The sequence below is a fragment of the Bacillus sp. CCB-MMP212 genome (assembly GCF_022748145.1).
GTDB lineage: Bacteria > Bacillota > Bacilli > Bacillales > Bacillaceae_G > Bacillus_A > Bacillus_A cereus.
Genome location: NZ_JALDQE010000012.1, coordinates 1 through 57,671 on the forward strand (window position 1 = coordinate 1; position 57,671 = coordinate 57,671).

A 57,671-nucleotide genomic window follows, 5' to 3' on the forward strand; every position below is an offset into this window, starting at 1 on the left:
CAGTAGCGCCCGTGTTACCTTGAGGTCCGGTAGCGCCAGTAGCGCCCGTGTTACCTCGAGGTCCAGTGGCACCGGTAGCGCCAGTAGCGCCCGTGTTACCTTGAGGTCCGGTAGCGCCAGTAGCGCCCGTGTTACCTCGAGGTCCAGTGGCACCGGTAACGCCAGTAGCACCCGTGTTACCTTGAGGTCCAGTGGCACCGGTAGTGCCCGTGTTACCTTGAGGTCCGGTAGCGCCAGTAGCGCCCGTGTTACCTCGAGGTCCGGTAGCACCAGTAGCGCCTGCTGGTCCAGTAGGTCCGGTAGGTCCTTGAATGAACGAAGCAGAATTAACTAGAGCAGTTTGTAATGCTGCTATTAATTTAAGAAGCTCTTGAAGTGTGCAAGGGTCAATTCGGAATAATTTTGTAATGTATAGTAAATAGTTAATGAGATTTTGAAGCTCAATAAATACAGCGCTTGCTACAAAGGTTGGATTTCTTAATATAGTTATTAAGTTTTTAATAATAGCTAACCCTTGTGCTTTCAGGGAGGAAGTAGCGTCTAGTGAACAAATAAATTTACTTAGTAGGTTCAATGTATCGATTAGATCTTCAATATTTTGGGGAGATGGATTTGCAAAAAGTGTTGGGATTATTTTTGTTAAATCAATAATAATCGCACGAAATGTTCTAAGTTGAGCTTTAGTAATTGGGATTGATGGAGTATTTGGGATTCGTCCAGCGCTACTTGGAAAGCATGGTTTGGAGAATTTGTTTTGATTGTCGTTATAACGAGACATTAAATCTCTCCTTTCTCACGAAAATGTGAACGAAACTCATCATAGTAGATGCAGAAATTAGTTAAATGGTCATAGTAAAATCGTTTGTTTAAAGAAAAAATAGAAAAAACGCCTTACAATAAGGCGTTTTTTCTATTTTCTGCGTATTGATAATATCGCTTTAATGAAATTTTTGATTTGAATCCAGCGAGCTTTATAATTTCTGATTCAGGAGTTTCTTTTTTTATTAAGTTTAAAATATAGGTGTTACGAAAATGTTGTCCTGAAATTCCTTTACGTAAATTGGCTCTAGCCACTTCGAGGCGAATCATTTTTTGTATAGCAATTTCCGTTAATGCCTTTGGTGCATCATTTTCATATACCCACCTGTATGTTCCGCGGTTAAAATCAAATGCGACAAACAATGAATCATCACTATGATACTTAGGACGAACTGGTTCTGGGATACTTTTGTAATAATTATATAGTTGTTTTTTGTCTTCTTTTGCTAATGTAATTGTTCTTTCTACACCTGCGGTTGCTGGGATTGACAATGTGTTAGTTTCAAAGTGAACGTGATGCATTGTTAATGCTGTAAGTTCCTGTAAGGATAAACCGTAGTCGATCAATAGATTTAAAATAGCAATATTGCGATCCATTAATAAAGGGCGCACAGGAAGTTGTTTTTCTGAAAGTCCTTCTAATGAAGTGACTATATACTTTAATCTTTTTTCTTCATCAGGTGAAATGAAATCTTCGTTACGAAGTGTACGGTCTGGTTGAATAGATATTTCCATATTCTTCAATGGATTGGGAATGTTTAGAAAGTGATGCATTCTATTTAATACAGTAAATACACGATGCATCGTTTTTTCTGAGTAATGTCGATTCGTTTTTAAATCGGAAAAGTAATCTTCGTAGTCTTTTGTACAAAGTGTAGCCCATATATTACTGGAAGGGAGCTTTTTGTTTTTTTCTAACCAATGTCCGAAGTCTTCAACGTCATAAACATAACGTTTAATAGTTGAGGGTTTTCGGCCTTTATTCAATAAAAAAATAGAAAAGGCTTGTATTGTATCATGGAATTCCGTTGTCTCCATAGTCCCACCACCTTAATTATTTCTTATATTATAGCAAACTTTTCTGAAAATAGGCATTTACAAGGGGGACAGGAATAATAATATTTGGTGAGTGGATAAAGTGAAACTATAATCAGTGGGGATTTTGTTCATCCTCTGCGATTATTAGTTGAACCAATCGGGCATTTACGGGCGGTTATCTCCCGCTTAAATACCAAACGTTTGCTGAATGTCGAGGTGGGAGTCTTACTGCTCGCAAATAGCGGGATAAAATGAGGTGATTGTATGGAACAATCGATGCGAAAGAAAAACAACAATCAAATTAATATTGTGTTAAACCATCGAAAGAAAATTTCTTTGCCAGCCGCAGAAAATAAAACGGTAATTTCAAATGAAACTACAATTAAACATGAAATGCTGCAGAGAATTGAAGAAGAGATGGGGAAGCTTGTTGGGATGGATGATATAAAAAAGATAATAAAAGAAATATATGCTTGGATTTATGTGAATAAAAAAAGACAAGAGAAGGGATTGAAGTCTGAGAAGCAAGTGCTTCATATGCTGTTTAAAGGGAATCCGGGTACAGGGAAGACGACTGTTGCTAGAATGATAGGAAAATTGCTGTTTGAGATGAATATTCTATCGAAAGGCCACTTGGTTGAAGCTGAACGTGCTGATCTTGTAGGAGAGTACATCGGCCATACAGCTCAAAAAACAAGAGACTTAATAAAAAAAGCAATGGGAGGTATTTTGTTTATTGATGAGGCGTATTCTTTAGCTCGAGGAGGAGAGAAGGACTTTGGAAAAGAAGCAATTGATACGCTTGTAAAACATATGGAAGATAAACAACATGGTTTTGTATTGATTTTAGCTGGATATTCAAGAGAGATGAATCACTTTCTTTCATTAAATCCAGGGCTGCAATCTCGTTTTCCATTTATTATTGAATTTGCGGATTACTCGGTAAATCAGCTATTGGAAATTGGAAAGAGAATGTATGAAGATCGTGAATATCAGTTATCAAAAGAAGCTGAATGGAAATTTAGGGATCATTTACATGCGGTGAAGTATTCGTCGCAAATTACATCGTTTAGTAATGGGCGGTATGTACGGAATATTGTTGAAAAATCAATTCGTACACAGGCGATGCGGTTGTTGCAAGAAGATACGTATGATAAAAATGATTTAATTGGAATATCGAGTATGGATTTGATGCTCGAAGAGGAGACGCACAGTACATAAACTGTGCGTCTATTTTTGTGTATAAGTTCGTTTACTCTTTTTTTGCTTTTTCTTGGTGCGCTTTATGGAAGCGTTCCATTTTAGCGCTCTTTTCGTGTGCTGAATTAGGGTCGTGTCCAAATTGGTTTACTGAACTTTTTTGAGCTCCTTTATTAACGTGGTTTGTCATTTGTATTCACCTCACTTTAAAAATTAGTATAAACATTATATAAAGAAAAAATCGTTAGAAAAGAAAAACCTCTTTACGATATGTAAAGAGGTTAGATTGCTATTTATGCATTGAACGTTCTTTCGTTTCGATACGTCTGTGCGGTAAATGCCATTTGTAATGAATAGAAACCATGCGGAAGCAAACAATTAAAATGAATAAAATGTAAAGGGCCCAATCGCTAACAATAATTTGAGCGCCAATTAAGAAACCTGCTAAAATTGTCCAAAAGGCATATACTTCAGCTCGAAGAACGAGAGGTTTTCTGCGGGCTAAAAGGTCGCGAATGATACCGCCGCCGATACCAGTTAAAACAGCTGCCACGATTGTGGCGCTAATTGGTAAATTTAATTTTTGAGCATATAATGCTCCTTGTACAGCAAATGCTGATAAGCCGATAGCGTCAGTGATATTTTCCCACTTTTTCCAATGTCTAATTAACTTATTTGGAAAAAGAAAAATAATAGTCATTGATAAAAGTGCGATTTGGAATAACATGTCTTGTTGCCAAAACGCGACAATCGGATAACCGATTAATAAATTACGAAGGGCACCTCCCCCAAATGCGGTTGCCATTCCTAAAATATACACCCCGAAAATATCATAATCCTCTTCCATTGCAACAATGGCTCCGCTTAGTGCGAAAGCGATTGTGCCTATGATGCTAAAAATCTCCCATGCCATGAATTTTCTCCCCCGCTAACTAGATGAAATATGCTTCCTCTGCTATTATATTAGAAGGTTTAAATTTCGAAAAGGATGAGTGAACATATTTGATGGAAGAAAAAGAAAAAGTCATATTAGTAGGCTGTCAATTGCCGCAAGATGATGATGAAAAATTTATGCATTCCATGAAAGAGCTTGCATCACTAGCTAAGACTGCGAGAGCGGAAGTGTTAGTTTCAACAACGCAAAAACGACCGAAGTTTCATCCGGCAACTTACATAGGTAAAGGGAAATTAGAAGAGCTTACAATGCTAACTGAAGAATTAGAGCCGGATGTTATTATATTTAATAATGAATTAACGCCGAGTCAAATTCGGAATTTATCCTCAGTATTAGATGCGAGAGTAATTGATCGAACGCAACTAATACTAGATATTTTTGCGCAACGTGCGAAGTCGAGGGAAGGTAAGCTTCAAGTAGAATTAGCTCAGTTGCAATATACAATGCCACGTCTTATGGGGCAAGGGTTGTCCTTATCACGTCTTGGTGGTGGTATTGGAACGAGAGGACCGGGTGAGACGAAACTTGAGACGGATCGTCGTCATATTCGATCGCGTATTGATGAAATAAAGAAACAACTTGCAGTTGTTGTGGAACACCGAAAAAGATATCGTGAGAGAAGAAAAGACAATAAAGTATTTCAAATTTCATTAATAGGCTATACAAATGCAGGGAAATCGACACTGTTTAATAGATTAACGGAAGCTAATACGTTTGAAGAAAACCTTCTGTTTGCAACACTAGACCCAACGACGAGGAAGATGCCCTTACCTTCTGGTTATACAGTATTACTAACTGATACTGTTGGTTTTATACAAGATTTACCCACTTCATTAATTGCTGCTTTTCGTTCAACACTGGAAGAAGCGGGGGAAGCAGATGTTATTTTACATGTAGTTGATTCTGCGGATCCTAACTACATAGGGCATGAAAAAACAGTAAAACGATTATTATCAGAACTTGAAATCAATCATATTCCTATTATTACGTTATATAATAAAAAAGATGAATTACATCAAAACTTTATTCCGTTTCCGAAAAGTGATTTCTTAATGACTAGCGCTTTTGAAGAAAGTGATGTATTGCGTATAAAAGAAGCGATAGAAATGAAAATGAAGAAAGAAATGGATCGTTATCGAGTAGAAATCCCTCCGAGTGAAGGTAAGTTATTAACGCTTTTAAAGACGGAAACGCTATTAGCAAAGATGGAGTTTCTGGAAGATAAATTTGTATATGATTGTGCAGGGTATATTTTTACTCATTCATCGCTTAATGTGCAATTAAAGAGATTTTTAGTGGAAGAAGGAGAAAATAAAAATGTTTGATCGTTTGAAAAATGGAGAAAAAATTGCTCCAATCGTAAAAGAAGTAGAGAGTCAGATTACAGAAGTACATAAACGTGCGGATGAAGTAATTGAAAGTAATCAGTTTCGTGTATTAGAAAGTTTTCGTAAACATAAAATTAGTGACTCGCATTTTATCCCGACGACAGGTTATGGTTATGATGATATTGGCCGTGATACGTTAGAAAAAGTGTATGCTGATGTATTTGGGGCGGAAGCTGGACTTGTTCGTCCGCAAATTATTTCAGGTACTCACGCTATTTCTACAGCGTTATTCGGTATTTTACGTCCAGGAGATGAGTTATTGTACATTACTGGGAAACCGTATGATACGTTAGAGGAAATCGTTGGTGTGCGTGGGAAAGGTGTAGGTTCATTTAAAGAATATAATATTGGTTACAATGCAGTTCCGCTAACTGAAGGTGGGCTTGTTGATTTTGAAGCTGTTGCAGCAGCGATTCATAGTAATACGAAAATGATCGGTATTCAGCGCTCGAAAGGTTATGCTACTCGTCCATCGTTTACTATTTCTCAAATTAAAGAGATGATCGCGTTTGTTAAAGAAATTAAACCTGATGTTGTTGTGTTTGTAGATAACTGTTATGGTGAGTTTATTGAAGAGCAAGAGCCGTGTCATGTTGGTGCAGATTTAATGGCGGGTTCGCTTATTAAAAACCCAGGCGGGGGAATTGTAAAAACTGGTGGTTACATTGTCGGTAAAGAACAGTATGTTGAAGCGTGTGCATATCGTTTAACATCTCCGGGAATTGGTGCGGAAGCTGGAGCGTCTTTATACAGTCTGCAAGAAATGTATCAAGGGTTCTTCTTAGCGCCACATGTTGCAGGACAAGCGCTGAAAGGTGCAATTTTTACAGCTGCGTTTTTAGAAAAGTTAGGAATGAACACGTCACCAGCGTGGAATGCACCAAGAACAGACTTAATTCAATCTGTTCAATTTGATGATAAAGACCGTATGGTTGCCTTCTGTCAAGCGATTCAATATGCATCTCCAATTAATTCGCATTTTACTCCGTATGCAAACTATATGCCAGGTTATGAAGATGATGTAATTATGGCGGCGGGAACATTTATTCAAGGTGCAAGTATTGAATTATCTGCTGATGGTCCGATTAGACCACCGTATGTTGCATATGTGCAAGGTGGATTAACGTATTCGCATGTTAAAATTGCGATTTGTTCTGCGATTGATGAATTGATTGAAAAGAATTTATTAACAATTTCTTAAAGGGGAGCTGTCGATATCGGCAGCTTTTTTCGTATAAAAGTAACGATTTATGCGATTAGAAAAAAGAATGAAAAAATTTATAAAAAAATCATGTAAGAAAAGCTAACATCTATTGACACTAAACATAACATGTTATAAAATGAGAAGCAGTTAAGGCGAAGGAGGAACTGAAAAATGAAAGAAGATAGACGTTCTGCCCCGCTGTTTCCAATTGGTATTGTTATGGATTTAACACAATTGTCTGCACGTCAAATTCGCTACTATGAAGAGCATAATCTTGTTTCTCCAACCCGTACAAAGGGGAATCGTAGATTATTTTCATTTAACGATGTAGATAAGTTGTTAGAGATTAAAGATTTGTTAGATCAAGGCTTGAATATGGCTGGTATTAAGCAAGTGTTACTAATGAAAGAAAATCAAACAGAAGCAGTGAAAGTAAAAGAAGAAACGAAAGAAATTTCAAAAACTGAGCTTCGCAAAATACTTCGAGATGAACTACAACATACAGGTAGATTCAATCGAACTTCATTGCGACAAGGTGACATTTCAAGATTTTTTCACTAAAGATAACTGATTCTGAAGGCGATTAGAGGGACTAAGGAGGAATTTATAATGTCTAGATACACAAAAGAAGATATTTTCCGTTTGGCGAAAGAAGAGAATGTAAAGTATATCCGTTTACAATTTACGGACCTTTTAGGGGTAATTAAAAACGTAGAGATTCCAGTGAGACAATTAACGAAAGCTCTTGATAACAAAATGATGTTTGATGGATCTTCGATTGAAGGTTTCGTACGTATTGAAGAATCTGATATGTATTTATATCCTGATTTAGACACTTGGGTAATTTTCCCTTGGACAGCTGAAAAAGGTAAAGTAGCTCGACTAATCTGTGATATTTACAATGCAGATGGCACTCCATTTGATGGAGACCCACGTAACAACTTAAAACGTGTGTTAAAAGAAATGGAAGCTTTAGGGTTTTCAGACTTCAATCTTGGACCAGAGCCAGAATTCTTCCTATTTAAGGTTGATGAAAAAGGAAATCCAACATTAGAACTAAACGATAACGGTGGATACTTCGACCTTGCGCCGATGGATCTAGGGGAAAACTGTCGTCGTGATATCGTTCTTGAACTTGAAGAAATGGGATTTGAAATTGAAGCATCTCACCATGAGGTTGCTCCAGGGCAGCATGAAATTGACTTTAAATATGCAAATGCAATTCGCTCATGTGATGACATTCAAACATTCAAACTTGTTGTAAAAACAATTGCCCGTAAACATGGTTTACACGCAACATTTATGCCGAAACCACTATACGGTGTGAACGGTTCAGGTATGCACTGTAACTTATCATTATTTAAAAATGGTGAGAACGTATTCTTTGATGCAAACGGTGACTTACAACTAAGTGATGATGCTCGTCACTTCATCGCAGGTATTTTAAAACATGCACCAGCATTTACAGCGATAGCAAATCCAACTGTAAACTCATATAAACGTCTAGTACCTGGATATGAAGCGCCTTGTTACGTAGCATGGTCTGCACAAAACCGTAGCCCGTTAGTACGTATCCCTGCATCTCGTGGTATTAGTACACGCGTAGAAGTACGTAGTGTTGACCCAGCTGCAAACCCATATTTAGTAATGGCTACATTATTAGCTGCAGGTCTTGATGGAATTAAAAACAAATTAACTCCACCAGCTGCAGTAGACCGTAACATCTATGTAATGACAAAAGAAGAGCGCGAAGAAGCAGGTATCGTTGACTTACCAGCAACATTAGCGCAAGCATTAGTTACATTACAATCTAATGAAGTAGTATGCGGTGCACTAGGAGAACATTTACTTGAGCACTTCATCGAAGCGAAAGAGATTGAGTGGGATATCTTTAGAACACAAGTTCACCAATGGGAACGCGATCAATATATGTCTCTATACTAAGAGGCTTGAACCCTTGATACAACTCGTATCAAGGGTTTTTTAATTCCCTATTATTACAATTTTATATGGTTGCAAAATGAAAAACAGCCACATAAAAGCCAATAATTAATAACAAGTAGTGATATCATAGAAAAATATTATCAGATAAATGTAAGTTTTATATAATTTGTGAAATGAAAAAGCCTTGATACTACGGTATCAAGGCTTTTTTAGTGAAGTTATTGGATATGTTAACTACTAGATAATGGATTGTTTTTGGTTATTTTGAATCATGTTACTAAGAAAATCTTTTCAAAAGAATTGATCTTATCTTTTTTAATCACTTGTGCTAAAACTTAATAATTCTTTACTGCCTTGTACAACGCGAGCGATGATTTTTATGTCCTCATCTGCAAGGCTATAAGTTTGTGGCTTGTGAATCAGATTATTACTCAATGATATTAACGTAATGATGCTCAGTTATAACACAGTCTTATTCAGAATTTCGTTAGTTCATTTTCTAAATTTAGGGAATAAATATAGCTTAGTACCTTGCAATAAATAATACTAAGTGGTATATTATGGATAAAACAGGTACCGTGTATTGAACAGTACTAAGATAGGAAAGGAGGATAACACTTGAACGTTCAGTTTAAAAAAGGTGTGCTTGAACTTTGTGTATTAGCACTTGTAAAACGTAAAGATAGTTACGGTTATGAACTTGTTCAGCAAATTTCTAATAAATTTTTAATATCGGAAGGGTCAGTATATCCTTTGTTACGTCGTTTGACGAAAGAAGGGTATTTTCAAACGTATTTAAAGGAATCTACAGAAGGGCCACCTCGTAAATATTATCAATTAACAGAGCAAGGGGAGACGCAATTTCATTTGTTAGTAACAGAATGGCGTGATTTTGCGAAAGGGGTACAAGAAATTATTGAAGGGGTGGAATGGGATGAGTAAAGAAGGGTTTCTTAAAGAATTATCAAGTTATCTTAGAAAGTTACCAGAGGAAGAGAGGCAAGATATTTTATTGGATTATGAAGAGCACTTTCAGTTTGGACTAGAAGAGGGGAAAACTGAATCAGAAATAATTCAGGGCCTTGGTTCTCCGAAAGTAATCGCAAAAGAGTTACTTGCGATGTATCGCTTCGATGAAATGAAAAAAAATCCATCGACTTCAAATGTGACAAGAGCTGTTATGGCAGCGATTGGACTTAGTTTGTTTAATTTTATTATTGTGTTAGGCCCGTTAGTCGCAATTGTTGCTTTTATATTTTCTTTTTGGATTGGTGGTATTGCTAGTGTAGTAACACCATTTTTCGTTATTGGAAAAGTATTTATGGGTACTTTTATATGGTTGGATCTTTTCGTTAGTATAACGTTTGTTGGAGTAGGTTTATTGTTGTGTATTATCGCTTTTTATAGTACAAAGTGGTTTAAGAGATTGTGTGTACGATATGTAATATGGAACTTCAAAATGATAAAAGGAGAGTAAATGATGAAAAAACTATTTTTAATCGCTATCGCTTGTATCATTATTGGAGTAATAGGAATTTCCCAAACATATGAAAAAGCAGTACAAACTGCTGAAAAAGGCGATAAAGAAGATGTAATTAAAAACGAAACATTAAAAAATATAGAAGTTAAGTTAGATGCCGGAGATATTGTTATCCAAAAATCTCCTGATTCTTCTTTTTATGTAAAGCAATCAGGAGATGTACGTAAACAAGAGATTCGTATTGCAGAAGATGGTGACACATTAAAAATTATTGGGGAAAGAGAAAAAGGTGCTTCATTTGATTTTTCTTTTTATGATTTTAGGTTTCAAACGTCTAAATTGACTCTCCTTGTGCCCGAACGCTCTTATCAAGATGTAAAAGTAAATTCATCTGCTGGACAAATCGAAATGAGTGATGTGAAAAGTGATAGCGTAAGTGTTAGAACACTTGCTGGAGAAGTAGAGTTGAAACAAGTAACGGCTAAGAATGTGGAGGGATCGACAAAAGCTGGTGAGGTGAACTTTAAGAAGGTATTAGGGAAAGTGACCGCAAAAACAACAAGTGGGGAAATAAATATTCAAGATCATGATTCCAAGTATAATCTAGAAGCAAGTTCAACTGCGGGAGATATAGATATTACTTTATCGGAAAAACCACAAGATGCGGTAATTACTGGGCAAAGTGCTGCCGGAGATGTAACAATTTTTAATGAAGAAAATAATAACGTAACAATTGGCAATGGTAGTAAAAAGATTAGCGGTAAAACGGCTGCGGGAGATGTGACGATTGAAACTCGTTAATAAGAAATAGAATGTATGGAAATCTATCAAAATACAAAAAAGAAGATAATTACCGTATATAAATAAGGTAATTATCTTCTTTTTATTATTTTTAATGTAAATCACGATATACGCCAATTACTTTCCCGATAACTGACACTTGTTTTAAAATGATAGGTTCTAATGAAGAGTTTTCTGGTTGTAGACGGAAATGGTCTTTTTCTTTATAGAAACGTTTAACAGTTGCTTCGTTATCTTCTGTTAAAGCGACTACAATTTCACCATTATATGCAGACTGTTGTTGGCGAACAACAACTAAATCTCCATCGAAAATACCAGCTTCAATCATACTATCTCCAGAAATACGTAACATGAACACTTGGTCTGCTCCAGCAACAATACTAGCTGGAAGTGGGAAATGTTCCTCTACGCTTTCGACCGCTGTAATTGGTAAACCGGCAGTAACTTTTCCGACAATTGGAACTTGAATAACAGATTGTGTTTCCGTATCCATTCGGTCTTCACCTAAAATTTCAATGGCACGTGGTTTTGTTGGATCGCGTCGAATGTATCCTTTTTCTTCTAATCGTGATAAATGTCCGTGCACTGTAGAACTAGAAGCGAGGCCGACTGCTTGACCAATTTCACGTACGGAAGGTGGATATCCTTTTTCTTGTACTTTTAGCTTAATAAAGTCGAGAATGTCTTGCTGGCGTTTCGTTAACTTTTCCATGTTTTCTAACACCTCGTTTTCTTTCATTTTTCTTATTAATAAGTATAACATGTGAAAAAACATTCTACAAACATAAGTTCGAACAAATGGCGGATTTATGTTACACTATAGGGAAATAATAGGGAGAAAGAGGGGTTCAAAATGAATGCAATTATTTATGCACGTGTGAGTACAACGAAAGAAGCGCAAGAAACATCATTATTACGTCAAAAAGATGAATTATTGCATTTAGCTGAGCGCTATCAAATGAATGTTACTAAGGTGATTGAAGAGCAGGCTAGTGGATATACAATTGAACGTGACGGTATATTAGAGGTGCTGGATACAATTCGAGACGAACAAATTGATGTGTTACTTATACAAGATGAAACGCGCCTTGGTAGAGGAAATGCGAAGATCGCATTAATGCATTGTTTACATAAAGAAGGCATAAAAGTATATACGCATACACATAATGGTGAATTACAATTGTCGGATTCTGATTCGATGGTATTAGATATTATTGGTATTGTTGAAGAATATCAAAGAAAGATTCATAATTTGAAAATTAAACGAGGTATGCAACGTGCAGTAGAAAAAGGTTATCGTCCAGAAAATAATTTAAAAAATCGTCATTTAAGTGTAGGAAGAGAGAAAAAAGAAGTGCCAATTGAGGAAATTGTACGTTTGCGAAAAAGTGAACTCACGTTTGAAGAAATTGCAGCAACATTACGTGGATTTGGTCATAATGTTTCAAAGGCGACTGTACATCGTAGATATGTAGAGTATACGAAGCAATTGCTTGATAAAGAAGAGTAACTATTGTATGATAATAATCAGTTTTGATTAGAAGGGGGATTCGAGATGATTAATCACGAACTCGTTGAACGCATTAACTTCTTAGCGAAAAAAGCAAAAGCTGAAGGTTTAACTGAAGAAGAGCAACGTGAGCGTCAATCGCTACGTGAACAATATTTAAAAGGATTTCGTCAAAATATGTTAAACGAACTTAAAGGAATTAAAGTTGTTAACGAAGAAGGTACAGATGTCACACCGACGAAATTAAAAGCTTTAAAAAAGCAAGATAATGCAAAATTAAATTAAAAGATGGGCGAAGCCCATCTTTTTTTATTTGTAAAAATCGTTATTTAATAACTTTCCAGTTGTTATTAACTGTTGCTTCTATCGTTTTATGTTCCAATATATAATTAGCGATAAGTTCAGACATATCTGTGGGTATATCTTTTACTACCGGTTTGTTTTGAAACATAAAGAAATTTCCCCCGCCACTTGCACGATAATTATTCATTACAACTTCATATTCTTCATTCATATTAAGAGGAGCACTGTTATGCTGTAAAGATTCTACTCTTTCACCAATTGGTTTTGAAATGTTTAATACATATGAAATCCCTTCCCACATATCATAATTATAATGTTGTGGTTTTGGTTCTATGTAGGTAGGACTTACGATGATGGATCCATCTGTTTTTAATGTGAAATAAGAAGCAGAGAGTTCAAGAGCGGCTTTTATATCAGCTCCAGTTATTCTAATTACTTTTAATGTGTTTGGATAAATATAATTAGAAACGATGTCACGCATTGTTACATGTTCCGGGAAACCTGGAGATGTATTATGGAACAAACTTGTACAAGAAATTGATACCTTAGCTATATCCATCTGTATTTTATTTATGAATTCGATAAAAGGATGATCGTGCAAACGAGTTTGCATAGCATCTGAAATTTGCATGTCCCCCTGAATGATTCCAATAGGTTGATCAAGCCACTTTTGTGTTTTCTCTTCGTAATCGGCTACCAATGAAAGTACATCTTGGTCCGCTTCAATTCCTTGTACAGATAATAATTCAGAAGAGCTCTCTTTTTTTACCCATTTACGTTTCGTTTTTTCGAATGTTACTTTTACTTTGCCGACTGAGTGTCCATTGCATCCGGTCTGTAAAATTGTTACACCGTTAGCCATTGTGTGAGAAATTTCTCGGTGTTGATGACCTGTTAGTAAAAGATCTATGCCTTCAATTTCATGGCACATTGCATATCCTTGGTTTTCACCTGTTAACACTTCAGTAGGTTCCCCGGTTTGTAAATCTTTTTCAAATCCACCGTGATAGGCTACGACTAATAAATCGGGTTTCTCATGTTCGCGAATATAAGAAACCCATTTTTTTGTAGTCTTTAATGCATCTTCAAATAGTAAATCTTTAATGTGATGGGCCTGTTCCCAATTTGGGATGTAATGTGTTGTTACCCCTAAAATAGCGATTTTTATATTGGATTCAATCTGTTTGATTAAATAAGGTTTTCCGAAATAAGGTTTGTTTATGTTTTTATCTAATATGTTTGCTGATAGGTACGGGAAGTTCGCAGTAGTCACAGCATTATTTAATATATTCATCCCGTAATTAAATTCATGATTGCCGATAATTGCAGCGTCATATTGTAAGTAATTCGCTAATAAGGACATTGGATTTTTTTTGTTTTTTTCGTATGTAACGTAATGATAAGTAAATGGTGTTCCTTGAATAAAGTCGCCATTATCAATTAAAAGAACGTTTGTATTTTGGGAACGTTCTTTTTTTATAAGAGTAGAAATTTTAGCTAAACCAAGTTCTGCTGGGGAGTTATCTTGGTAGTGAATAGGATAAACAGTGCCATGTATATCGCTTGTTAATAAGATGTTTAAAGTTACAGTTTGATTTTGTTCCAATATGACTCACCTTTTCTATTGTTATCTTCCAATTAATCATATCAAATATGTGAAGTGAATTTTGATGTGAATGTATAGAATGTGTAAAGATTCTGTAAATAACCAATTGTGTATCAAAATATGTGATATATTTCTTCATGTTTACGGAAGGTTATTTTATAACAAGAAAAATGGAGGCATTAATATGTTGAAAAAAGTTTTTGCAATGAGTACAACAGTTGTACTAGCGGCCGGATTATTAAGTGGCTGCGGGACGAAAGAGTCCAGTGCAAGTAAAAATGAAGATACGAAAAAAGGTTATGTACCAAAGACCTTAAATGTTCAATTTGTTCCTTCTCAAAATGCGGATACGTTAGAGGCAAAGGCAAAACCATTGGAAAAGCTATTAAGCGATAAATTAAATATTCCGGTAAAAGTTAGTATTTCAACGAACTACAATACAATTGTAGAAGCGATGGCATCTAAACAAGTAGATGTAGGATTTTTACCGCCAACAGCGTACGTATTAGCACATGAAAAGAAGGCTGCAAATGTAATTTTACAAGCACAACGTTTTGGAGTAGAGGATGAAACAGGAGCTCCTACAAAAGATTTAGTAGATTATTATAAATCTGAGTTTGTTGTTAAAAAAGACTCTAATATAAATAGTGTAAAAGATTTAAAAGGTAAAAAGATTGGTTATCAAGACGTAACATCATCAGCAGGGTATGTATGGCCTGCAGCTGTTCTATTAAAAGAGGGAATTGATCCGTTAAAAGATGTGAAACCTGTTACATTAAAAGGTCACGATCAGTCGCTTATTGCTCTTTTAAATGGTGACGTAGATGCAGCTGTTGTATTCCAAGATGCTCGTAATATTGTAAAAAAAGATTATCCGAATATATTCGAGCAAACGAAAATAGTGAAATTTACGGAGAAAATTCCAAACGATACGATTTCGGTACGTTCTGATTTAGATGAAGAGTGGAGCAAGAAATTACAGGATGCTTTCATTGAAATTGGAAAAAATGAGGAAGGCCGTAAAATCATTAAAGAAGTATATTCTCATGAAGGATATATTAAATCTGATGATAGTAAATTTGATATTGTTCGTGAATATGGAAAGACAGTGAAGACGCAATAATACATAGTGAAATGGCGGCTAGCTGGAAGGTGTGAGATTTCAGTTAGTTTGCCGTTTTTTAGTTATTGATAATACATTGAAAGTAGGTAAGCTGTGTGATAGAGTTTCGAAATGTTTCTAAAATGTATCCGAATGGCACAAGGGGATTGAATAATATAAATTTAAAGATTCAAAAAGGTGAGTTTATTGTAATGGTCGGATTATCCGGAGCTGGAAAATCTACACTTCTCAGATCCGTAAATCGTCTTCATGAGATTACAGAAGGAGAAATCATTATTGAAGGTGAGTCTATTACTTCTGCGAAAGGAAAAGGATTAAGGCGTATGCGCCGGGATATCGGTATGATCTTCCAAAGTTTTAACCTTGTAAAGCGATCAACAGTATTAAAAAATGTATTAGCTGGTCGTGTTGGATATCATTCCACATTACGTACAACGTTAGGTTTGTTTCCGAAAGAAGATGTGGAGCTCGCATTTCAAGCATTAAAAAGAGTGAATATTTTAGAAAAATCATATGCGCGTGCTGATGAATTATCAGGAGGACAACAGCAACGTGTATCGATAGCTAGAGCATTGGCGCAAGAAGCAAAAATCATATTGGCAGATGAGCCTGTTGCATCGTTAGATCCACTTACGACAAAGCAAGTGCTAGATGATTTGAAAAAAATTAATGAAGATTTTGGAATCACGACAATTGTAAATTTACATTCTATTGATTTGGCTAGACAATATGCGACACGCATTATTGGATTACATGCAGGAGAAATTGTTTTTGACGGTTTAGTAGAAGAAGCAACGGATGAAAAATTTGCTGAAATTTATGGGGACGTTGCTCAGAAAAGCGAATTATTAGAGGTGGTAGTAAAATGAATGACGTGACGATATATTCAAATGAAATACCGAAGCCGCCGAGTAAATTGAAACATATGTTAACGTTTATTTTAGTTATTTTAATGCTGTGGAGTAGTAGTGTACAAGTAGATGCATCATTTTCAAAACTGGTAGACGGTTTTCCAAATATGGTAGATCTATTGAAAGAAATGGTGCCACCTGATTGGAGTTATTTTCAAGTTATTACAACAGCGATGTTAGATACAATACGTATGGCGATTATTGGGACGACCTTAGGAGCGATTTTAGCTATTCCACTTGCATTGTTTGCAGCAAGTAATGTGTTTACTAACACATTTTTATACAGTCTAGCTCGAATGATTTTAAATTTTATACGAACAATACCAGATTTATTATTGGCGGCTATTTTCGTAGCGATTTTTGGAATTGGGCCACTTCCAGGTATTTTGGCTCTTACTTTTTTTTCAATTGGACTTGTAGCGAAATTGTTGTATGAATCAATTGAATCAATTGACCCTGGCCCACTAGAAGCGATGACAGCTGTAGGGGCTACTAAGGTACAATGGATTGTTTATGGAGTCATTCCACAAGTAAAAGCACACTTTGTTTCCTATGTACTATATACATTTGAGGTGAATGTACGTGCAGCGGCTGTCCTAGGTTTAGTAGGAGCAGGTGGTATTGGACTATATTATGATCGTACACTTGGATTTTTACAATATCAACAAACTGCTTCTATAATTATCTATACCCTTATTGTTGTTTTGTTAATTGACTACATTAGTACATTGTTGCGGGAGAAACTATAATGAATAGAACGACGATGATTGTGCCAAAACCGAAGAAACCGAGTATATATCGCTGGATTATTTTAATAGCACTTACAGTTGTATATGTATGGGCCTTTTCAGGAGTACCATTAGAAGGGATAAAGGACACAGCAGGTGAAATCACGAAAGCAATTATGACAGGGATATTAAATCCAGACTGGTCGTATGTATCTTTGCCAGATGGTGAAGATTTATTACATGGATTAATTGATACGTTGGCAATTGCGATATTAGGTACATTTATTTCTGCATTTTTATCTGTTCCGTTTGCTTTTTGGGCGGCAACGAATATGAGTAGTGGAAAATTAACTTCAGGATCTGGGAAATTTGTACTTAGTTTTGTTCGTACGTTTCCTGAATTAGTTATGGCTCTTTTATTTATAAAAGCTGTTGGTCCAGGCTCTTTTGCAGGAGTATTAGCTTTAGGATTACATTCTATTGGAATGTTAGGGAAACTATATTCAGAAGGAATTGAAAACATAGATAAAGGACCGACGGAAGCGTTGCTAGCAACAGGAGCAAACCGTTTTCAAATACTTTGGTATGCAGTGTTACCACAAGTGTTACCAGATTTTCTATCGTATACGTTATACAGATTTGAAATTAATGTAAGATCCGCTGCGATTTTAGGGGTTATTGGAGCGGGAGGGATTGGTACACCTTTAATTTTTGCGCTGAGTTCACGGAATTGGTCTCGTGTTGGTATTATTTTATTAGGTATTATTTTAATGGTAATTATAATTGATTTGATTTCAAGTTCGATTCGGAAACGGATTGTTTAACTTATTTGAAAAGCATCGAAGTTAGATGCTTTTTTATGTTTTTAAAAACGTATTTAAAAATGTAAGAATAGAAGAAAATTGTATAAATATACAGATAATTCTCTTTCTTTTTAAAATAAAAATAATGAAAAAGTATGTCATATTGAATGCCCATACATTCCCGGAAACATTGATTTTTTTATAAAAAATCAAAAAAATATCAACATATTTGTCGATACATGTTGTATAATCTTGCGTGGGAAGCTATCATATAAATGTATAAAACGTTTACTAATATAAGCGAAGGGAAGAATAGCATGTCACATTCAATCGAACAACTTTCTATCAACACGATTCGCACATTATCCATCGATGCGATTGAAAAAGCAAACTCTGGTCACCCAGGAATGCCAATGGGTGCAGCACCAATGGCTTATACATTATGGACTCAATTTATGAAACACAATCCAAATAACCCAACGTGGTTTAACCGTGATCGTTTCGTATTATCTGCAGGTCATGGTTCAATGTTATTATACAGCCTACTTCACCTATCTGGTTATGATGTAACAATGGATGACTTAAAGAACTTCCGTCAATGGGGAAGCAAAACTCCAGGACATCCTGAGTACGGTCATACAGCTGGTGTAGATGCAACGACTGGTCCACTTGGACAAGGTATTGCAACTGCTGTAGGTATGGCAATGGCTGAAAGACATTTAGCTGCTAAATATAACCGTGATGCGTATAATGTAGTAGATCATTATACATACGCTATTTGTGGTGATGGAGATTTAATGGAAGGCGTTTCTGCTGAAGCATCTTCATTAGCTGCTCATTTACAATTAGGTCGCCTTGTTGTGCTTTATGATTCAAACGATATTTCATTAGATGGCGATTTAAATCGTTCATTCTCTGAAAGTGTAGAAGATCGTTACAAAGCATACGGATGGCAAGTAATCCGTGTTGAGGATGGAAACGATATTGAAGCAATCGCGAAAGCAATTGAAGAAGCGAAAGCTGACGAAAAACGCCCAACGCTAATTGAAGTAAGAACGACAATTGGTTTCGGTTCTCCAAACAAATCAGGAAAATCAGCTTCACATGGTTCTCCACTTGGTGTAGAAGAAACAAAATTAACGAAAGAAGCATATGCTTGGACTGCTGAGCAAGATTTCCACGTAGCAGAAGAGGTATACGACAACTTCCGTAAAACAGTACAAGATGTTGGTGAAACTACGCAAGCAGAGTGGAACACTATGCTAGGTGAATATGCACAAGCATACCCAGAATTAGCAAACGAATTCCAAGCAGCAATGAACGGTCAACTTCCAGAAGGTTGGGAGCAAAACTTACCAACTTATGAATTAGGATCAAAAGCAGCAACTCGTAATTCTTCTGGTGCTGTAATTAATGCAATTGCAGAGTCTGTACCATCATTCTTCGGTGGATCTGCTGACCTTGCTGGTTCTAACAAAACATACATGAATAACGAAAAAGACTTTACAAGAGATGATTACAGCGGTAAAAACATTTGGTACGGTGTACGTGAGTTCGCAATGGGTGCAGCAATGAACGGTATTGCATTACATGGCGGTTTAAAAACTTACGGTGGTACGTTCTTCGTATTCTCTGATTACTTACGTCCAGCAATTCGCCTTGCAGCATTAATGCAATTGCCAGTAACGTATGTATTCACACATGACAGTATCGCTGTTGGTGAAGATGGTCCAACACATGAACCAGTCGAGCAATTAGCAGCGCTTCGTGCAATGCCGAACGTTTCTGTTATCCGTCCAGCTGATGGTAACGAATCTGTTGCAGCTTGGAGACTGGCTTTAGAATCTACAAACAAACCAACTGCTTTAGTATTAACTCGTCAAGACCTTCCAACATTAGAAGGTGCAAAAGATGATACGTATGAAAAAGTAGCAAAAGGTGCATATGTAGTTTCTTCAAGCAAGAAAGAAACGGCTGATGTTATCTTACTTGCAACTGGATCTGAAGTAAGCCTAGCTGTTGAAGCTCAAAAAGCATTAGCAGCAGACGGTGTTGACGCAGCTGTTGTCAGCATGCCATCTATGGATCGTTTTGAAGCTCAAACTGCAGAGTACAAAGAATCTGTATTACCAAAAGCAGTAACAAAACGTTTCGCAATCGAAATGGGTGCTACATTCGGATGGCACCGTTACGTAGGTCTTGAAGGAGATGTGTTAGGTATCGATACATTCGGTGCTTCTGCTCCTGGTGAGAAGATTATGGAAGAGTATGGATTTACTGTAGAGAACGTTGTTCGTAAAGTAAAAGAAATGCTTTAATGATTTCAGAAAAATCTCTCCGGCATGGAGAGATTTTTCTATGTAAATGAGTTTTTTCGACAGAAAAAGTTTTTTATCTCTCCGCAGTCAGACAATCATTGCAAATTTTCTTATATATAATGAAGAGAAAAGGTTGTCCAGATTGGGAGGGGAAAAATGAAAACGTATGAATTGTATTTAATTCAAGAGGATATTGCGAAATCTTATTTTGGTCGTGAATATTTGTTTTTTGATTTATTTGCTCGATTTTCAGAATCTGGGTCCCTTTCGGAGAAAAAAGTGTTATATAAACAAATGATGTATATAACAAAACCATTGCAAGTAATGAAAATTCATCATAAATTAGAACAAGCTTTGCGCGTTCTTGGTAAATATGATAGAACACATCATACACATACACTTTATACGGGAGCGGAGTACGGTGAAATAATGGTGAAACCGCACTATATTCGTATGAATACCTCTGGAAATGTCTCTATGGAAACGACTTTCTTTGAGGTGTTAAGAAAGTGTGAATTAACATTTTTAGCTATGGATTATGAAAATACAAAGTACGGATGGCTGAATCCTCTAAAACAAGTACGAACATATGTGTAAAAATGTCGAATTGTATCTTGTCTTATTGAAAAGGTTTTAGTACACTGTAAGGTAGACAACATGAAGGAGGAAAATATATGCCAATTTGGTTAGGTATTCTAGTGGGCGTAGTAGCACTAGTAGCAGGCGTGGCGTTAGGATTTTTCATTGCCCGCAAATACATGATGAATTACTTACAAAAAAATCCACCAATTAACGAACAAATGTTAAAAATGATGATGATGCAAATGGGACAAAAACCTTCCCAAAAGAAAATCAATCAAATGATGAGCGCAATGAACAAGCAACAAATGAAATAAGCGCTAAAAGACACTCGCTAAGAGTGTCTTTCTTTTTGTTAGTTACAGTTTTTAAAACTTTTAAAAATTCTGTATTTTTGATAAACTGAAAACATCGCTCATTTTAAGGGAGGAGGAAAAAAATGAAAGTGTTTATGAATTTAGCGTGGTTTTTTAAACAAGAAAAACGAGCATACATAACCGGAACTATTTTATTATTTGGCGTTGCACTTTTAGAACTTGTAGCACCAAAAGTAATTGGAATCGTTGTAGATGAAATTAATGATGGAACATTGACGACCAATAAGTTACTAAATTGGGTTGTACTATTAGTAATTGTAGGTATTACGATGTACATATTACGTTACATATGGCGTATTATGATTTTCGGGTCTTCGTTAAAATTAGCTCGCCAATTACGAAAAAATTTATATGAACATTTTACAAAGATGAGTCCATCTTTCTATCAGTCAAATCGAACAGGTGATTTAATGGCACATGCGACCAATGATATTCAAGCGATCCAGCAAACTGCTGGAGCAGGTGTTTTAACGCTTGTTGATTCATTGGCTGTTGGGGGATGTGTACTCGTAGCGATGGGTTTTACAATTAGTTGGAAGTTAACATTGTTAAGTTTAATTCCGATGCCGATTGTAGCCATTTCGACAAATTATTATGGAACATTATTACATAAAAGGTTTCATAAAGCACAGCAATCGTTTTCGGAAATTAATGATAAAGTGCAAGAGAGTATGAGTGGAATGAAAGTGATTCGATCGCTTGGACAAGAGAAAGAAGATTTGCAGGCGTTTCGAAAAAAATCAGAAGATGTTGTGCATAAAAATGTGTTAGTTGCACGTATTGATTCGTTATTTGATCCGACAATCGCTCTTATCGTTGGATTTTCTTTTTTAATTGCAGTATGTTACGGATCGGTATTAGTTGTAAGAGGTGAATTAACAGTAGGTGATCTCGTTACATTTACGACATATTTAGGTACCCTCGTTTGGCCAATGTTAGCGTTTGGATGGTTGTTCAATATTATGGAGCGTGGGCGTGCTTCATATGACCGTGTAGAAAAAATTCTTTCACAAAAATCAGATGTAGTAAATAGAGAAAATGCTGTACATACGATAGCGAGCGGTAATGTTTCGTTTGCCGTTGATTCATTTTCGTATAAGAAAAATGAACTGTTACATTTAAACGATATTCACTTTGATTTGAAGAAGGGCGAAACGCTAGGAGTTGTAGGACGTACAGGTGCAGGGAAAACGACTTTATTAAAATGTTTAATCCGTGAGTATGATCATTTTAATGGTGAATTAAAAGTTGGGGAGCGAGATATTCGAGATTTAACACTTCATGGTGTCCGTTCTGCTATTTCATATGTGCCACAAGATCATTTTTTATTTTCAGCAAGTATTGGTGAGAATATCGCCTTTGGAAAGGCGGATGCTACATATAATGAAATTACCGAAGCTGCAGATATTGCTTGTATTCATAATGATATCCTCCAATTTTCAGAAGGATATGAAACAGTAGTAGGGGAAAGAGGCGTTTCGTTATCTGGTGGTCAAAAACAGCGAATCTCTATTGCTCGTGCTTTGTTAACAAATGCTGAAATTTTAATTTTGGATGATTGTTTATCAGCGGTAGATGCAAAAACAGAAGAGACAATTTTAAGTGCTTTAAAGAGGGAAAGAGCAGGGAAAACGACGATTATTACTGCACACCGATTAAGTGCAATTCAGCATGCCAATCTGATTCTTGTTGTTGATGAAGGTAGAATTGTACAAAGAGGTACACATGAGGAATTAATGAAGGAAAACGGCTGGTATAAAGAAATGTATGAAAGTCAGCAATTAGAAGCTTTAGTTGAGAAAGGAGGCGTATGATGGTAGAGAAGAAGCGAAGTGATTTAAGTAGATTGCTTTCTTATATGAAGCCATATAAAGGGTTGCTATCTTTAGCATTTATCTTTTTAGTTGGTGCGACAGTAACGGAAATGATGGGGCCTTTTTTAATTAAACAATTCCTTGATGAACACCTAGTACCGCGGGATTTTGAACGATCAGCACTCGTTACTTTATTTGTAATTTACATAGTTGCTCATTTATTAAAAGTATTATTTACGTATTTAAATCTATTGTACTTTCAGAACATTGCTTTTAAGATTGTTCAAGATATGCGAGTTGAAGTATATGAACATGTTCAAAAGCTATCATTAAGTTTCTTTGATCGTACGCCAATTGGTACGCTCGTATCTCGTATAACGAATGATACGGAAGCGATTAAAGATTTTTATGTCAGTGTATTATCAACATTTGTGAAAAATGTAGTCTTTTTAGTAGGTATTTTAATAGCGATGTTTTTATTAGATGTAAAATTAGCGTTATTTTCTCTCGTATTAATTCCGATAATGTTCGCGATTATGGTATTATATCGCCGGAAAAGTGCAGCTTTTTATTTAGAAGTACGTAATCAACTAAGCGTGTTAAATGCAAAATTGAACGAGTCCATACAAGGAATGAATATTGTTCAAGTGTTCAGACAAGAAAAACGTATGAGAAAAGAGTTTGAAGAAGTGAATAATAAACATTATAGTGCAGGGCGACGTACATTGAAGTTAGACGCATTACTTTTACGACCAGCTACGGATTTAGTACATATTGTAGCTATTGCTTTAGTACTAGGTTTATTTGGGATTGATGCTTTAAAGAGCCCTGTTGAAGTAGGCGTTTTATATGCTTTTGTTAACTATATACATCGTTTCTTCCAACCTGTAAATGAGATGATGATGAAATTGTCCTTTTTCCAACAGGCACTTGTTTCGTCATCACGTGTATTTCATTTAATGGACGAGAAAGATTTAGCACCGGTTCAAAAAGGCAATGAGAATCCTCAAGTTGTGGATGGAGATATTGAATTTAAAAATGTTACTTTTTCGTATGATGGAAAGCGTGACGTTTTAAAAAATGTATCATTTCACGTGAAACAAGGGCAAACGGTTGCTTTTGTTGGGCATACTGGTAGCGGAAAAAGTACGATTATGAATTTGTTAATGCGATTTTATAATCTTAAGTCAGGAAATATTGTAATAGACGGTGTAGATTTAGAAAAATTTGAAGAACGAGAAATTAGAAAGAAAATAGGACTCGTATTGCAAGATGCATTTTTATTTGCTGGAAATGTAAAGCAAAATATTCGTATGTATAATGAAGAAATTACGGATGAAGAAGTAAAAGAAGCTGCTCGATTTGTGCAAGCGAATACGTTTATTGAAAAGTTACCAGAGCAGTATGAAACAGAAGTAGTAGAAAGAGGTGCAGCATTTTCAAGCGGTCAACGACAATTAATTGCTTTTGCTAGAACGATAGCAACGAATCCGAAAGTATTAGTATTAGATGAAGCAACAGCTAATATCGATACAGAAACAGAAGAGGCTATTCAAACAGCGTTGCAACAAATGCGAAAAGGTAGAACGACGATAGCCATTGCGCATAGATTATCTACAATTCAAGATGCAGATCAAATTTTTGTGATGCATGATGGAGAGATAGTAGAAAGAGGAACACATCAAGAATTACTAAGTGAGCAAGGTTTGTATTATAATATGTACTTGTTACAAAATAAAGGGAGTTTGCAAAAGGCCTTGTAAATACAAGGTCTTTTTTATTTTGTATACAAAATATATTTACTCTTTGTTTCTATAGCATAAATGTCGTGTCCTCTTATGAAACTTGTACATATTGTATGTATACGAAGTAAAAAAATTGATAGGAGATTTTATATGCAAAACAGATCGAGTTCAAATGTTACGTTTATTGATGTGTCTCATTGGGAAGGGAATATTGATTGGAATGCAGTGAAGGCATCTGGAATTCCAGCAGCGTATGCAAAAGCGACAGAAGGTGTAAATTATATTGATCCTACTTTTACTAAAAATGTACAAGCAGCCCGAAGTGCGAATGTATTAATTGGTGCATACCATTTTGCACGTCCAGAACAAAATGATGCAATTTCAGAGGCGAAATATTTTGTGAGTATATTACAAAGTAACCAGACAGACTTAATGCCAGTTCTGGATTTAGAATCACCAAAAGATCCGAGTAATAGTAATTTAACTGGTAGCGCTATATCGAATTGGGCAAGAAGCTTCATAAATTATGTGAAACAGGCTACTGGAAAAGATGTAATGTTATATACAGGAGTTTGGTATATTAATGAGTTCGGAATTAGCGGATTAAGTGATATTCCACTTTGGATTGCTAAATACTCGAGTACACCGCCTGCTGATGCTGGTGGATGGACAGCGTGGACAGCATGGCAGTACACAGATTCTGGACAAATTTCAGGTGTAGGAAATTGTGATGTATCAGCTGCAGTTTCACTAGAAGCTTTACAAGGGAATGGAGCAAGTGGTGGAGGGAATGTTTCTCCGCCTAATAATGCAACTCCAGTGTACGGGGTTGCTATAATTAATGGAGATAATGTGAATTTGAGAAGTGGACCATCTTTGCAGTCTAGTATAATTCGCCAATTGAATCGTGGCGAAACATATGAAGTTTGGGGAGAACAAGATGGATGGCTTTGTTTAGGGACAAATCAGTGGGTATATAATGATCCGAGTTATATTCAGTATAAACATTATGTGGCGACTATTACTGGTGATAATGTAAATTTACGTGACGCTCCATCATTAAAAGGAAATGTTATAAGACAGTTACATCATGGTGAATCGTATCGAGTATGGAGTAAGCAAGATGGATGGCTTTGCTTAGGGACAAATCAATGGATATACTACGATCCAAGTTATATTCAGTATGGTGTACAATAGAGTGAAAATAAAAGGTGCCCCGTCAGAGGTGCCTTTTATTAAAAATATACAACTTTTACAAAGTCTATATCGAAACCATAGTATACTATAGTAGATATATTTTAAAAAAATAATAGAAAATGAAATAAAGGGGTAAAAATATGAATTATGTGCTAATAGGTGCGGTTTTAATATTATTAGCTGTAGTATTTGTGCTGTTTTATAAAAATAAACAGTTAGAATCAGAGAGTCAGCAAGTAGAATTTGAAAAGAAACAAGCAATTGAAACGTATGAAAACGAAATTGCAGCTACGGTGATAGAGCATAAAGAACAACAAAATAATTTAAAAAATATGGAACAGAAAAAATACAATGATTTACAAGTAAGTGCAAATAGAGAAATTGAAAATATGCGTATGATGAAAAATCAATTAGCTATGCAACATAGTAAAGAACGTAGTGAAATACAAAATAAACATAATAACGAAATACATATGTTTCAAAAATTAATTGCAAATTTACGAGAATATACTAAAAACGGCGCTGAAATGAATACGTACGAAACATTACATTATATGAAGCGAGGATTCATAGAGCAAGGCATCATATTAGATGCTGAAATTGAAATCATGCCGAATGTTTTTATTAAAAATAATAGTGAAATAAACGATAATCGAATCCATCATCTCATCTTGTGCAAAACTGGTATTTATATACTTGAGACGAAAGAATGGGAAGAGAAATTAATTCATGGTTTAACGAAAGAAAATGCTGGTATATATTCATTTATGATTGATGAAATGGGTAAGTATCAACAAGAAGTTGAAAAAGAAGAGACATTTGAATATATAGTAGGTAAAGATTCGTCAACTATACAAGTGAAAAATGAAGGAAATCCAGTATATAAGGCGAAGAAACTATCTCAAATTTTATACAATTGTTTGAAAGAAATGCAGGCTAATAGTATAAAAGAAAAGGTAAAACCAGTTGTATATTTTTATAATGAAAATGGAAAAGAAATAATAGATCTTTCTAGTGAGGAAACACCTAGATTAAAAGATCGGGAGCAAATTGTAACGTTCTTCAGAAATGAAATCTTAGCAGGGAAAGTAGTATATACAGTGCAAGAATTAGAACAGATTCGAGAAATGATTAGCCGGATGAATTATATAGTGAGTTAAAAGGGGAGATCTTTCTGAACGCTATGCTACGTGGCATTTTGTATGTATATTTTTGTTTGTATATAGTAATGTACATTGTATTTATATTCGTCATTGATATGGTCCATATACCCTTAAGTGTAAGGAGCATTTTTGTAGTATTCATACCATTTGTTTTATTAGTCATGATTCAAAGGGCTATTTTATATGTTTCTAAAAATCGTAATGAAGAAAAGAAGCAAATGTTGGGGGTTTTAATAGTAGCACTCATACCATTAATAGTGTGCACTGTACAACTAAGTGTAAATGAATATACATCAAAGTTTAATCAAAATAGATGGTTAAATCATGCAGATAAGCGGGTACATATGGTAGATGATCTATTACAAAAATATAAATTAATAGGGAAATCAAATGAAGAAATTATCCAATTGTTAGGAGCTCCAACGGAAACGAGAAGTGGGGAAGAAGGAGTTACCACTTTGTATTATCTTGGGACTGAACGTGGCTTTATTCCAATAGATAGCGAACAGCTTGTTATCCAATTTGATAGAGATGGAAAAGTCATGGAATATACGGTGCATAAAGATTAAAGAAACGTAGAGGGAAGCTATATGTTATAGCTTCTTTTTTATTTTTCAATATGTCACGGAAGGGGGAGAAGGTTTTTGAGTGGAATAAGGAATGAAAGCGGAGGTGATGCATATATATAGATGCATTGGGTGATTATTAGTCCGATTGGTGAGGGGTAATAATTAATAAGTACGGACAAAAACCCCACTCATTAAAGTTTCACTTTATCATATTGTATAAATGAAAAGGAGGTAAGACGGTGAAAGCAATCCCGACTGATGTCCTGAGTAAAGAATTGATGGAAAGAGAAGGAGTTATCTCTATTACAGTAAAGGAATTTGAAAAGATAGAAGTAGCTGGAGTGGTGGTCGCTGGTCCAGCAGTTATTTTGATTAATCAAGATTAAGTACATATCATTGAAATAAAAAGCATCCATCTAGGATGCTTTTTATTTGTATGTAAGCATAAATATGATGGATAATTGTGTTACTGGAGGGAAAGTCTGTGGCAATAATTATAACAATGTTAGTAATGGGTATTTTATTAGGATTTGTTGGAGCTGGAGGAGCTGGGTTTATTATCGCGATACTCACTTTAGTATTCCAAATTCCTATTCATGTTGCTCTTGCAACATCTTTAACTGCAATGGCATTTACGACATTATCAGGTGTTGTAAGTCATTACCGTGAAGGCAATGTTGCACTTATTATAGGCGGGATTGTTGGGGGATTTGGCGCAATTGGCTCTTATATTGGTTCTAAATTTGGTTCACTTATACCAGCACATCTTCTTCATTGGTTTACAGCTGGGATGTTATTTTTATCGGCAATTTTTATGTTTATTAAATTAATTATGTTCCAAAACAAAGAAAAGTCGTCTTTATATAAACATAAAGAGTTTTCCGTGAACTACTTGTTGAAATGTGTATGCCTTGGATTAGTTACTGGAATGATGGCTGGTTCATTTGGGATTGGTTCTGCACCGTTTATTCAACTTGGATTAATGGTTCTATTGGGACTTACGATTCAGCAATCTGTAGGGACAACAATGCTGGTTATATTACCGATTGCAATTGGAGGCGGGATAGGATATAGTTCGGAAGGATATTTAGATTATATATTGTTATTGCAAGTATTGATTGGGACCATGTTAGGGGCATACATTGGCGCGAAGTTTACAAATTATGCACCGCGAACGCTTTTGAGGTTTTCGATGATTATGACACCGGTTTTAGCTGGGTGTATGCTATTGATGGAATAAAGTGAAATTATAATCAGTAGGGGGTTACTGCTTACAAATAGCGGGATAAAATTAATATAGCAAACTATTAATATATTTTACGAATGAATTATATAGGTAATTCATATTTCCCATATAAAAGGATTTGTTTTAATATTATGAGTGTAAAGTTCGAGTATTCGAAGTACTACTTGAATTATATCCCTATCCCTTTTCTAAAAATGCGAACAAGTTTTGCCCTATTCTATTCAATAGTTAATTGCATAGAAATATATTGTTCGATGACCATTATGGAACGTACATAATGGGAAAATCCCGATCCTTAAAGAGGATGCCCCTAATCTTCATGTGAAAATATGATCGGATATGAAAGCTGCCCAATTTATGGTCAGCTTTCTTTTTGTTCGAAAATTATTTCTTCTTTAATTTCTGTTTGCAATAATACAGTTTTTCCGAAGCGACGTTTGCATTCCGCGCGCACTTTTTCAAGGGCTAGTAGCTGAGTAGTGGCGGGAACTGTGACAATAGCTTGGCGAGGTTTTCGATTTTCTTCACAAAAGACACATTCCACAACATAATTAGAAATCATATTTTCATCCTTCCATTTTTAATTTCTAAGAAGGGATTGTCTATGAAGTTGATGTAACTTTTCGTCATTGTTTTATTATTTTCCTCTTTTTTTCAAGGGGAAAATAATAAAGAAGGCGAATTTTAGTAGGGGAGGGATGTTTATGGAGAGATGGATAGGTAGTGCAGCGGTATGTGTAAATGAAAAAAATGAAGTTTTAATGGTACTGCAGGGAAAAGAGGGAGAAGAAAAAAGGTGGTCTGTCCCAAGTGGAGGACTTGAAAAGGGAGAGACACTAGAAGAATGTTGTATCAGGGAAGTTTGGGAAGAAACAGGTTACAATGTGGAAGTTGTAAATAAAATATATGAAAAAGAGGGTATTACATACGGTGTTCCAGTGTATGTCCATTATTATTTTGTTAAACAAATAGGCGGTAATATGAAAATCCAAGATCCTGATGAGTTAATACATGAAATTGCTTGGAAAGGGATACATGAAGTTGAACAATTGTGTTTAGCTTTTCCAGAGGATTATGAATTGCTGTACCAATATATAAATAAAGAAGCAAGTATGTAAATACTTGCTTCTTTAATGTATCCAAGACAAGAAAAGCGGAACGATAACTAAACTAGCGCCTGCTGTTAAAAGCATGGATAAACTTGCAATTGTTCCTTCCACAGGACCGATTTCGAATGCTTTTGATGTACCGGTTCCATTTGCACTCGTTCCTAACATAATACCTTTTGCGATTGCTGTTTTAATACGGCAAATACGTATGAGAGAAGGACCGAGCAATGCTCCTGTTAAGGCAGTTAAAACGACAAATACAGCAGTTAATTGTGACATACCACCAATCATTTCTGAAATAGCCATTGCGATTGGTGTTGTTACGATATGTGGCGCTAAACTATGTTCTAGTGATGAATCAATTTGAAAATAATTTGCTAGTAGTGCTGAAGTAATGACTGATAAAAACGAACCGACAATGACATTAAGTAAGATAGCCATTCCATGTTTCTTTAATAAATCAAAGTATTTATAGATTGGCCATGCAAAAGCAACTGTTGCGGGTTTTAATAATTCAGTTAACCAGTGACCACCAGATTCATATGTTTCATAAGGTGTATCTAATCCGAGCAATAAAGAAATTAAAATAATGGGACAGACGAGAAGAGGAGAAAGTAGACTCCAATTCCATCGTTGATACATTTTTTTTGATAGCCAATATGTGAATAGTGTTAATAGTAAACAAAGAAATCCGATCATTGCGTTGATCCTTTCCGCTTTAGTAGCAATTCTGTTAAAAGTCCTGTAACTAAGGTAACGCAAAGAGTGCTAATCATAATAATTAAAATGAGATCGATTCCATATTGTGTTAGTGTATCTCTGTAACGTATGACAGCGACTGCAGAAGGGATGAAAAATAAAATAAGTTCTTTTAATAAAAAATCTGCTCCGTCCTGTATCCATTCTTTTTTAACTAGGTTAAATTTTAATGAAATTAATAATAAAAAAATACCGATTATACTTCCTGGAACTGGGAGGTGTGCCTGTTTTGCAATCCATTCACCTGTCCAAGCGAAACAAAATAGTAATAAAATTTGTCCGCTTAACTTCCACCATTTCATACAGTAACCACCTCTTTCTTTTTTTACATAAAAATTGTAAAAAAGAATTAACAATTTCTACTATACGTTCATTCAAAATATTTGTCTAATATATAAATTATATGTTATTAATATATTAGACATATTAATCGAAAGTGAAAAGGGTGTCCAAAAATGGAATTACGGCATTTGCAATATTTTGTTGTTGTGGCAGAAGAGTTACACTTTGGACGGGCGGCTGCTCGTTTACAAATGACACAACCACCACTTAGTCAACAAATACAGCAATTAGAAAAAGAAATGGGAGTTACATTATTTTCAAGAACGAAAAGAAAGGTTGAACTAACAGAAGCAGGAGAAATGTTTTTAAAAGAAGTAAAAAAGGCGTTTGAACAAATTGAAAAAGCAGTAGAAGTTGCACAAAGTGCGCAAAGGGGAGAAGTAGGATCACTTTCAATTGGTTTTGTAGGTGCGGCGATATATGATATTTTACCATCAATTGTTAGGGAATATAGAAAAAAATTTCCGAGAGTGTCTGTTGCATTACATGAATTGTCAACACCAGATCAAGTTCATGCACTTCATGATAACCGTATCGATATTGGCTTTTTACGTCCACCAATTCCAACACAATTATTAGAATTAGAGCCAATTCAAAGGTTATCTTGCACCTTATGTTTACCAAAGGCACATCCACTTGCAGAGAAAGATGAAATACATATAGAAGATTTACGAGATGAGCCGTTTGTATTTATTACGAGACCAGTATGGCCAGCTTTGTATGATACAATTTTATCTCTTTGCAGAGAAGTTGGATTTAGTCCGCGTATTGTACAAGAAGCAACAGAGTATCAAACAGTTATGGGGCTTGTAGCAGCAGGGATTGGAATTACAGTAATACCCGTGTCGGCAAATAAGTTATATAAAACAGAAGTTGTATATAAAGAGTTATATGATTCTAATTTTGTTGCAGAAATGTCAGTGGCTTACAAAAAAATGAATAGTAATCCAGAGCTGCTAGAGTTTTTAAAAATTGCAAGAGAGAAGAAAAGAATAGAAGTAGAAGATGAGCAATAGTAGTAACAGAATATGGATTTAATTCAAATCCATAAAAGTACACCTTATTAAACAATAAAGCGGAAATGCAACTTAAGTTGCATTTCCGCTTTATTGTTCTTTTTTTAGCTCGATACTAAATAGATAAACGTGTTCATTTTCTTTTAAGAGTAGATCAATACCTGTTTCTTCATCAATGGTAGGAACGCTTACAGTTTCTTTACTGCTTTGGATTACAGCAGCTAAGGTTGTTTTTTGATTGTATTTTAAATTTTTTATAGATTGGATTGTAGTAGTTGCAGAGCTATTTACGCTTGGTGGCGCTTCTTCAGGAACAAGTGTTGAACCACCTTCAATATTCAGATACCACTGCCTTTTTTCTTGTATATCTTTATCGAATTGGAAATGTGGTGGTAAAAAAGAAAGCTTTACTTTCTTTTTTGAAAAATGTGAGGTAGCTATATTAGCAATTTCTTTTGTTTTTTTACCATTGTTATAATAATCAATTGTAGCATTTATTTCATCTTTATCATTTTTAAGAGTAACGTTATAAAACATGCTATTTCCTTCTTGAAAAGGAGTCATTTGTAAAATAGAAGTTTGCTCTTTTGTTAATTTGTATGGCTCAACAATGGCAACTTCATTGTTTTTTATTTGGCTACAACTTGTGAGTAATAATAAACACAAGATTGATAGTAATTTTATACGCATGCAATCTCCTCCTTTTTACAATTATATTCTAAATGTGATTTTTTATCATTTCGTTTTCTAGGACTAAAGACTTAGAAAAAATTCCGATTGTAGTGCGATGTTTAAAATGTCATATTTTTATACACTAGTAGTATAGAATGCGTATGTAATAAGGTAGGGGAAGAATTTTATGTCTTTATGTCGGTTAGCGAGAAAAAATATTAGAACATTTGCTACCAAAAGGATGAAGCAATTTATGTGGATTGCTATGAGTACTATGATTTTGTTTTTTATGATATCGTTACAATTTAATGAAGGAGCTATTTTGAAAGTAGGGGATGCATTTGTATTTCAAATGTATTTTTACACACTGTTTATTGTACTAATTTTCATATGTATTTTTACTACATATAAAATGATGTACTCCCTTTTGCTAGTGAGGAGAGAGGAGTTTACATCTTATGTAGCAGAAAATATAAAAAGAAAAGAAGTACTATGTTTATTATGTCAGGAGCAATTATTCATTTATGGAGCAGCATTTGTTTTCGGATTAATTAATGGGATGCTATTTTTGAAATTATTCACGGTTATCTTTATGAAAATCGCAGGGATACAAGGAGTAAATAGTGCGCCAATTACAATATATGCAGTTGTAATTATTAGTATAATTATGATGACTGTCGTTTTAATAACGATGATGCAATGTTATCGATTTGTTCGAAGTTTAAAAGATGAAAATTCGTTGCGATTAAAAGAAAGGGCATGAGAAATCATGCTTTTTTCTATTTTACACATAAAAATAATCATGTTACAGTGAAAAGACCTGACAAAGAATGGGAAGGAAAGGTTGTATAGAATGACAAATGAACAATCAATTGTAAAAGTCGATCGGTTAACGAAGCGAATCGGCTCAAAGACACTTGTACAAAATATTAGTTTTGAAGTGAAAAAAGGCGAGGTTGTCGGTTTACTCGGACCAAACGGTGCTGGAAAAACGACTTTAATGAGAATGATGGTTGGTATGATCCGTATGACAGAAGGTGAAGTATGGATTGATGGTCAATCTGTGAAACAGCAATTTGAAAAAACCGCTGCGAAAATTGGGGCGGTAATTGAGACACCCGAATTTTATCCTTTTTTGAGCGGGTATGAAAATTTAACATATTTCGGACGAATGAATGGTAATGTGACCGAAGAACGTATCGATGAAGTAGTGAAATTGTTAGGAATGGGACAAGTAATTAATCGTAAAGTAAAAGCATATTCACTCGGCATGAGACAACGTTTAGGAATCGCTCAGGCGCTTATTCACGATCCGGATGTGTTGGTACTAGATGAACCGACGAATGGATTAGACCCTAGTGGAATACATGAAATGAGAATGTACATAAAAAAAATTGCACACGAACAAGGAAAAGCTGTACTTGTATCGAGTCACTTACTTTCAGAAGTTGAATTAATGTGTGACAGAGTTATCATTATTCAGCACGGGGAATATGTGGCTACGCAAAATATTCAGTATATTCAAAGTGAAGAGATGGAGACGATCCGTATACGTGTAGATGATGCGAATAAAGCAGCGGAAATGTTAGGGCATGATGTTTTATTAAAGGATAATGAATTAATTATTAACGTAAAAGATGAAGAAATCCCAAATGTTATTCGTACATTGCTTGAGAAAAATATTCAAGTGTATCGTGTATATGAAGAAAGAAAAACGTTAGAAGAGCAATTTTTAGAATTAACAGGGGGAAAAGATATTGTTTAATTTAGTATATAACGAACTGTATAAAATATTTAAGCGGAAGCGAACGATTATTCCATTTGCGGTTATTGCAGTATTAATAATCGGATTAGGGTGGGTTACGGTAAAGTATTTTGAACCGGAAACAAAAGGATGGAAAGTAGATTATACAGAACGTACTGTAGAAATTGAGAAAAAGCTTGGCATGAAAAAAGAAGCTATTTTAGCAGAAAAATCAGGGGATGAGCTTGTAAAAGAATACCAGCTTAAGATGAAGCATTTAGATACGGATACAGCACCGGCAAGCAGTTCTCCACTTTCTTTCATGAGAGATACAGGTTTTATCGTATTTCCAATTTTGCTCCCATTTATCCTCGTGTATGCAAGTACAATTTTTGCGAATGAATATAGCTGGGGAACATATAAATTTTTAACAATCCGTCCGGCGAGTCGATTTAAAATTTTAACAGCAAAGTTTTTAGCAATCGTTATATTTGCAGCTTTATTGTTTATATTTAATATGATTTTCTCCGCTTTATGTGGACTTGTTATTTATAAATTCCAACAGCCTGCATGGAGTGAGTTTATTTTCCAAGATGGAAATATAATAAAACAAAATATTTTTGTGGAAGCAAGTAAATATTATGTTTTATCGTGGTTACCAACGGTTGTGTATGCATCGTTTGCATTTATGATTTCTGTGTTAACGAGATCTAGTGGAGGTGCAATTGGTATTTCACTATTCCTTGCTTTATCAGGCAATATTGCGTTATTAGCAGCCACTAGATATAACTGGGCGAAATATTTATTGCCAGCAAACACAGATTTATATAGTATTTCAAAGAATGGAAGTTTTATTGATGGAGTAACATTCCCGTTTGCATCATGTATGTTACTGCTTTATTTGTTCGTATTTTTATGTATTTCATATACTGTGTTTTTAAAACGTGATTTAACTTAATAAGAAAAGCCGTTCAGGGTGCTGAGATGCACTTTGAACGGCTTTTTTTATGAGAATTGTTTAAGTGCTCTTTCGGCTAGTAAAGCAAAGTATTCTGCACTTATAGGCAGTGCCTCTTCATTAATTGTAAAAGCAGGATGATGCCATTCATGTGTACCGCTCGTTCCCATAAAGACGAATGAACCTGGTATTTCCTGTTGGTAAAATGAGAAATCTTCTCCAGCCATTGACGGACTAGGCGAGATGATATTAAGATTCATCTTTGTGGCAACTTGAGTAGATAAGTCTGTAAGAGCTTTATCGTTGTGAACAGCAGGAGGACCTGAATAAAAACGGAATTTCGTTTTTACACCTAATGCATCAGATACACCTTTAATAATACGCTCCATGAGTGCTGGAATCTTTTCACGTGTTTCAGCTTGGAACGTGCGAATCGTTCCTTCTAACGTAGCTTTTTCAGGAATCACGTTCCACGTATTTCCTGCATGAATATTTGTAACACTAACAACCGCATTATGAGATGAACTTATATTTCGGCTTACAATTGTTTGCAGTGCCATCACAATTTGAGAGGATGCGACAATAGGATCTACGCCAGCATCTGGTACAGCCGCGTGTGTACCAACTCCGTGAATTTCAATTTCAAATCGATCAACTCCAGCCATCAGTGGACCATCTTTAATGCCAATTGTACCTACTGGTAAATCAGGTTTATTATGCATGCCGAAAATCGCTTGCACATTACGTAAATGTCCAGCATCAATAACTTTGCAAGCGCCATTACTACTTTCTTCAGCTGGTTGGAATATGAAGCGAACCGTTCCATTTAGGGAAGATTCTCTTTCTTTTAATAAGAAAGCAGTACCTAAAATAGCAGCTGTATGAAAATCGTGTCCACAAGCATGCATTTTCCCTCGTACTTTAGATGCATAGGACAAATGTGTTTCTTCTTGAATAGGAAGGGCATCAATATCAGCACGAACTGCTACAATTGGTCCGTTTTTATTACCAGACACTTCAGCGATAATTCCTGTTTCTAAATTGGAATCAATGATAGTAATATTTTTTTCTTCTAACCAATTTTTTATTGCTTTTGTTGTTTCGAACTCTTCATATGATAGTTCTGGATACTCATGTAAATGTCGACGGATGGAAATAAGTTTTTCTTTTAGTTGATTTGAAATAGATACCATGTAGTATGCCTTCTTTCTTCAGCAAAATAGTTATCATAAGTATACAACAATAAAAGAGAGGATTCTCAAATGAAAATCCTCTCTCGTTTATCCCATAAAAGCCCGATTGGTTCAACTAATTAAAGTTTCACTTTATGCTGCGACTTTTTTATGCGTAGGATGTTTACGATAACGTCCACGCATTGCGTATGCAATTTGCGGGATTGCAATCCCAATTAATATAAGTGATACACCGAACCATTGTGAAGATAGTACAGCCTCTTTTAAAACGAATACGGACATAATTGTTGTAACTGGTAGTTCCGCTGCACCAAGAATAGTCGCTAAGCCAGAACCGATTTTTGGAATCCCGATTGTAAAGGCAATAGATGGAATGACGATACTAAATGTTCCTAATCCTAAACCGTATTTCCAAAGACCTTGAGAAATGGCACCATTAAAAATAAATGTTGGTGGGAATACAATCATGACTAAAGTTAAAGCACCAGTCATTAAGAGAACACCGCGCGGTAATGAAGGTACTTCAACAGCAACTTTTCCGCTCACGAAAATGTATGTTGCGAATGTAACAGCAGATAATAAACCTAAAATGATTCCAGTCGTATCGAAAGCACCTGCTGATTGTTCTAGTAAACCACTTGATAAAAATGTCCCTACAAGTAAGAAAATAACAGAAATAACTTTTTCTCTTGAAGGTAATGTTTTTGTTGCGACTGCTTCAATGATAATTCCGACCCAAACGAATTGGAATAAAAGAATAATTGCAATAGAAGCTGGTACAGTTTTTAATGAGGCATAATAAAAAATTCCGGTAAAACTTGCAGATGTTCCTGCAACGAATAAAAGTAATGCTTGCTTTAAAGGAACGCGATGTCTAGAAAATAGAAGTGTAGTAGCAAGCAAAATAATCCAACCGAACAAATATTGGCTGCCAATTACCTCTCCAAGTGAAAATCCTTCTGCATATGCAAGCTTAACAAAAATAGCTAAAATTCCATAACTACACGCTCCTAATAAAACTAAAAGAGAATAACGAAGCATGAAAAATTCCTCCCATCTATATGAAGTTGTTCCGTATCGAAAATATATAACTAGAGGGAAGTATACAAAATTAGAAATAAAGGGTCAAATGAAAGAAAAGTATGACATTTTATAGAATAATAATAAAAGTATGATATTTATGCATAATCTTGAAATTATTAATAGTAGAAGTATTATAAAATCAACTTTGCATTGTATAGAGACAGCATTTGAAAAAAATATTTTTTAAACAAATATGTAAATAGGCGTACTAGTAGCGTGCTAATTATTTGAGAAACTATGTTACCTTTGTTATGTTAATAACAATTAAAGGAGTTTCATAATGCATTTGAGTTTTTTCTATATAATAGAAGGAAATGAAAACGTTTTATTAGAAACTGTGAGGAAATATGTTTTTTCTTATTGCCACGTTGTAAAAGTGATTTCACGAATTGTTCATAGTATTTTTATGTGTTTTTGTTACAATATTTAGGGAGAGGAGTGGAATGATGCAAGATATTAGTATTTTTTTAGCGTTTGGCGCCGGGTTCTTATCATTTATTTCCCCATGTTGCTTACCGCTTTATCCGGCATTTTTATCGTACATAACAGGTATGTCGGTTTCTGAATTGAAAGAAGAAAATGCAATGCTTCGCAAAAGAAGTATGATACATACAGCGTTTTTCTTACTTGGATTTTCAATTATATTTATTGCAATTGGATTTGGTACAAGTTTTATTGGAGGAATCTTTACTGACTATAAAGATTTAATCAGACAGTTAGGTGGTATCTTTATCATCGTGTTCGGTTTAATTATTGTCGGGGTGTTTAAGCCGAAATTTTTAATGCAAGACCGTAAATTTACATTTAAAAATCGTCCAAGTGGCTATTTTGGATCAGTACTAATTGGATTAGCCTTTGCAGCAGGGTGGACGCCATGTACCGGACCAATTCTAGTGTCCGTAATTGGATTAGCAGCAACAAATCCAGAATCAGCAATGATATACATGATTGCTTACATACTTGGATTTGCTATCCCGTTTTTCGTACTGTCATTTTTTATTACGAAAATGTCTTGGATTAAAAGAAATAGTATGGCCTTCATGAAAGTCGGAGGATACATTATGATTGTTATGGGTGTCTTCCTATACTTTAACTGGATGACGAAAATTATCGTATATTTCTCAAGTTTATTTGGTGGTTTTACCGGTTTTTAGTATTATTCTGCGAAAATGTTGGAAATACTAACGGAAAAGCATATAATGAAAGTATATTTTGCATATAGCCACAAAAAAGGATGAGAAAATATGAACATAGTTGTTTTATCCAGTATCGTTGCTGTTTGTATGGCTGTCGGTGCGATGTTTATTCGTTTAAAAGCAGCTAAGAAACCTGCAACATTGAAAAAAATTATACTTCCACCATTTTTTATGAGTACGGGCGCATTGATGTATGTTTTTCCTGAATTTCGATTAACTCCAGCAGAAATGTTAGAAGCAATTGGTGTCGGTTTGATTTTCTCTATTTTTCTTATTAAAACATCTAAGTTTGAAATTAGAGGACAAGAGATTTATTTGAAGCGTTCAAAAGCCTTTGTTTTTATATTAATTGGATTACTTGTCGTGCGGATTGTATTTAAAACATACTTAAGCCAATCTCTTGATTTAGGACAACTTAGTGGCATGTTCTTCTTACTTGCGTTTGCGATGATTGTGTCATGGAGAATTGCAATGTATCGTTCCTTTACGAAATTACAGAAGGAAATGGAAAAAGAAGATGGTTTTTATAATGAAAAAGATATGAAGCTAACTTAAAAACTGTATATGTACTAAATAAAAAGACAGCGTTAAAGGCGCTGTCTTTTTTATCGAAAATAATATGGAGTTACTTTGCGAGTAAAGATTGATAGTTAGAATAATCAATCTTTTTTTCTTGTAGTTTTTTAATTAAAAATTTATGATCACGCTTTGGTGTGGCAATGATATATCCTTTAATAATTAAGTCTTGTGTAATTCGAGAGGCATTTTCTTGTAATGCAAGTTCCCCGATTTTTCCAGCGATCTTTGATTTTGCAACATCGCGAAATAGTTCTGGAACAGGGCTTACAAGCTCTTCTAACAATTGTTTTTGTTCGTCAGCCCATAAATGTCTCGTTTTATTTATGTAGTGTTCTTCCCAATCCAAAATGGACATGCCGTCTTCTTTTGGTAATCGTTTTAAAAATTTTCTGAACATAAAGTATCCACCGATAGACATAAGCCCTAATAAAATAACCGTCCATAATACAATGAACCAACTGAACCATCCTTCGAGCAAGCATATCCCCCCTTAATGATAGCGGTTTTCTTTTATTCATATTATATACAGTGAGATTCATAGAAAGCAAGAACGCTTGGTCATTTTGACCAAGCGTTGTAGTTTAAACGAAGTATAGTTGTTCAACACATAAATTATTATTATCGTCTTCAACATACTCAATAATAAGTGTGCCAACTTTACGATCTTTATCTTCAGTTGTGAAAATAGAGTAAGAAGTAAAACGTGTTTTTGATAGGCCGCTTATATGTGTAGGTAAAGAAATGTAGTCGTTATCGCGGAAGAATTCCATCAGTTCAATATCCTCAAATTCTTTTCGGTCAACTTGTTTTTTTGTATAGCGGCGTTGAAGTTGTTTTAAAGACTCATTCCAAGAAATTGCTTTTGTGTCGTATACCATTGTTCTATCTCCTTACTGTATGTAATCATTAAGAACATACGTTCTAATCTAGTATACTCTTTTTATTCGAAAAGGGAAAGCAAAAAATAATGTAAGCTTGGATTTCCAAGCTTACATTATTGATGCGTCCGTCATAATCTCTATTTTTTATTATAAGTTAGATAGGAATAAGAAACAAGATGATATATATAATGTTGAGAGTTTTAAAAATTCTGTATATTATAGGTGTACTAAAGTGTAAGGGAATGAGAGGTATGGTATACGTAATTTCACTGCAAGGGCCGATGGCTAGCGGAAAAACAACATTGGCTAAAAGGTTAGAGAGATGTGGGCTTTCGGTTATATATGAAAATCCTTATCCAATTGTAGAAAAGCGAAAGCGATTAAATTTGGATATGAATTCAAAAGAAGGGTTTATCATAAATCAAAAAATGTTTATTGAAGCAAAAATTAAGGAGTTTCAAAATGTGAAAGATTCAGTCGTAATTTTTGATCGCGGACCAGAAGATATTGAGTTTTTTACACTCTTTTATCCAACGATTATAGGGGAAGAGTGGGATATAGAAGCTGAATTGAAAGATGAATTATATGAATTAAGAGAATGCCGTTCGGATGCGATTTTTTACTTAGATGTTACGAAGAAGAATGTATATGATAGAAAAAATAATGATAGAACAAGAAACAGAAGTACGTTTGAGGAGCAATTTAAATTAGTAGAAACTGAAAAAGACTGGTATAAACAATTTCCTGTAACTTATGTGGACACGAATAGATTAACAGTGGACGATTTAGAGGTATATTTTATGGACTGGTTAAAGGAGAGAGAGCTATGAAAAAAATACTTTTACTTGTATACCCAACATTTGCAGAGTTTGAAATAACAGTAGCAACGGCATTGCTGAAGAATAAATTTGAAATCATTACAGCGGGCTTAACAAAAGAATTGATTATAAGTGAAACAGGTTTGCAAGTGCAACCACATATAGAATTAAGGGAAGTGCATGTAGAAGAATATGAGGGAATTATTATTCCAGGCGGGGATGCGATACATATGAAGGATGCAGAAGGACTCTTTTCAGTCATTCGCCAATTTCACGAACAAGAAAAATTAGTAGCTGCTATTTGCGCTGGACCGTATGCGCTAGCAAAAGCAGGCTTATTCAAAGAAATCTCGTATACAGTGACCATAGATTATCAAAAACTTGATTGTTTTCCAGTAGAAAATTTTGTGTATAAAGAAGTTGTGCAACACTCAAATATTATTACAGCACAAGGACATGCATTTGTACCATTCGGAATAGCGATTGCCTCTTACTTTGGGATAGCGAACGAACATAATACAAATTTTTATGGCGGTAAGGGTAATGTGATGATGGAGAAACTTTTATCTGAAAATGTATAAAAGCTAGCGAATGCTAGCTTTTTTCTTTTTTACACCGATAAATAACTAAAGTTTTCGGATCGCGCCATATACCGTTATGAAGTGATAATTCATTTTCTACTTCTTCTTTTAGCCATACCTTCATTTCCGCGTGAAGAAGTGTATTATCAGGTATATTTAGCGACGGAAACATGCTAGAAATATAGTTTACTATTGGGGTAGAATGATGAAAAACGAGCGCATTATGAATAACTGTTTCTTCAACCGTTGGAAAAACGGATTGTAATATCTCTTTACCATTTTCTAAACAAAATGGAGTGACTGATGATGTTGTTTTCGGTAAATCAAATGCGTCTAACATGCGGTTACACATTTCAACTATACGAGGTAATGTAACACTAGAATTTGTTGTAGCTAAAAGTGAGCCGCCGGGACGAATTACTTTATGGAATCCTTGAATTGTTTTTTCAACATCTTTCATGTGATATAACATATGTCTTGCGATTATTAGGTCATAATAATTTGTTTTGAAAGGGAGTTTACTAGCATCCCCTCGTTTCCATTCTATTAAGTTATTCGTCTTAGCAGCTTCAGCAAGCATAGCTTCGGATTGATCCAACCCGGTTAATAGGCCTTTATGACCATTTGTTTGTAAAAGGGAAAGGAATTTTCCGCTAGCGCACCCAACCTCTAATATGCTTTCTTCCCCTTGAAGTTGTAAATGTTCAATAACGATTTCATCTAAATTCACTTGTTTTTCTTCGTAATGTTTATGCGTATCGATACGTGTTTGTAAATTGTTACTGACGCTATATTGCCTTTTTACATCATTCATTTTTTCATATTCCACTTTCGTACAAAATTGTTGGATCGCATGTGTTAATACATCCGTTTTCTTTAAACCTTCGTAATGGAGTGCAGCTTCAAACCTTGCAAGTAATTTTTCTTCAATTCGAAAATGAATATCTTTTCGCTTCGTCATTGAAATCTCGCCCCTTTGCATCTGTTAGTGAGACTATAGCATGCTTGGAAAAATTGTGTAAATAATTTGTGTACACAAATGGAGGGGATGAAAAAAATGTTTGAATGTGAGTTTAAACTATTGACGATTTAACCGTTTTCATATATTCTTAAATTAAGTAATATTCAAATAATTCAAAAGAAATGAGAGAGTCACATGCTTCTTCAAGGAACACATCGAATTGGTCGTATGGCCATGCTGTTGGCACTTGCGGATGAAAATGAAAGTCCTGTATTATCCATTCCGAAAGGTTGGAAGTATTGTACGGGGAAAGTGGGTTCGATGAATTCGCAAAAGGTTGTCGCAGCAATGGAAACAGCGGCTAAGAGCAACCAAGTTATTGAAACAGATGTTTACAGAGAAACACATGCACTTTATCATGCAATTATGGAAGCTTTGTACGGAGTGACGAGAGGTCAAATTCAGTTAGCAGACGTTCTTCGTACAGTAGGACTTCGGTTTGCGATTGTGCGCGGTACACCATACGACGGAAAAAAAGAAGGCGAATGGGTTGCTGTTGCATTATATGGAACGATTGGTGCACCTGTAAAAGGATCTGAGCATGAGGCGATTGGTTTAGGAATTAATCACATATGATTTGCCCATAGTCTATTAGTTAGAAGGGGGCCTTACTTTTTTAGGACAGAAGTCTGTCTTAAAAAGATAAGGTCCCCTTTTGCCTTTTTAAGGAGGAAAAATGATGATTACGTTAACAGGACATACATTGACAGTTGAAGAAATGAAGAGGTTATTACTTGAAGGAGAAGGTGTAACAGCTTGTCCAACTAGTATGCAAAAGGTAGCAGAATGCCGCGAAGTAGTTGAGAAAATCGTAGAAGACGGAAAAGTCGTTTACGGTATTACAACTGGATTTGGAAAGTTTAGTGATGTGCTAATTCAAAAAGAAGATGTGAAGGCACTTCAGCATAATTTAATTCAGTCACATGCATGTGGGATAGGCGATCCATTCCCAGAAGAAGTATCACGCGGTATGTTAATTTTACGAGCGAACACGATGCTTAAAGGAGTATCTGGTGTTAGACCGCTCGTTGTAAATATGCTTCTTGAGTTTGTAAACCGTAAGATTCACCCAGTCGTTCCGCAACAAGGTTCACTTGGTGCGAGTGGAGATTTGGCACCTTTATCTCATCTTGCGCTCGTATTATTAGGCGAAGGTGAAGTGTTCTATAAGGGGAAACGCGTTCATGCAATGGTTGCTCTTACAGAAGAAGGGCTTGAGCCAATTGAACTTGAAGCGAAAGAAGGTCTTGCATTAATTAATGGTACGCAGGCGATGACAGCGCAAGGAGTTCTTTCTTATATAGAAGCAGAAGCAACGGCGTATCAAGCTGAACTAATTGCTTCGATGACAATTGAAGGGTTACAAGGCATTATTGATGCATTTGATGAAAATGTTCATAAAGCACGTGGTTATAAAGAGCAAGTGGATGTAGCAAGCAGAATTCGTGACATTCTTCATGATAGTAAGTTAACAACAAAACAAGGAGAACTACGTGTACAGGATGCCTATTCACTTCGTTGTATCCCGCAAGTACACGGTGCTTCTTGGCAAGTTTTGAATTATGTGAAAGAAAAATTAGAAATTGAAATGAATGCCGCAACAGATAATCCGCTAATCTTTGATGGCGGGGAAAAAGTAATTTCAGGTGGTAATTTCCATGGTCAACCGATTGCGTTTGCGATGGACTTCTTAAAAGTAGGAATGGCGGAACTTGCAAATATTTCGGAGCGCCGTATTGAGCGTTTAGTAAATCCGCAATTAAATGATTTACCACCATTTTTAAGTCCAGAACCAGGACTGCAGTCAGGTGCAATGATTATGCAGTATGCTGCAGCGTCACTTGTTTCTGAAAATAAAACGTTAGCACATCCGGCGAGTGTAGATTCAATTCCGTCTTCTGCTAACCAAGAAGATCATGTAAGTATGGGAACAATCGCTTCACGCCATGCTCATCAGATCATTCAAAATGCAAGACGTGTTCTTTCAATTGAGATGATTTGTGCAATGCAAGCAGCAGAATATCGTGGTATTGAAAATATGAGTACAGTGACGAAGAGCTTCTACCATCAAGGTCGTCAGCAAGTGCCATCTATTAAAAATGACCGTATATTCTCAACGGATATTGAAAATATTGCGCATTGGTTAAAAACGAATTATTCAATAAAAGAAAGATTAGATGTAAACGCAGCACTATAAAATGAGAAAAGGGAGAGATTGAAATGGAAAAAGTACAACAAACAATTCGCGCGCCAAGAGGTACAGAGTTACAAACGAAAGGTTGGGTGCAAGAAGCAGCACTTCGAATGTTAATGAACAATTTAGATCCTGAGGTAGCTGAAAAACCAGAAGAATTAGTTGTATATGGTGGAATTGGCCGTGCAGCTCGTAACTGGGAAAGCTACAATGCAATCGTAGATTCATTAAAAACGTTAGAAAGCGATGAAACGTTACTTGTTCAATCAGGAAAACCAGTTGCCATTTTTAAATCACATGAAGACGCGCCGCGTGTTCTGTTAGCGAATTCAAACTTAGTACCAAAATGGGCGAATTGGGATCACTTCCGAGAACTAGAGAAAAAAGGACTTATGATGTACGGACAAATGACAGCTGGTAGCTGGATTTACATTGGAACACAAGGGATTCTACAAGGAACATATGAAACATTTGGTGAAGCAGCTCGTCAACATTTCGATGGTTCATTAAAAGGTACATTAACACTTACTGCTGGCTTAGGTGGTATGGGTGGTGCACAACCTCTTGCTGTAACGATGAATGGCGGTGTTGTCATTGCTATTGATGTAGATAAGCGTAGTATCGATCGTCGTATTGAAAAGAGATATTGTGATAAGTATACAGAATCATTAGAAGAAGCATTGGCTATTGCAAACGAGTATAAAGAGAAGAAAGAGCCTATTTCAATTGGATTATTAGGCAATGCAGCAGAAATTTTACCTGAGTTAGTAGATCGTAATATTATCCCTGACTTAGTTACGGATCAAACATCTGCTCATGACCCATTAAACGGTTATATTCCAGTAGGTTATACGTTAGAAGAGGCAGCGAAACTTCGTGAAGAAGACCCAGAACGTTACGTACAATTATCAAAAGAAAGCATGACAAAACATGTAGAAGCAATGCTTGCAATGCAAGAAAAAGGCGCAATTACATTTGATTATGGAAATAACATTCGTCAAGTTGCTTTCGATGAAGGCTTGAAAAATGCATTCGATTTCCCAGGATTCGTTCCAGCGTTTATTCGTCCATTATTCTGTGAAGGAAAAGGACCGTTCCGCTGGGTAGCACTTTCTGGTGATCCAGAAGATATTTATAAAACAGACGAAGTAATTTTACGCGAATTCGCTGACAATGAGCATTTATGTAACTGGATTCGTATGGCACGTCAACAAGTGGAGTTTCAAGGGCTTCCATCACGTATTTGTTGGTTAGGTTACGGTGAGCGTGCGAAGTTTGGCCGCATCATTAATGAAATGGTGGCAAATGGTGAATTATCAGCACCAATCGTAATCGGTCGTGACCATTTAGATTGCGGATCAGTAGCATCTCCAAACCGTGAAACAGAAGCGATGAAAGACGGTAGTGATGCAGTAGCAGACTGGCCAATTTTAAATGCATTAATTAACAGTGTAAACGGTGCAAGCTGGGTGTCTGTTCACCACGGTGGCGGCGTTGGTATGGGTTATTCACTTCACGCTGGAATGGTTATCGTTGCAGATGGAACAGAAGCAGCAGCAAAACGTATTGAGCGCGTATTAACTTCTGACCCTGGTATGGGTGTTGTTCGTCACGTGGATGCTGGATATGACTTAGCTGTGGAAACTGCGAAAGAAAAAGGCGTTAACATTCCAATGATGAAATAAGGAGGAGAAAACATGCTGGACACTTTACTAATAAATATTGGTCAATTACTAACAATGGATCAAGAAGATGGCTTGTTAAGACGGGAAGCGATGAACACGCTTCCTGTTATCGAAAACGGTGCGGTTGGAATTGAAAACGATGTAATTACTTTCGTTGGAACAGTGGAAGAAGCGAAAGGACTTCAGGCGAAAGAAGTTATTGATTGCGGCGGGAAAATGGTTTCTCCTGGTCTTGTCGACCCGCATACTCATCTTGTATTTGGTGGATCTCGCGAAAATGAAATCGCACTAAAATTACAAGGAGTTCCGTACTTAGAAATTTTAGAACAAGGCGGAGGCATTCTTTCGACTGTAAATGCAACGAAACAAGCATCGAAAGAAGAACTTGTTCAAAAAGCGAAATTCCATTTAGACCGTATGTTATCTTTCGGAGTTACAACTGTAGAAGCGAAGAGTGGTTACGGATTAGATGATGAGACGGAATGGAAACAATTAGAGGCAACTGCACAATTACAAAAAGAGCATCCGATCGATTTAGTTTCCACATTTTTAGGTGCTCATGCAGTTCCGAAAGAATATAAAGGTAGATCGAAAGAATTTTTACAATGGATGTTAGACCTACTACCAGAAATGAAAGAGAAGCAATTAGCGGAATTCGTTGATATTTTCTGTGAAACAGGTGTGTTCTCTGTCGAAGAGTCAAAAGAGTTTTTATTAAAAGCGAAAGAGCTTGGCTTTGATGTGAAAATTCATGCAGATGAAATCGACCCTCTTGGTGGTGCGGAAGCAGCGGCAGAAATCGGTGCAGCATCAGCAGACCATTTAGTTGGCGCTTCTGATAAAGGAATTGAAATGCTTGCAAACTCTAATACAGTAGCCACTTTATTACCAGGAACAACTTTCTATTTAAATAAAGAAAGTTTTGCTCGCGGTCGTAAAATGATTGATGAAGGTGTTGCAGTTGCGTTAGCTACAGACTTTAACCCAGGTAGCTGTCCAACTGAAAATATTCAGCTTATTATGAGCATTGCGATGCTAAAACTGAAAATGACACCAGAAGAAGTTTGGAATGCTGTAACGGTTAACTCATCATATGCCATTAACCGTGGTGATGTAGCTGGGAAAATTAGAGTTGGTCGTAAGGCAGATTTAGTTTTATGGGATGCTTACAATTATGCTTACGTACCGTATCATTACGGCGTAAGTCATGTGAATACAGTATGGAAGAATGGTAATATTGCATATACAAGAGGTGAACAATCGTGGAGCACGGCCACTATTTAAAGAAAAATGCAAAGTTTATTGATCGTGAAGTGACAAAATGGAGTGAGATGATTAAAGATTGGGAGGAAGGCGTAGAAATATTCGGTGCTGCTTTAATTGGAGCACCCCTTTCTAAACCATCTATTAGTCATTCAGGAGCAAGTTTTGCTCCAAAAACAATTCGAGCGATGTTAGATGCATACAGCACATATGCAATTACAGAAGAACACGATATGAAAGAAAGTGTCTTATATGATTGCGGCGATATTACGATGCATGTGACGGATATAAAAGAAAGTCATAACCGAATTGCGAAAACAGTTGGTCATGTAACGAAAGTAAATCCGAACATGATACCAATCGTTCTTGGTGGTGACCACTCGATTAGTTTTCCGAGTATAACAGGCTTTGCAAACAGTAAAGGAAAGGTCGGGATTATTCAATTTGATGCTCATCATGATTTACGTAATTTAGATGATGGAGGCCCGTCAAATGGTACACCATTCCGTAGTTTACTAGAAAATGATGTCATTACAGGGAAACAACTTGTTCAAATTGGAATTCGTAATTTTGCTAACGCACGTACGTACCATGAATATGCAATAGAGCATGGCGTAACAGTGTATACAATGAAAGACGTACGAGAGCGAGAAATAAAAGATATTATCACGGAAAGTATTGAAGTGTTAAGAAAACAAGGTGTGACTTCTATTTATATTTCTCTTGATATGGATGTACTAGACCAAGCGTTTGCACCAGGTTGTCCAGCAATTGGGCCAGGTGGAATGGATAGTACGACTTTACTAGATGCGATTGAATTCCTTGGTAAAGAACCGCTCGTTCAAGGGATGGATATAGTAGAGATTGATCCAACTCTTGATTTCAGGGATATGACGAGTAGAGTAGCAGCGCAAGTGATTATGAGTTTTCTTTTAGCGAGGGAAATAGTTAGTAAGCAGGTTAGTATATAGACGGAAAAGTAGATCTTTATCTATGCCTTATCAAAAACACATTACTACTCAAATGTAGTAATGTGTTTTTATGTTAAAAGAGAATGAATGTGGGTGCAACCGTTAATAAAATTTCGGGTTTTTATAGTGTGTTATGTAAATTTAATTTCTTGCTTTTGAAGTATTGACGCGTAAAATAATTTTATGATAAAATAAAAATTTTGCTAAAAAACTAAAAGTGTGTTAAGCTTGAGAAGGTTACCATATATGGAGGTGGATTATTTGTTTCAAATTGGCGATAACATTGTTTATCCAATGCAGGGAGCAGGTATAATTAAAGCCATAGAAGAGAAGGAAGTCTCAGGAGAAAAACAACAGTATTATGTTATAAAAATGTCGGCTAGTAATATGGAACTAATGATTCCAGCAGGGAGAATATTGAATTCGAATATACGACCAGTGACGGATATAACCGCATTAGCACACATAATGGATATTTTTCAACATGGGGAATCAGATAGATTACTTACGTGGAAACAAAGGTATAAATTGAACACTGATAAAATAAAGACGGGTAAAATGCAAGAAGGTGCTGAAGTTGTGCGCGATTTAATGCGTATACAGAAAGAAAAAGCACTTAATGCAAGCGAAAAGAAGATGTTAGATAACGCATATGAATTTTTGATTAGTGAACTGGGATTAATTGAAGGTATCACAGAAAATCAGATAAAAAGCTTTTGTTAAGGTTCATTACAAATAATGTATTATATCCCAAAAAAGATCTTGAATTTTTTGGGAACATAATTATAGAAAATTTATCATTTCAAAGACATTCAACTCTTTCAAACCACTTTTAGAGCATTACCTCTATTGTTATTACTACAATCAAATCCATTTTTATTTTTTAATTTCATTTATGAATGTTCGAAGTTTAATTGAATACTTCGATAAAATAGTTACTTGATTTTTGCAATCCTGATTCACACTGGCACGGACGAGGAGCCGTAAGGATGAAAGAGAGGTAGGGCTTTCATTGTTTTAGGTATATAAGTTATTATTTTTAGAAGAATACTGAACCATATTCACTTCTATTGATAAGGTATTTTTTATATTAAAGAGATAAACGAATTGACAGCCATATATGGTCAACAAAAAAGGTTTCCTTCTAAGGAAACCTTTTTTAATATTATTTATAGTATTTTATTTTTTTGATATTCGAATTTTTTATTGTAAAGTCGTAAAAATTGACGTTACTATCTAAAAGTAAGTATGATGCGATTATAGTAAGATTTTTTAGGGGGAAGAAAAATGACAAGTTCAAGTAATAAAGCAGCGAGTATTTATGAAGGAACAAATGTAAATGCTGGGGGATTTTTTGAAAACGTTGAAGAAACAAAGTTGTTTGATCCAATTCAAATTGGAGCTTGGTCTCTTCGTAATCGTATAGCGATGGCACCGATGACAAGATGCTTTGCAGATAATGAAACTGGAGTAGTTGGTGCGGATGTAGTGGAGTACTACAGAAAACGTGCTGCGGATGGAATTGGACTAATTATTACAGAAGGAATTGTCATTAGTCCGAGAGCAAAAGGAAACCCAGGAGTACCAGGTATTTATACACAAGAACAAATCGATTCTTGGAAACCTGTTACAGAGGCAGTACATAAAGAAGGCGGGACGATTATTGCTCAAATATGGCATGTTGGGCGTATGAGTCATCATGAAATAATTGGTGGTCAAATGCCACAAGCACCGTCGGCTATCGCTGCAGAGGGAAATGTTCCACGCTTTCGTAAACCGTTTGATACGCCAGAAGCAATGACGTTAGAAGAAATACAAGAAGTGATCGGTCAATACGCACAAGCTGCGAAAAATGCGATCGAAGCTGGATTTGATGGAGTAGAAATTCACGGTGCACACGGATATTTAATCGATCAATTTACGTATGAGTTTGCGAATAAGCGAACAGATAAATATGGCGGTAATTTAAAACAAAGGTTAACGTTTATGAAAGAAGTAACGGCGGCTGTAATAGAAGCTGTTGGAGCTAATAAAACACTTCTTCGTTTCTCTGCTTTCAAAGGTGATAATCCTACTTATATGTGGGAAAACCCTGAGTTTGCAATTGAAACGTTCATAAATATGTTTACAGAGGTTGGATTAACGATGATCCATCCTTCAACGATGAATTATACCCAAGAGATTGCTGACGGAAAGAATTTTCATCAACTAGTAAGAAAATATTGGGATGGTACGATTGTTGGGGTTGGTAATTTAAATCCGAAAGAGGCCGAAGAAGCGTTGCAAGAAGGAACGATTGATGTAGCGGCATTCGGAAGACCGTTAATTGCTAATCCAGACTTTGTTCATCGAATTAAACACGCTGAAAGTTTAGTTGAATATGACGCGAAAGAGCATCTTGCTACGTTAGTATGAATAAAGATAAAAGGAGAACACATCTAGTGTTCTCCTTTTATTATGGAATTTCATAGGGGGAAGCGGGATGAGTGAAACGCTACTCGTTATTATTAGTATATTACTATTTTTAATGTTGCTTTTAATCGTCTTTTTTATCATTACATTTTTTATAAAAAAACGAACACATCATTCTATTTTAAAATTACATCCGTACTTAGGAAGAATGCGCTACTTACTGGAAAAGATAGGGCCTGAATTTCGACAATATTGGTTTGATCATGATACGGATGGAAAGCCTTTCTCACGTTATGATTTTCAAAGTGTTATGTTTTTAGCGAAATATCGCTCTGAAATACTTGGTTTTGGATCAAAACGAGATTTTGAAGCTTCTGGATATTATATTGCTAATACATTATTTCCGATATTAACGGAGGAATTAAGTGTGAATCTCACGCAAGAGCGAGAGGGTAAAAAGTACGTGATTCATAAAGAAGGGTTATTTTCAAGAAGAGAAAAATTGACAGCGGATACAACGAATCTTTGGCTGTACGAAGAAGATGATGCAATTATAGTCGGTGAGAACCGTAAATATCCGTGGAAGCTACATGGCATGTTTGGTGCATCTGCGACTTCTTATGGTGCGATTGGAGAAAATTATATTTTAGCGAGTGGTCTTGGAGCAAAAATGGCAGGCGGATCGTGGATTAATACGGGTGAAGGTGGCGTTATTCCAGAACATTTACATACAGGAGCGAATATCGTTGCGCAAATTGGTCCAGGGTTATTTGGATACCGTGATGAAGACGGTAATTTTTCAATGGGAAAATTCATGGAGAAAGTGAAAGAAAGTAATATTAGAGCATTCGAATTGAAATTTGGGCAAGGTGCTAAAATACGTGGTGGTCATTTAGAGGGGCAAAAAGTAAATGAGAAAATTGCGTTTGTTCGCAACGTCCGAAAGGGAGAGACGATTAATTCACCGAATCGATTTTCATTTTTAAAGAATGCAGCGGATACACTTTATTTTATTCAACAGTTGCAAGAAAGCGGCGGTAAACCAGTTGGAATGAAAATTGTAATTGGTCAGCAGAAGCCTTTGGAAGATTTAATAAAAACAATGAAAGAACTAAACATTTATCCAGATTTTATTACAATAGACGGTTCAGAAGGCGGATCAGGGGCAACGTATAAATCGATGGCAGATTGTATGGGACTGCCGCTTATTCCAGCATTACTTACATTTATCGATACAGCAAACCATTATGGTGTCCGTAACAAGTTTAAAGTATTTGCATCGGGTAAATTAATCACACCAGATAAAGTGGCGATTGCTTTAGCGATTGGGGCGGATGCTGTAAGTTCAGCCCGCGGATTTATGATGGCAAGCGGCTGTATTATGGCCCTTCAATGTAATTCTGGCCAATGTCCATCTGGTGTAGCCACGACGAATCCGCATTATCAAAAAGCGTTAGATCCGTATGAGAAGAAGTGGCGAGTCATGAATTATATTATTAGTATGAGATATAGTTTATTTTCATTAGCAGCGGCAGCGGGAGTGAAGAGCCCGCGCCATTTAAATAGAGAGCATATTGTGTTTAAAGACGAGGTGGGGAGAGTAGTTCCTCTTTCGGAATTGTTTCCTATAGTAAATCAAACCTAAAAGTATATTTGATATGTAAGATTTTTTAAAGGAATAATCATATTTTTGGAAAAATTAGGAGTATAATAGGGAAGTATTTTTAAAAATGACTATTTTTAGGGAGAGATTCACTTGCAGCAAGGTTCTTACAGTATTACAATTTTTTTACTCGTCATAGGGCTCGTTATATTTAGACGCATGCGCTCTATGAATCGACCAATTAATAATAAAGGAAGACGACTACTATTTCCATTATTTTTCTTATTACCAGGTTTTTCTTTATATGCTGCACCGATACAACTTGCTGATTGGCAAATTGGTATAGCTGCTGGGATCGGACTGTTATTGTCAATTCCACTTATTATTTTAAGTGGGTATGAAGTCAGAGAAGATGGTCAAATTTATGCAAAAAAAAGTATCGCTTTTATTGCTACATTTTTAGTTATCGTTCTTTTACGTGCTTATTTTAGAAGACATTTACAAGGTTTAGATCCAAAGTCAATCGGCATTCTTTTCTATACTCTTGCGGTTTGTTATATAGTACCTTGGCGTATTGGATGCTATATGAAATTTCGTAAAGTATACGTAGAGAAAGCGAAAATTGAGACGTCAATAAGCTAAAAGTCATACATTTGTATGGCTTTTTCTTTTAAAATTTATCGGGTAAACGAATAAAAATAAGGTGTGAAAAAACACTGTTTAATTTTCTGAATATTATTACTTTAATTTCTTAAAAAATCATTGTAATCCACTGGGATAAAGGCGTTTATAAAGGTTTTCACATGTAATGAAAAGTGCTCGTTCACTTGAAAGAACAAAAAATGTTTGTTAAGGTAGGGAACCATAAGCGAAAACAAGAAAATAGAAAAAGTCATTTTTCGAAATTTTGAATGGCTTATGGAATAAGGGAGAGATTTGGTGAAGATTGAAATTATGGTTTCGCTTGCTATTTATATGGCAGGTATGTTGTATATCGGATATTGGTCTTATAAGAAGACATCCGATTTATCAGATTATATGTTAGGTGGAAGGGGACTCGGTCCAGCAGTTACAGCTTTATCAGCTGGTGCTTCTGACATGAGTGGTTGGATGCTAATGGGATTACCTGGTGCGATGTATGCAACAGGATTATCAAGTGTATGGATTGCGATAGGTTTATTAATAGGTGCTTATGCAAACTATTTAATCATTGCCCCACGTTTACGAACGTATACAGAAGTGGCAAATGATTCAATTACGATTCCAGACTTTTTAGAGAATCGGTTTAAAGATCGTACGAAAATACTTCGTTTTGTCTCCGCTATCGTCATTTTAGTATTTTTCACATTCTATGCGTCGGCTGGTTTAGTTTCAGGTGGACGTTTGTTTGAAAATTCTTTCAACCTAGATTATAAAATTGGTTTATTTGTAACAGTGGGTGTCGTTGTTGCGTATACACTATTCGGTGGCTTTCTAGCCGTAAGCTGGACGGACTTTGTACAAGGTTGTATTATGTTTATTGCGCTTGTACTAGTGCCAATTGTTGCTTTTACGGATGTCGGTGGTGTAACAGAAACATTTAATACGATTAAACAAGTCGATGCATCGCATTTAGATATGTTTAAAGGGACCACAATACTTGGCATTATTTCATTTTTAGCATGGGGACTTGGGTATTTTGGTCAACCGCATATTATTGTCCGTTTTATGGCAATCACCTCTATTAAAGATTTAAAGACTTCTCGTAGAATCGGTGTCGGTTGGATGACAATTTCAATTATAGGTGCAATGCTTACTGGTCTAATTGGTATCGCTTATTATGCTAAAAATAATGCGACATTGCAAGACCCAGAAATGGTCTTTGTAACATTCTCCAATATTTTATTCCATCCGTACATTACAGGATTTTTATTATCAGCTATTTTGGCTTCGATTATGAGTAGTATTTCCTCACAATTACTTGTTATTTCAAGTGCAGTAACGGAAGACTTCTATAAAACATTTTTCCGTCGTAATGCAAGTGACAAAGAACTTGTATTTATCGGTAGATTGTCAGTATTAGTAGTAGCTATGATCGCAGTTGTTTTAGCGTATCATCCAAGTGATACAATTTTAACACTTGTAGGTTATGCTTGGGCTGGATTTGGTTCAGCGTTCGGACCAGTCATTTTATTAAGTTTATATTGGAAAAGGACGAATAAATGGGGCGTTCTTGCAGGTATGATTGTTGGTGCAGTAGTTGTTATAGCATGGGTACAAATTCCAAGTTTAAAAGCAATTATGTATGAAATGGTACCTGGATTCTTCTGTAGTTTATTAACTGTTATCGTTGTAAGTTTATTAACGAAAGAACCCGTTAAGGCAGTTCATCGTGAATTTAATGAGATGGAAGCAATATTGGAAGAAGAAACGAAATGATTAGCGAAGAGAGTAAACGAAACTGGCGTTTACTCTCTTTTTATTTAAAATGAAAATAAGGAACTTATTGACAACTAAAAGTAAGTAACTTATAATAAATTTGAGTTCAAGTTAATTTGTACTTTGAATAAAGCTTTCAAATGGAGTAAATATTTTTCGAAAATTATCTCGAATTTGAGATGAATTGACAAGCTGGAAGTTAATGTGTAATTTTGTAATCGATATCTCGAATTCGAGATAAAATTATAATGACGGATTTTACTTTGTAGCATGGACAAAATGAATAATGAATTTAAATGTAAAAGAATTTTTATAATGAAATAAAAAAGGAGTGGAAGAAATGGAAAAGAAAACAATGGGAATCCATCACATTACAGCGATTGTAGGGCATCCACAAGAAAATGTAGACTTTTATGCTGGTGTATTAGGGTTACGTTTAGTGAAACAAACAGTGAATTTTGATGATCCAGGTACGTACCATCTTTATTTTGGAAATGAAGGAGGAAAACCTGGAACAATTATTACGTTTTTCCCATGGGCAGGTGCTCGTCAAGGTATTATTGGGGATGGTCAAGTAGGAATTACGTCTTACGTTGTACCAAAAGGTGCAATGGAGTTTTGGGAAAATAGATTAGAAAAATTCGATGTTTCGTATACGAAAATGACTCGTTTTGGAGAGCAGTATTTAGAATTTGATGATCCGCATGGTTTGCATATAGAATTAGTTGAAAGAGAAGCAGGCGAATTAAATAATTGGAGTTTTGGAGAAGTTACACCAGAAGTAGCAATTAAAGGGTTTGGAGGTGCTGTTCTTTTATCTGCACAGCCTCAAAAAACAGCTGAATTGTTAGAACATATTATGGGTCTTGAGAAAATTGGAGAAGAGGGTGAATTTGTTCGATTCCGTTCTTCTGCTGATATTGGAAATATTATTGATTTGAAATTATCAACAATCGGTCGTGGCCAAATGGGCGTTGGTACAGTTCATCATATAGCTTGGAGAGCGATTGACGATGCTGATCAGCTAGACTGGAAAGAGCATGTGTCGCGTTTTGGATATCACGTAACTCCTGTACAAGATCGAAATTATTTTAACGCGATTTATTTTAGAGAACATGGTGAAATCTTATTTGAAATTGCAACAGATCCTCCTGGTTTCGCTCATGATGAATCGTTAGAGACGATGGGTGAGGAATTAAAGTTACCGGAACAATATGAACAACATAGAAAACAGATTGAACAAACGCTTTTACCATTTGAAGTGAGAAATTTAGATTAAAGTGATTGAAGGGGGAACAGGATTATGATGAAACATGTTTTTCAAAAAGGAAAAGATACGTCAAAACCAGTGTTGTTATTACTTCATGGCACAGGTGGTAATGAATTAGATTTACTACCACTTGCAGAAATAATTGATCCGGAAGCGTCGGTATTAAGCGTTAGGGGAAATGTGTTAGAGAATGGGATGCCGCGTTTCTTCCGCCGATTAGCAGAGGGCATTTTTGATGAAGAGGATTTAATTTTCCGTACGAAGGAATTAAATGAATTTTTAGATGAAGCGGCTAAAGAATATAAATTCGATAGAAATAACATTGTAGCTATCGGTTATTCGAATGGGGCAAATATCGCAGCAAGCTTATTATTCCATTACGAAAATGCATTAAAAGGTGCTGTGCTTCATCACCCAATGGTACCTAGAAGAGGAATGCAATTAGCAAATTTAGCAGGGAAATCTGTGTTTATTGCTGCTGGGACAAATGACCCAATTTGTTCATCAGCAGAGTCAGAGGAATTGAAGGTACTATTAGAAAATGCAAATGCGAATGTAACAATGCATTGGGAAAATCGAGGGCATCAATTAACGATGGGTGAAGTAGAAAAAGCAAAAGAGTGGTATGACAAAGCATTTTAAAAAAAGAAGCATCTGCTAACGATTAGCAGATGCTTCTTTTTTATTTAAGACTGGATTGCAAGATGAGATGAAGAAAGTGGTAGCTCAATATCAACAATCGTACCTTTATTTAATTCGCTTGAAATGTGTAATCTACCATGATGTTCTTCAATTATTTTGTAACACATCATTAATCCTAGTCCTGTGCCTTTTTCTTTTAAACTATAAAAAGGTTCGCCTAGACGGGAGATACGATCTTCAGGAATGCCGCAACCTTCATCGATAATTCGTATTAAGATGAAATTATCCTCTAATGGTTTTGTTTGGATGAAAATATTTCCGCCATTTGGCATTGCTTCTATCGCATTTTTTAATATGTTTATAAACACTTGTTTTAATTGGTTACCGTCACATTGAATATCATATACGTAATCAAAATGATCCATGATGATATGAACGCT

62 protein-coding genes (1 of these 62 running past the window's edge) are annotated in these 57,671 nt (G+C 35.6%); 46 read left to right on the forward strand and 16 right to left on the reverse strand.

All coding sequences use genetic code 11. From position 1 onward, the window contains the following. Positions 1–778, reverse strand: a 778-nt coding sequence (locus MRP26_RS25080) for a collagen-like repeat preface domain-containing protein (protein WP_242807044.1), incomplete at its 3' end; no start/stop codon positions are given. Positions 779–891: 113 nt separating this feature from the next. Beyond that, positions 892–1,857 (reverse strand): tyrosine-type recombinase/integrase, encoded by a 966-nt coding sequence (locus tag MRP26_RS25085; protein ID WP_000450330.1) that lies wholly within the window; start codon positions 1,855–1,857, stop codon positions 892–894. 264 nt (positions 1,858–2,121) lie between these two features. On the opposite strand from MRP26_RS25085, the gene spoVK reads away from it, so the two are divergent. Then, complete coding sequence (gene spoVK / locus MRP26_RS25090; protein WP_000438177.1) at positions 2,122–3,078, forward strand: stage V sporulation protein K; 957 nt, start codon at positions 2,122–2,124, stop codon at positions 3,076–3,078. Between the two features lie 31 nt (positions 3,079–3,109). On the opposite strand, the gene MRP26_RS25095 is transcribed toward spoVK, so the two are convergent. Together MRP26_RS25095 and MRP26_RS25100 are read right to left on the reverse strand one after the other, a co-directional pair. Continuing rightward, the gene (locus MRP26_RS25095) at positions 3,110–3,247 is read right to left on the reverse strand and encodes a hypothetical protein (protein WP_000181505.1); all 138 of its coding nucleotides are present in this window, start codon (positions 3,245–3,247) and stop codon (positions 3,110–3,112) included. A 99-nt stretch (positions 3,248–3,346) separates the two neighbouring features. Further along, the gene (locus tag MRP26_RS25100; protein ID WP_000312267.1) at positions 3,347–3,970 is read right to left on the reverse strand and encodes a trimeric intracellular cation channel family protein; all 624 of its coding nucleotides are present in this window, start codon (positions 3,968–3,970) and stop codon (positions 3,347–3,349) included. Between the two features lie 92 nt (positions 3,971–4,062). Here MRP26_RS25100 and hflX point away from each other — a divergent pair, with 92 nt between their 5' ends. The 7 genes from hflX to MRP26_RS25135 all read left to right on the forward strand — a co-directional run bounded on the left by hflX (position 4,063) and on the right by MRP26_RS25135 (position 10,829). Beyond that, positions 4,063–5,337 (forward strand): GTPase HflX, encoded by a 1,275-nt coding sequence (gene hflX, locus MRP26_RS25105; protein WP_069356097.1) that lies wholly within the window; start codon positions 4,063–4,065, stop codon positions 5,335–5,337. Continuing rightward, a complete protein-coding gene (locus tag MRP26_RS25110; protein ID WP_069356096.1) occupies positions 5,330–6,601 on the forward strand; it encodes a methionine gamma-lyase family protein in 1,272 nt (423 codons plus the stop codon). The genes hflX and MRP26_RS25110 overlap by 8 nt, the downstream gene beginning before the upstream one ends. 174 nt (positions 6,602–6,775) lie before the next feature. Further along, positions 6,776–7,165 carry a transcriptional repressor GlnR gene (gene glnR, locus MRP26_RS25115; RefSeq protein ID WP_000656783.1) on the forward strand — a complete coding sequence of 130 codons (390 nt, stop codon included), beginning with the start codon at positions 6,776–6,778 and terminating at the stop codon, positions 7,163–7,165. A gap of 48 nt (positions 7,166–7,213) precedes the next feature. Further along, positions 7,214–8,548 carry a type I glutamate--ammonia ligase gene (glnA, locus tag MRP26_RS25120; protein ID WP_000092763.1) on the forward strand — a complete coding sequence of 445 codons (1,335 nt, stop codon included), beginning with the start codon at positions 7,214–7,216 and terminating at the stop codon, positions 8,546–8,548. 618 nt (positions 8,549–9,166) lie between these two features. Continuing rightward, complete coding sequence (locus MRP26_RS25125; RefSeq protein WP_001102628.1) at positions 9,167–9,490, forward strand: PadR family transcriptional regulator; 324 nt, start codon at positions 9,167–9,169, stop codon at positions 9,488–9,490. Next, positions 9,483–10,025 carry a DUF1700 domain-containing protein gene (locus tag MRP26_RS25130; protein WP_000031386.1) on the forward strand — a complete coding sequence of 181 codons (543 nt, stop codon included), beginning with the start codon at positions 9,483–9,485 and terminating at the stop codon, positions 10,023–10,025. The genes MRP26_RS25125 and MRP26_RS25130 overlap by 8 nt, the downstream gene beginning before the upstream one ends. Then, positions 10,026–10,829, forward strand: coding sequence for a DUF4097 family beta strand repeat-containing protein (locus MRP26_RS25135; protein ID WP_001986547.1), 804 nt, complete (start codon positions 10,026–10,028; stop codon positions 10,827–10,829). Between the two features lie 91 nt (positions 10,830–10,920). Here the strand turns inward: MRP26_RS25135 and lexA are convergent, their stop codons facing one another. Further along, complete coding sequence (gene lexA, locus MRP26_RS25140) at positions 10,921–11,541, reverse strand: transcriptional repressor LexA (protein WP_000413738.1); 621 nt, start codon at positions 11,539–11,541, stop codon at positions 10,921–10,923. A gap of 141 nt (positions 11,542–11,682) precedes the next feature. On the opposite strand from lexA, the gene MRP26_RS25145 reads away from it, so the two are divergent. Both MRP26_RS25145 and MRP26_RS25150 read left to right on the forward strand, forming a co-directional pair. Continuing rightward, positions 11,683–12,339, forward strand: coding sequence for a YneB family resolvase-like protein (locus MRP26_RS25145; RefSeq protein WP_000991471.1), 657 nt, complete (start codon positions 11,683–11,685; stop codon positions 12,337–12,339). Between the two features lie 45 nt (positions 12,340–12,384). Next, positions 12,385–12,624 carry a DUF896 domain-containing protein gene (locus MRP26_RS25150; protein ID WP_000607015.1) on the forward strand — a complete coding sequence of 80 codons (240 nt, stop codon included), beginning with the start codon at positions 12,385–12,387 and terminating at the stop codon, positions 12,622–12,624. Positions 12,625–12,664: 40 nt separating this feature from the next. On the opposite strand, the gene MRP26_RS25155 is transcribed toward MRP26_RS25150, so the two are convergent. Beyond that, positions 12,665–14,248 (reverse strand): bifunctional metallophosphatase/5'-nucleotidase, encoded by a 1,584-nt coding sequence (locus MRP26_RS25155; protein WP_071731665.1) that lies wholly within the window; start codon positions 14,246–14,248, stop codon positions 12,665–12,667. Between the two features lie 184 nt (positions 14,249–14,432). On the opposite strand from MRP26_RS25155, the gene MRP26_RS25160 reads away from it, so the two are divergent. The 14 genes from MRP26_RS25160 (at position 14,433) to MRP26_RS25225 (ending at position 28,815) form a co-directional block, all read left to right on the forward strand. Continuing rightward, complete coding sequence (locus MRP26_RS25160; protein WP_000915066.1) at positions 14,433–15,371, forward strand: phosphate/phosphite/phosphonate ABC transporter substrate-binding protein; 939 nt, start codon at positions 14,433–14,435, stop codon at positions 15,369–15,371. Between the two features lie 95 nt (positions 15,372–15,466). After that, positions 15,467–16,240: a phosphonate ABC transporter ATP-binding protein gene (phnC, locus tag MRP26_RS25165; protein WP_242807046.1), complete on the forward strand. Its 774-nt coding sequence runs from the start codon at positions 15,467–15,469 to the stop codon at positions 16,238–16,240. Next, on the forward strand, positions 16,237–17,031 hold the full coding sequence (gene phnE, locus MRP26_RS25170) for a phosphonate ABC transporter, permease protein PhnE (RefSeq protein WP_001000774.1): 795 nt from the start codon (positions 16,237–16,239) through the stop codon (positions 17,029–17,031). The genes phnC and phnE (MRP26_RS25170) overlap by 4 nt, the downstream gene beginning before the upstream one ends. Continuing rightward, positions 17,031–17,834 carry a phosphonate ABC transporter, permease protein PhnE gene (phnE, locus tag MRP26_RS25175; RefSeq protein WP_001082388.1) on the forward strand — a complete coding sequence of 268 codons (804 nt, stop codon included), beginning with the start codon at positions 17,031–17,033 and terminating at the stop codon, positions 17,832–17,834. The genes phnE (MRP26_RS25170) and phnE (MRP26_RS25175) overlap by 1 nt, the downstream gene beginning before the upstream one ends. Positions 17,835–18,130: 296 nt before the next feature. After that, positions 18,131–20,131 carry a transketolase gene (gene tkt / locus MRP26_RS25180; RefSeq protein WP_000019776.1) on the forward strand — a complete coding sequence of 667 codons (2,001 nt, stop codon included), beginning with the start codon at positions 18,131–18,133 and terminating at the stop codon, positions 20,129–20,131. A 156-nt stretch (positions 20,132–20,287) separates the two neighbouring features. After that, entirely contained in the window at positions 20,288–20,728 is a 441-nt protein-coding gene (sirA, locus tag MRP26_RS25185; RefSeq protein ID WP_000860652.1) for a sporulation inhibitor of replication protein SirA, read from the forward strand. Positions 20,729–20,805: 77 nt separating this feature from the next. After that, entirely contained in the window at positions 20,806–21,027 is a 222-nt protein-coding gene (locus tag MRP26_RS25190) for a YneF family protein (RefSeq protein WP_001123317.1), read from the forward strand. 122 nt (positions 21,028–21,149) lie between these two features. Then, positions 21,150–22,901: an ABC transporter ATP-binding protein gene (locus MRP26_RS25195; protein ID WP_197241244.1), complete on the forward strand. Its 1,752-nt coding sequence runs from the start codon at positions 21,150–21,152 to the stop codon at positions 22,899–22,901. Next, positions 22,901–24,664 (forward strand): ABC transporter ATP-binding protein, encoded by a 1,764-nt coding sequence (locus MRP26_RS25200; RefSeq protein ID WP_000229518.1) that lies wholly within the window; start codon positions 22,901–22,903, stop codon positions 24,662–24,664. The genes MRP26_RS25195 and MRP26_RS25200 overlap by 1 nt, the downstream gene beginning before the upstream one ends. 132 nt (positions 24,665–24,796) lie before the next feature. Beyond that, on the forward strand, positions 24,797–25,843 hold the full coding sequence (locus MRP26_RS25205) for a GH25 family lysozyme (RefSeq protein WP_001181401.1): 1,047 nt from the start codon (positions 24,797–24,799) through the stop codon (positions 25,841–25,843). A gap of 140 nt (positions 25,844–25,983) precedes the next feature. Further along, the gene (locus tag MRP26_RS25210) at positions 25,984–27,003 is read left to right on the forward strand and encodes an NERD domain-containing protein (protein WP_197241247.1); all 1,020 of its coding nucleotides are present in this window, start codon (positions 25,984–25,986) and stop codon (positions 27,001–27,003) included. Positions 27,004–27,026: 23 nt separating this feature from the next. Then, entirely contained in the window at positions 27,027–27,575 is a 549-nt protein-coding gene (locus tag MRP26_RS25215; RefSeq protein WP_242807048.1) for a hypothetical protein, read from the forward strand. A gap of 239 nt (positions 27,576–27,814) precedes the next feature. Further along, entirely contained in the window at positions 27,815–27,961 is a 147-nt protein-coding gene (locus tag MRP26_RS25220) for a BC1881 family protein (RefSeq protein ID WP_000644411.1), read from the forward strand. Between the two features lie 98 nt (positions 27,962–28,059). Further along, positions 28,060–28,815, forward strand: a complete 756-nt coding sequence (locus MRP26_RS25225) for a sulfite exporter TauE/SafE family protein (protein WP_000974667.1) — start codon at positions 28,060–28,062, stop codon at positions 28,813–28,815. 367 nt (positions 28,816–29,182) lie between these two features. Here MRP26_RS25225 and MRP26_RS25230 read toward each other — a convergent pair whose 3' ends face one another. Next, positions 29,183–29,383: a DUF3903 domain-containing protein gene (locus MRP26_RS25230; protein ID WP_000625226.1), complete on the reverse strand. Its 201-nt coding sequence runs from the start codon at positions 29,381–29,383 to the stop codon at positions 29,183–29,185. A 142-nt stretch (positions 29,384–29,525) separates the two neighbouring features. Between MRP26_RS25230 and MRP26_RS25235 the strand changes: the two genes are divergently transcribed. Next, positions 29,526–29,939, forward strand: a complete 414-nt coding sequence (locus MRP26_RS25235) for an NUDIX hydrolase (protein WP_053563807.1) — start codon at positions 29,526–29,528, stop codon at positions 29,937–29,939. 12 nt (positions 29,940–29,951) lie between these two features. Here MRP26_RS25235 and MRP26_RS25240 read toward each other — a convergent pair whose 3' ends face one another. Both MRP26_RS25240 and MRP26_RS25245 read right to left on the reverse strand, forming a co-directional pair. Further along, positions 29,952–30,629 (reverse strand): LrgB family protein, encoded by a 678-nt coding sequence (locus tag MRP26_RS25240; protein WP_053563808.1) that lies wholly within the window; start codon positions 30,627–30,629, stop codon positions 29,952–29,954. Further along, entirely contained in the window at positions 30,626–30,991 is a 366-nt protein-coding gene (locus MRP26_RS25245) for a CidA/LrgA family holin-like protein (RefSeq protein ID WP_000872365.1), read from the reverse strand. The genes MRP26_RS25240 and MRP26_RS25245 overlap by 4 nt, the downstream gene beginning before the upstream one ends. A 153-nt stretch (positions 30,992–31,144) precedes the next feature. On the opposite strand from MRP26_RS25245, the gene alsR reads away from it, so the two are divergent. Beyond that, on the forward strand, positions 31,145–32,047 hold the full coding sequence (gene alsR / locus MRP26_RS25250) for an acetoin biosynthesis transcriptional regulator AlsR (protein ID WP_000423235.1): 903 nt from the start codon (positions 31,145–31,147) through the stop codon (positions 32,045–32,047). Between the two features lie 90 nt (positions 32,048–32,137). Here alsR and MRP26_RS25255 read toward each other — a convergent pair whose 3' ends face one another. After that, a complete protein-coding gene (locus tag MRP26_RS25255) occupies positions 32,138–32,737 on the reverse strand; it encodes a histidine kinase (RefSeq protein WP_242807050.1) in 600 nt (199 codons plus the stop codon). 169 nt (positions 32,738–32,906) lie between these two features. On the opposite strand from MRP26_RS25255, the gene MRP26_RS25260 reads away from it, so the two are divergent. The 3 genes from MRP26_RS25260 to MRP26_RS25270 all read left to right on the forward strand — a co-directional run bounded on the left by MRP26_RS25260 (position 32,907) and on the right by MRP26_RS25270 (position 35,421). Next, positions 32,907–33,482, forward strand: coding sequence for a hypothetical protein (locus MRP26_RS25260; protein ID WP_000050626.1), 576 nt, complete (start codon positions 32,907–32,909; stop codon positions 33,480–33,482). Positions 33,483–33,572: 90 nt separating this feature from the next. Beyond that, positions 33,573–34,484, forward strand: coding sequence for an ABC transporter ATP-binding protein (locus MRP26_RS25265; RefSeq protein ID WP_000180627.1), 912 nt, complete (start codon positions 33,573–33,575; stop codon positions 34,482–34,484). Next, on the forward strand, positions 34,477–35,421 hold the full coding sequence (locus MRP26_RS25270; RefSeq protein ID WP_000482759.1) for an ABC transporter permease: 945 nt from the start codon (positions 34,477–34,479) through the stop codon (positions 35,419–35,421). The genes MRP26_RS25265 and MRP26_RS25270 overlap by 8 nt, the downstream gene beginning before the upstream one ends. Positions 35,422–35,468: 47 nt before the next feature. Here MRP26_RS25270 and MRP26_RS25275 read toward each other — a convergent pair whose 3' ends face one another. Both MRP26_RS25275 and MRP26_RS25280 read right to left on the reverse strand, forming a co-directional pair. Beyond that, the gene (locus tag MRP26_RS25275; protein WP_000253676.1) at positions 35,469–36,614 is read right to left on the reverse strand and encodes a M20 peptidase aminoacylase family protein; all 1,146 of its coding nucleotides are present in this window, start codon (positions 36,612–36,614) and stop codon (positions 35,469–35,471) included. Positions 36,615–36,746: 132 nt separating this feature from the next. Continuing rightward, positions 36,747–37,655: an EamA family transporter gene (locus MRP26_RS25280; RefSeq protein ID WP_000947049.1), complete on the reverse strand. Its 909-nt coding sequence runs from the start codon at positions 37,653–37,655 to the stop codon at positions 36,747–36,749. Positions 37,656–37,977: 322 nt separating this feature from the next. Between MRP26_RS25280 and MRP26_RS30995 the strand changes: the two genes are divergently transcribed. The 3 genes from MRP26_RS30995 (at position 37,978) to MRP26_RS25290 (ending at position 39,448) form a co-directional block, all read left to right on the forward strand. Beyond that, positions 37,978–38,127 (forward strand): hypothetical protein, encoded by a 150-nt coding sequence (locus MRP26_RS30995; protein ID WP_002152557.1) that lies wholly within the window; start codon positions 37,978–37,980, stop codon positions 38,125–38,127. A gap of 16 nt (positions 38,128–38,143) precedes the next feature. Beyond that, the gene (gene ccdA, locus MRP26_RS25285) at positions 38,144–38,851 is read left to right on the forward strand and encodes a cytochrome c-type biogenesis protein CcdA (protein WP_001152676.1); all 708 of its coding nucleotides are present in this window, start codon (positions 38,144–38,146) and stop codon (positions 38,849–38,851) included. A gap of 90 nt (positions 38,852–38,941) precedes the next feature. Beyond that, positions 38,942–39,448 carry a CcdC family protein gene (locus tag MRP26_RS25290; RefSeq protein ID WP_001028640.1) on the forward strand — a complete coding sequence of 169 codons (507 nt, stop codon included), beginning with the start codon at positions 38,942–38,944 and terminating at the stop codon, positions 39,446–39,448. A gap of 70 nt (positions 39,449–39,518) precedes the next feature. Here the strand turns inward: MRP26_RS25290 and MRP26_RS25295 are convergent, their stop codons facing one another. Together MRP26_RS25295 and MRP26_RS25300 are read right to left on the reverse strand one after the other, a co-directional pair. Further along, complete coding sequence (locus MRP26_RS25295; RefSeq protein ID WP_000889378.1) at positions 39,519–39,950, reverse strand: DUF2621 domain-containing protein; 432 nt, start codon at positions 39,948–39,950, stop codon at positions 39,519–39,521. A gap of 103 nt (positions 39,951–40,053) precedes the next feature. Further along, a complete protein-coding gene (locus tag MRP26_RS25300; protein WP_242807051.1) occupies positions 40,054–40,350 on the reverse strand; it encodes a hypothetical protein in 297 nt (98 codons plus the stop codon). Between the two features lie 245 nt (positions 40,351–40,595). Here MRP26_RS25300 and MRP26_RS25305 point away from each other — a divergent pair, with 245 nt between their 5' ends. Both MRP26_RS25305 and MRP26_RS25310 read left to right on the forward strand, forming a co-directional pair. Beyond that, positions 40,596–41,183: an AAA family ATPase gene (locus tag MRP26_RS25305; RefSeq protein ID WP_003271178.1), complete on the forward strand. Its 588-nt coding sequence runs from the start codon at positions 40,596–40,598 to the stop codon at positions 41,181–41,183. After that, the gene (locus MRP26_RS25310) at positions 41,180–41,752 is read left to right on the forward strand and encodes a DJ-1/PfpI family protein (RefSeq protein WP_000722338.1); all 573 of its coding nucleotides are present in this window, start codon (positions 41,180–41,182) and stop codon (positions 41,750–41,752) included. Before MRP26_RS25305 ends, MRP26_RS25310 begins: the two co-directional genes overlap by 4 nt. A 13-nt stretch (positions 41,753–41,765) precedes the next feature. Here the strand turns inward: MRP26_RS25310 and MRP26_RS25315 are convergent, their stop codons facing one another. Continuing rightward, positions 41,766–42,713 carry a class I SAM-dependent methyltransferase gene (locus tag MRP26_RS25315; RefSeq protein ID WP_000166750.1) on the reverse strand — a complete coding sequence of 316 codons (948 nt, stop codon included), beginning with the start codon at positions 42,711–42,713 and terminating at the stop codon, positions 41,766–41,768. Positions 42,714–42,908: 195 nt separating this feature from the next. Here MRP26_RS25315 and hutP point away from each other — a divergent pair, with 195 nt between their 5' ends. From hutP to MRP26_RS25375, 12 genes are all read left to right on the forward strand, one after another. Next, positions 42,909–43,349 (forward strand): hut operon transcriptional regulator HutP, encoded by a 441-nt coding sequence (gene hutP / locus MRP26_RS25320; protein ID WP_000926516.1) that lies wholly within the window; start codon positions 42,909–42,911, stop codon positions 43,347–43,349. Between the two features lie 103 nt (positions 43,350–43,452). Further along, a complete protein-coding gene (hutH, locus tag MRP26_RS25325) occupies positions 43,453–44,970 on the forward strand; it encodes a histidine ammonia-lyase (protein WP_069356088.1) in 1,518 nt (505 codons plus the stop codon). A 23-nt stretch (positions 44,971–44,993) separates the two neighbouring features. Further along, positions 44,994–46,652: a urocanate hydratase gene (gene hutU, locus MRP26_RS25330; RefSeq protein ID WP_000416936.1), complete on the forward strand. Its 1,659-nt coding sequence runs from the start codon at positions 44,994–44,996 to the stop codon at positions 46,650–46,652. 12 nt (positions 46,653–46,664) lie between these two features. Further along, complete coding sequence (gene hutI / locus MRP26_RS25335; protein ID WP_000887518.1) at positions 46,665–47,936, forward strand: imidazolonepropionase; 1,272 nt, start codon at positions 46,665–46,667, stop codon at positions 47,934–47,936. After that, the gene (hutG, locus tag MRP26_RS25340) at positions 47,915–48,886 is read left to right on the forward strand and encodes a formimidoylglutamase (RefSeq protein WP_000399836.1); all 972 of its coding nucleotides are present in this window, start codon (positions 47,915–47,917) and stop codon (positions 48,884–48,886) included. The genes hutI and hutG overlap by 22 nt, the downstream gene beginning before the upstream one ends. 261 nt (positions 48,887–49,147) lie before the next feature. Then, positions 49,148–49,609 (forward strand): CarD family transcriptional regulator, encoded by a 462-nt coding sequence (locus tag MRP26_RS25345; protein WP_014482101.1) that lies wholly within the window; start codon positions 49,148–49,150, stop codon positions 49,607–49,609. A gap of 564 nt (positions 49,610–50,173) precedes the next feature. After that, positions 50,174–51,301: an alkene reductase gene (locus tag MRP26_RS25350; protein WP_000204578.1), complete on the forward strand. Its 1,128-nt coding sequence runs from the start codon at positions 50,174–50,176 to the stop codon at positions 51,299–51,301. 67 nt (positions 51,302–51,368) lie between these two features. Next, complete coding sequence (locus MRP26_RS25355; RefSeq protein ID WP_000005166.1) at positions 51,369–52,943, forward strand: FMN-binding glutamate synthase family protein; 1,575 nt, start codon at positions 51,369–51,371, stop codon at positions 52,941–52,943. Between the two features lie 111 nt (positions 52,944–53,054). Continuing rightward, complete coding sequence (locus MRP26_RS25360; RefSeq protein WP_069356086.1) at positions 53,055–53,543, forward strand: cytochrome c biogenesis protein CcdC; 489 nt, start codon at positions 53,055–53,057, stop codon at positions 53,541–53,543. 297 nt (positions 53,544–53,840) lie between these two features. Continuing rightward, positions 53,841–55,319: a sodium/proline symporter PutP gene (gene putP / locus MRP26_RS25365; protein ID WP_000687594.1), complete on the forward strand. Its 1,479-nt coding sequence runs from the start codon at positions 53,841–53,843 to the stop codon at positions 55,317–55,319. Between the two features lie 340 nt (positions 55,320–55,659). After that, positions 55,660–56,598 carry a ring-cleaving dioxygenase gene (locus MRP26_RS25370; RefSeq protein WP_000412727.1) on the forward strand — a complete coding sequence of 313 codons (939 nt, stop codon included), beginning with the start codon at positions 55,660–55,662 and terminating at the stop codon, positions 56,596–56,598. A 24-nt stretch (positions 56,599–56,622) separates the two neighbouring features. Then, positions 56,623–57,231, forward strand: a complete 609-nt coding sequence (locus MRP26_RS25375) for an alpha/beta hydrolase (protein WP_000975455.1) — start codon at positions 56,623–56,625, stop codon at positions 57,229–57,231. Between the two features lie 44 nt (positions 57,232–57,275). Here MRP26_RS25375 and MRP26_RS25380 read toward each other — a convergent pair whose 3' ends face one another. After that, positions 57,276–57,671, reverse strand: partial view of a BA3702 family sensor histidine kinase gene (locus MRP26_RS25380; protein ID WP_000087652.1) — the 3' end only. It continues 1,137 nt past the right edge of the window; only the last 396 of its 1,533 coding nucleotides appear in the window; its start codon lies off the right edge, out of view — the gene reads right to left on this strand; the stop codon is at positions 57,276–57,278.

Bases quoted from the DNA above. Each gene is read 5' to 3' on its own strand.
- MRP26_RS25085 (WP_000450330.1), bottom strand. From the start codon at position 1,857: ATGGAGACAACGGAATTCCATGATACAATACAAGCCTTTTCTATTTTT.
- spoVK (WP_000438177.1), top strand. From the start codon at position 2,122: ATGGAACAATCGATGCGAAAGAAAAACAACAATCAAATTAATATTGTG.
- MRP26_RS25095 (WP_000181505.1), bottom strand. From the start codon at position 3,247: ATGACAAACCACGTTAATAAAGGAGCTCAAAAAAGTTCAGTAAACCAA.
- MRP26_RS25100 (WP_000312267.1), bottom strand. From the start codon at position 3,970: ATGGCATGGGAGATTTTTAGCATCATAGGCACAATCGCTTTCGCACTA.
- hflX (WP_069356097.1), top strand. From the start codon at position 4,063: ATGGAAGAAAAAGAAAAAGTCATATTAGTAGGCTGTCAATTGCCGCAA.
- MRP26_RS25110 (WP_069356096.1), top strand. From the start codon at position 5,330: ATGTTTGATCGTTTGAAAAATGGAGAAAAAATTGCTCCAATCGTAAAA.
- glnR (WP_000656783.1), top strand. From the start codon at position 6,776: ATGAAAGAAGATAGACGTTCTGCCCCGCTGTTTCCAATTGGTATTGTT.
- glnA (WP_000092763.1), top strand. From the start codon at position 7,214: ATGTCTAGATACACAAAAGAAGATATTTTCCGTTTGGCGAAAGAAGAG.
- MRP26_RS25130 (WP_000031386.1), top strand. From the start codon at position 9,483: ATGAGTAAAGAAGGGTTTCTTAAAGAATTATCAAGTTATCTTAGAAAG.
- MRP26_RS25135 (WP_001986547.1), top strand. From the start codon at position 10,026: ATGATGAAAAAACTATTTTTAATCGCTATCGCTTGTATCATTATTGGA.
- lexA (WP_000413738.1), bottom strand. From the start codon at position 11,541: ATGGAAAAGTTAACGAAACGCCAGCAAGACATTCTCGACTTTATTAAG.
- MRP26_RS25145 (WP_000991471.1), top strand. From the start codon at position 11,683: ATGAATGCAATTATTTATGCACGTGTGAGTACAACGAAAGAAGCGCAA.
- MRP26_RS25150 (WP_000607015.1), top strand. From the start codon at position 12,385: ATGATTAATCACGAACTCGTTGAACGCATTAACTTCTTAGCGAAAAAA.
- MRP26_RS25160 (WP_000915066.1), top strand. From the start codon at position 14,433: ATGTTGAAAAAAGTTTTTGCAATGAGTACAACAGTTGTACTAGCGGCC.
- phnE (WP_001000774.1), top strand. From the start codon at position 16,237: ATGAATGACGTGACGATATATTCAAATGAAATACCGAAGCCGCCGAGT.
- phnE (WP_001082388.1), top strand. From the start codon at position 17,031: ATGAATAGAACGACGATGATTGTGCCAAAACCGAAGAAACCGAGTATA.
- tkt (WP_000019776.1), top strand. From the start codon at position 18,131: ATGTCACATTCAATCGAACAACTTTCTATCAACACGATTCGCACATTA.
- sirA (WP_000860652.1), top strand. From the start codon at position 20,288: ATGAAAACGTATGAATTGTATTTAATTCAAGAGGATATTGCGAAATCT.
- MRP26_RS25190 (WP_001123317.1), top strand. From the start codon at position 20,806: ATGCCAATTTGGTTAGGTATTCTAGTGGGCGTAGTAGCACTAGTAGCA.
- MRP26_RS25195 (WP_197241244.1), top strand. From the start codon at position 21,150: ATGAAAGTGTTTATGAATTTAGCGTGGTTTTTTAAACAAGAAAAACGA.
- MRP26_RS25200 (WP_000229518.1), top strand. From the start codon at position 22,901: ATGGTAGAGAAGAAGCGAAGTGATTTAAGTAGATTGCTTTCTTATATG.
- MRP26_RS25205 (WP_001181401.1), top strand. From the start codon at position 24,797: ATGCAAAACAGATCGAGTTCAAATGTTACGTTTATTGATGTGTCTCAT.
- MRP26_RS25210 (WP_197241247.1), top strand. From the start codon at position 25,984: ATGAATTATGTGCTAATAGGTGCGGTTTTAATATTATTAGCTGTAGTA.
- MRP26_RS25215 (WP_242807048.1), top strand. From the start codon at position 27,027: ATGCTACGTGGCATTTTGTATGTATATTTTTGTTTGTATATAGTAATG.
- MRP26_RS25230 (WP_000625226.1), bottom strand. From the start codon at position 29,383: ATGATTTCTAATTATGTTGTGGAATGTGTCTTTTGTGAAGAAAATCGA.
- MRP26_RS25235 (WP_053563807.1), top strand. From the start codon at position 29,526: ATGGAGAGATGGATAGGTAGTGCAGCGGTATGTGTAAATGAAAAAAAT.
- MRP26_RS25240 (WP_053563808.1), bottom strand. From the start codon at position 30,629: ATGATCGGATTTCTTTGTTTACTATTAACACTATTCACATATTGGCTA.
- MRP26_RS25245 (WP_000872365.1), bottom strand. From the start codon at position 30,991: ATGAAATGGTGGAAGTTAAGCGGACAAATTTTATTACTATTTTGTTTC.
- alsR (WP_000423235.1), top strand. From the start codon at position 31,145: ATGGAATTACGGCATTTGCAATATTTTGTTGTTGTGGCAGAAGAGTTA.
- MRP26_RS25255 (WP_242807050.1), bottom strand. From the start codon at position 32,737: ATGCGTATAAAATTACTATCAATCTTGTGTTTATTATTACTCACAAGT.
- MRP26_RS25260 (WP_000050626.1), top strand. From the start codon at position 32,907: ATGTCTTTATGTCGGTTAGCGAGAAAAAATATTAGAACATTTGCTACC.
- MRP26_RS25265 (WP_000180627.1), top strand. From the start codon at position 33,573: ATGACAAATGAACAATCAATTGTAAAAGTCGATCGGTTAACGAAGCGA.
- MRP26_RS25275 (WP_000253676.1), bottom strand. From the start codon at position 36,614: ATGGTATCTATTTCAAATCAACTAAAAGAAAAACTTATTTCCATCCGT.
- MRP26_RS25280 (WP_000947049.1), bottom strand. From the start codon at position 37,655: ATGCTTCGTTATTCTCTTTTAGTTTTATTAGGAGCGTGTAGTTATGGA.
- MRP26_RS30995 (WP_002152557.1), top strand. From the start codon at position 37,978: ATGCATTTGAGTTTTTTCTATATAATAGAAGGAAATGAAAACGTTTTA.
- ccdA (WP_001152676.1), top strand. From the start codon at position 38,144: ATGCAAGATATTAGTATTTTTTTAGCGTTTGGCGCCGGGTTCTTATCA.
- MRP26_RS25290 (WP_001028640.1), top strand. From the start codon at position 38,942: ATGAACATAGTTGTTTTATCCAGTATCGTTGCTGTTTGTATGGCTGTC.
- MRP26_RS25300 (WP_242807051.1), bottom strand. From the start codon at position 40,350: ATGGTATACGACACAAAAGCAATTTCTTGGAATGAGTCTTTAAAACAA.
- MRP26_RS25305 (WP_003271178.1), top strand. From the start codon at position 40,596: ATGAGAGGTATGGTATACGTAATTTCACTGCAAGGGCCGATGGCTAGC.
- MRP26_RS25310 (WP_000722338.1), top strand. From the start codon at position 41,180: ATGAAAAAAATACTTTTACTTGTATACCCAACATTTGCAGAGTTTGAA.
- MRP26_RS25315 (WP_000166750.1), bottom strand. From the start codon at position 42,713: ATGACGAAGCGAAAAGATATTCATTTTCGAATTGAAGAAAAATTACTT.
- hutP (WP_000926516.1), top strand. From the start codon at position 42,909: ATGCTTCTTCAAGGAACACATCGAATTGGTCGTATGGCCATGCTGTTG.
- hutH (WP_069356088.1), top strand. From the start codon at position 43,453: ATGATTACGTTAACAGGACATACATTGACAGTTGAAGAAATGAAGAGG.
- hutU (WP_000416936.1), top strand. From the start codon at position 44,994: ATGGAAAAAGTACAACAAACAATTCGCGCGCCAAGAGGTACAGAGTTA.
- hutI (WP_000887518.1), top strand. From the start codon at position 46,665: ATGCTGGACACTTTACTAATAAATATTGGTCAATTACTAACAATGGAT.
- MRP26_RS25350 (WP_000204578.1), top strand. From the start codon at position 50,174: ATGACAAGTTCAAGTAATAAAGCAGCGAGTATTTATGAAGGAACAAAT.
- MRP26_RS25355 (WP_000005166.1), top strand. From the start codon at position 51,369: ATGAGTGAAACGCTACTCGTTATTATTAGTATATTACTATTTTTAATG.
- MRP26_RS25370 (WP_000412727.1), top strand. From the start codon at position 55,660: ATGGAAAAGAAAACAATGGGAATCCATCACATTACAGCGATTGTAGGG.
- MRP26_RS25375 (WP_000975455.1), top strand. From the start codon at position 56,623: ATGATGAAACATGTTTTTCAAAAAGGAAAAGATACGTCAAAACCAGTG.